Source organism: Actinoplanes sp. G11-F43, from assembly GCF_050589265.1.
GTDB lineage: Bacteria > Actinomycetota > Actinomycetes > Mycobacteriales > Micromonosporaceae > Actinoplanes.
In genome coordinates this window covers 397,664-453,041 of sequence record NZ_JBNZCE010000017.1, presented here as the reverse complement: position 1 = coordinate 453,041, position 55,378 = coordinate 397,664, and the positions used below count along the sequence as shown (strand labels likewise).

Sequence of the window (55,378 nt, the reverse complement as noted above, 5' to 3'; positions counted from 1 at the left end):
CCGGTCTCAAGACCGAGCACTACGCGATCTTCGACTGCGCCATGGGCGACCGGGTGATCTCCCCGTTCGGCCACATCAAGATGATGGCCGCGGTGCAGCCGTTCATCTCCGGCGCCATCTCCAAGACGGTCAACATGCCCGAGTCGGCGACCGTCGAGGAGATCGAGGAGGTGCACTACCAGGGCTGGAAGCTGGGCCTGAAGGCGCTCGCGATCTACCGCGACAACTGCAAGGTCGGCCAGCCGCTCTCGGCCGCCAAGAAGAAGTCCGACGAGGCCCCCAAGGCCGAGGTCGCGCCGGTACAGGTCGAGAAGGTCGTGGAGAAGGTGGTCGAGTACCGCCCGGTCCGCAAGCGCCTGCCGAAGAAGCGCGCCTCCGAGACGGTCTCCTTCTCGGTCGGCGGCGCCAAGGGCTACCTCACCGCCTCGTCGTACCCCGACGACGGCCTCGGCGAGGTCTTCCTGAAGATGTCGAAGCAGGGTTCCACCTTGGCCGGCGTGATGGACGCCTTCTCGGTGGCCATCTCGATAGGCCTTCAGTACGGTGTGCCGCTCGAGACGTACATCGGCAAGTTCACCAACATGCGCTTCGAGCCGGCCGGCATGACCGACGACCCGGACGTGCGCATGGCGTCCTCGGTGATGGACTACATCTTCCGTCGCCTGGCGCTGGACTTCCTGCCCTACGAGACGCGCGCCGAACTGGGTATCTTCACCGCCAAGGAGCGCACCGCGCAGGCCGCCGCCGAGGCGGCCGCGGAGGCGGCGGCCGACGAGATGGCCGCGATGGCCGCCTCCGCCCCGGTCGCCACCCCGGCCAACAGCGTCACCGTGGCCGAGGTGAAGGCCACCACCACGCCGGAGAGGGAGACCACCCCGGTGGCCGCCGGCTCCTCCACCGAACTGCTGGAGATCGTCACCGGTCACGCCGCCGACGCGCCGCTCTGCTTCACCTGCGGCACCAAGATGCGCCGGGCCGGCAGCTGCTACGTCTGCGAGGGCTGCGGCTCCACCTCCGGCTGCAGCTGACGTCATCCCCTGAGGCCTCCCACCCGGGATCGGGTGGGAGGCCTCAGTGCTGCACCCCGGACCCACCTGCCGACCCGGCACATCCGACAATGTCCGGCGTCGGATCGGAACGTGGAGGAGCGCGGGATGGGCAGCCCGGAGGACCTGCGAGCGGAGGCGGGCGAGGTTCTCGCGCTGCTGGAGCCGTTGGGGCCGGTGACCCCCACCGGCAGCTACGTCTCGGGGCTGATGGTGTGGCGCGACCTGGACGTGATGCTGGACGGCGGCGCGGACTACCGGCCGGCCGATGTGGTCGCCCTGCTCGGCCGGGCGGTCGCCATCCCGGGGCTGACCGGGTTCACGTACCGCGACGAGTGCGGTGACCGGTCGCCCAGCGGCAAGCCCCGCGACGAGCGGCACCACATCACCCTCACCATCGGTGAGTGGTGTGTCGGTCTGTCGATCTGGCTGCACGACGACCACGCCGACGTCAGTGCGTGGCACCGGGCCCTCGCCGGCCGGCTGACCGGCGAGGAACGGCAGGCGATCCTGGATGTCAAGAGGGTCTGGCACCAGCGCCCGGAATACTGCGCCTACGACGTCTACACCGCGGTGCTGGAGCAGGGTGTGCGCACCGGTGTCGAGTTCGGCGCCTGGTTACGCGACCGGGCGTAGGAAGTCGGTGATCAGGGCGGCCAGCGCGGTGGGCTGCTCGATCACCATGGCGTGCGAGGCGTCGGCCAGGGACACCCGGCGCAGGCCGGGCACCGCGTCGGCCTGCTCGATCTGGTGACGCCGGTACGCCGCGTACAGCTCGGCGAACGGCTCCTGCTGCGGCAGGTCGCGGGTGGCCAGGACGAGCAGTCGCGGGCAGGTGGTGGCGGCGTGGACCGGCGCCAGGTCCAGCTCGTTCATCGCGGTGCGCAACTGGCCGGTCAGCGCGGCGGACGGCCGGATCGACGTCTCCCCGCCGAGGTGGACCAGGTTGCGGCGGAAGCCCTCGACCCACACCTTCTCGTTGGCACCCATGTCGCGGGCCGCCATCTGCTGCTGTTCCACCAGGTCGGGCAGCTGCTCGGCCGGGATGATCCGGCCGGCGGCGGCCTCGGCGGCGTCGAAGACCGCGTGCAGCCGGGCCAGCTCGGCCGCGGCCTTCTCCGGGTCGAGGCCGGGCAGCTGGCCGGGGCGGGTGGGCGGCGGGTTGCCGTCCAGGCTGACCACGCCGGGGCACTCGGGGTGCTGCTGGCCCCAGAGGACGGCCAGCATGCCGCCGAGGGAGTGGCCGACCACCGCGGGCCGGTCCAGTTCGAGTTGCACGCAGACGGCGGCGAGGTCGCCGAGGGCGGCGTCCCAGGTCCAGTCGCCGTCGGCGGAGCGGCCGTGCCCGCGCAGGTCGAGGGTGATCACCCGGTGGTGCGGGCGCAGCGCCCGGGCCAGGGTGGTCATCTGGGCCAGGTTGCCGCCGGCGCCGTGCAGGAGCAGCAGTGGTGGCTGGTCGCCGCCGAAGTCGCGGGTGGCGATCTGGACGGGGCCGGCGTCGATGAGACGGTCGTTGATCATGAGTTCCCCTCGGTCGGGAGACGGTCCCGGATCGCGGCGACGGGCACGCCGCCGTCCGGGTGGCGGGGCAGACGGCCGCGGCGCACCAGGTCGTGCACCGCCTGGCGGGTGACGCCGAGCATCGCGCCGGCGGTGGCGTAGGAGACCGACGCGGCGTACGGGTGACCCACCCGCCGCAGCACGATCTGCCCGAACGGGCTGCGCCACCAGTCCGCGGGCGGGTTGAAGGCGTGCTCGTCGGGGTGGAGCGCGGCGATGAGCCGGGCGATCAGGTGGACGGCGGCGGTGTGGTCGGCGCCCTCCAGCACCCGGGCCCACTCGGTGGCCCGCACCCGCAGCAGATCGCGCATCGCGCCGACCGGCCGGTCGTCCTGGATCAGGATCTCCAGCGGATCCAGCAGACGGGTGTCGAGCATGCGCAGCAGCTGCCCGGCGAGGTCCATGAGGTGATCCTGGCGCTCCTTGACAGGTGGTGTCAAGTAGCGCCGTCACTGCCCGTACGCAAGCGACCGCTGATCTCCCTCTTGGCGCGCAACGGGCCCGGCCAGTACGGTGTGTGCGCCCGCCCCCGGGGAAGGATCAAGAGTGCCCACGCGTCTGGCCGTACTCGGCGCCGTCGTGCTGTTCGCTGTTTCCGGCTGCACGTCGGATCAGGAGAAGCCGGTCGTCGTCGAGCCCGCTCCCTCGGAACCCGCGGTGGAGGTGCCCGCGGCCTCCGCCGGTGGTGCCTGCATCCTCTGGGACTACGACCTGATCGAGCAGATGCTCGGCATCCGTTTCGAGGTGGCCGCCTCGGACCAGGTCGACGACACGTCGAGCTGTGTGGTGCAGAAACTGGACAAGCCCTGGCCGGACCTGTCGCTCTCGGTGGTGGAGACGACAGCGGCGAACGCCGAGGTCTTCCTCGACGACCGGATGCCGGCGAAGGCGACGAAGCTCAAGGGCCTGGGCCGGGCGGCCTACCGCTATTACGGCAAGCCGGCCGGCGAGCACGGCATCAGCTCCGAGATCGGCTGGCTCAGCGAGGCCAAGCAGCTCCAGACCATCCGTCTCACCTTCCCGAAGGGAACCACCGGGGCTCAGGCGAAGACCATGGACGCCGGAATGCTCGACCTCGCCAAAGCGCTGAGCACGACCAACGGTTAGCGCGCCCGGTCAGCGGGCCGCCACGAACACCCGGGACGCGACCTCGCGCGGCAGCCGGATCTTGTCACCGGCCGAGCCGTCGATGGTCACCCCGTCGCGCTCCTGGGCCACCGTGACGGTGGTGCCCGGGTTGATGCCGGCGGCCCGGAGCTGGCGCAGCACGTCGGAGTTGGCCTGGACGCTCTCGCAGATCCGGCGGATGACGACGTCGCCGCTCAGCCCGGGGAAGGCCAGATTGCGCTCGCCCTGGGTGAGGATCTCGGAGGTGTCGTCCGGGGCGCCGAACTGTTCGAGTCCGGGGATCGGATTCCCGTACGGCGAACGGGTCGGCTTGTTGAGCAGCTCGTAGACGCGTTTCTCGACCGAGTCGCTCATCACGTGCTCCCAGCGGCAGGCCTCCTCGTGGGCCTCCTCGTAGGGCATCCCGATGACGTTGACGAGCAGCAGCTCGGCGAGCCGGTGTTTGCGCATGACGCCGACCGCGGTGGAGCGGCCGAGGTCGGTCAGCACCAGGTGGCGGTCGCCCTCGACGGTCAGCAGCCCGTCACGCTCCATCCGGGCCACGGTCTGGCTCACCGTCGGGCCGCTCTGGTGCAGTCGCTCGGCGATCCGGGCGCGTAGGGCGGGCACGCCCTCTTCCTCTAGTTCCAGAATGGTGCGAAGGTACATCTCGGTGGTATCGACGAGATCGTTCACGATGCGGTCCTCCCAGCAGCGATAATACCGCGTTGCGTTGGGCTGACCTTCGCCCTGGACAAGTGCCTGAAGACCCTACCCGACGCCGGAACAGGTGTGCTAACGGCACGTCGGCCCGTCCGTTTGACGAGACGACGTGGCAGCATGGCCGTCATGGCCGACGACACCACCGCGGTGGTCTGGGACAGCACCCTGCTCGACTACGACATGGGCGATCATCCGCTCAATCCGGTGCGCGTCGAACTGACCATGGCGCTGGCCCGCGAACTCGGTGTGCTGGACCGTCCCGGCGTCCAGTTGATCACTCCGGTGGAGGCGACTGAGACCGATCTCACCCGGGTGCACCGCGCCGACTATCTGGACGCGGTCCGGCTGGCCCCGATCGATCCGTTCTTCACCGGCTGGGGCCTGAACACCGCCGACAACCCGGTCTTCGAGGACATGCACCAGGCCTCCGCCCGGATCTGCGGCGCCACCCTGGCCGCCGTCCAGGCGGTCTGGCACGGCGCGGCCCGGCGCGCGGTCAACGTGGCCGGCGGCCTGCACCACGCCATGCCGGCCCGGGCGGCCGGGTTCTGTGTCTACAACGATCCGGCGGTGGCGATCGCCTGGCTGCTGGAGCACGGGGCGACCCGGATCGCCTACATCGACGTCGACGTGCACCACGGCGACGGGGTGCAGGCCGCCTTCTACGACGACCCGCGGGTGCTCACCGTCAGCCTGCACGAGACACCGCTGGCGCTCTTCCCGGGCACCGGCTTCGCCGACGAGACCGGCGGGCCGAACGCCGAGGGCACCGCGGTCAACGTGCCGCTGCCACCGGGCACCGGGGACGACGGCTGGCTGCGCGCCTTCCACGCGGTCGTCCCGTCGGTGGTCCGCGCCTTCGCCCCGGAGATCATCATCAGCCAGTGCGGCGCCGACGCCCACCGCCTCGACCCGCTCGCCGACCTGCGGCTGTCGGTGGACGGCCAGCGGGCGGCGTACATCGCGATGCGCGCCCTGGCCGACGAGATCTGCGACGGCCGCTGGATCGCCACCGGCGGCGGCGGGTATGCCCTCGTCGAGGTGGTGCCCCGGGCCTGGACCCACCTGCTGGCGGTGGCCACCGGGGAGCCGCTGGACCCGTCGACACGCGTCCCGGCACCGTGGCGCTCGCTGGCGGCGCAGCGGCGGCCGGGGACTACCATTCCGGAGGCGATGACGGACGGGACCGAGCCCTCTGTCACACCCTGGCCGGGCAGCAGCGACAACCCGGTCGACCGGGCCGTCCTCGCCACCCGGACGGCGGTCTTCCCGCTGCACGGCCTCGATCCCCACGACCCCCGGGATTAGACGATGGAGCGCGGCGCGGACGTCCTACTCTCCGACGGCACAGCCGTCCACCTGCGCCCGATCCGCCCGGAGGACGCGCCGGCCATCGTGGACTTCCACTCCCGGATGAGCGACCGCACCCGCTATCTGCGCTACTTCTCGCCCTATCCGCGCATCCCGGAACGCGACCTGCACCGCTTCGTCAACGTCGACCACCACGACCGCGAGGCGTTCGTGACGCTGTCCGGCGACCGGATCACCTCGGTCGGGCGCTACGAGCGGCTCGGCCCGGACTCGCCCGAGGCCGAGGTGGCGTTCGTGGTCGAGGACGCGCTCCAGGGCCGGGGCATCGGCTCGGTGCTGCTGGAGCATCTCGCCGACGCGGCCCGGCGCAACGGCATCACCCGGTTCGTCGCCGAGGTGCTCCCGGAGAACAACGGCATGCTGCGGGTCTTCGGCGACACCGGCTATCAGGTGCAACGCCGGTACGCCGACGGCGTCGTGCACCTGAGCTTCCCGATCGAGCCGACCGAGAAGTCCCGGGAGGTGCAGGAGTCCCGCGAGCACCTGACCGAGGCCCGCTCGATCGCCCGGCTGCTCGCTCCGCGGGGCATCGCGGTCTACGGCGCCAGCGCCACCGGGCACGGGATCGGCGCGCTGATGCTGGGCAACCTGCGCGACGGGGGATACACCGGTGAGCTGGTGCCGGTGCATCCCACCGCGGACCGGGTGGCCGGGCTCCGGGCGTACCGCAGCGCCTCGGACGCCGGTGTCCCGATCGACCTGGCCCTGATCGCGGTGCCGGCCGACCGGGTCCGGGAGGCCGGGCGGGACGCGGCCCGGGCCGGCGCGGGCGGCGGTGTGGTGGTGTCGGCCGGTTTCGCCGAGACCGGTCCGGCGGGCGCCGTCCAGCAGCGGGAGCTGGTGGAGGCGGCCCGCGCGGCCGGCCTGCGGGTGATCGGCCCGAGCAGCTTCGGCGTCGCCAACACCGATCCGGGTGTCCGGCTGAACGCCACCATCTCGCCCCGGCTGCCGATGGCCGGCCGGGTCGGCTTCTTCAGCCAGAGCGGCGCGCTCGGGGTGGCGCTGCTGGCCGAGGCGGACCGCCGGGGCCTGGGCCTGTCGAGTTTCGTGTCGGCCGGCAACCGGGCCGACGTCTCCGGCAACGACCTGTTGCAGTACTGGCAGGACGATCCGGGCACCGACGTGGTGCTGCTCTATCTGGAGACGTTCGGCAATCCGCGCAAGTTCGCCCGGCTGGCCCGCCGGATCAGCCGGGTCAAGCCGGTGGTGGCGGTGGCCTCGGCGACCCGCCCGCCCGGCCTGTCCGGTGACTCGCCGAGCCCTGACGCGAACGCGGTGACCGCCCTGTTCGCCCGTTCCGGGGTGATCCGGGTGGACACCGTGCAGGAACTGTTCGACGTGGGCATGCTGCTGGCCCACCAGCCGCTGCCGGCCGGCCGCCGGGTGGCCGTGGTGGGCAACTCGTCGGCGCTGGCCGAACTGGCGGTGGTCGCCTGCCGGGCGGCCGGGCTGGTGGTGGCCCCCGGGTACCCGCGCGACACCGGCCCGGAGGCGGGCGCCCACGCGCTGGCCGACGCGCTCGCCGACGCCGCCGTGGACCAGGGGGTGGACGCGCTGGTGGTGGTCTTCGCGCCGCCGGTGCCGGGCCGGCACGCCGACGAGGACGCGGACTTCGCGGCCGCGCTGGCGAGCGTGGCGCTGGCCGGGGAGAAGCCGACAGTCGCGACGATGGTCTTCGGGCAGGCGCCGCCCCGGGTGCCGGCCTATCCGTCGGTGGAGGAGGCGGTCCGCGCGCTGTCCCGGGTGGTCGGTTACGCCGACTGGCTGCGCCGGCCGCCGGGGGTGCTGCCGGTGCTGTCCGGGGTGGACCCGGAGGCCGCGGAGGCCGCGGTGACCGCGGAGTCGCCGACCGGCCTGCTCGCGGCCTACGGGATCCCGGTGGTGCCGTCGCTGCCGGCCGGTGACGCCGACGAGGCGGTCGCGGCGGCGGCCGAGCTGGGCTATCCGGTGGCGATCAAGGCGGCCGGCGGTGCGTTGCGGCACCGGATCGACCTCGGCGCGGTGCGCCTCGCGGTCGCCGGCGAGCAGGGCGTGCGCGAGGCGTACGCCGAACTGGCCGCGCGGTTCGGGCCGGAGGTGCTGGTGCAGACCATGGTGGCGCCGGGTGTCGCCTGCACGGTGGAGATCGTGGAGGATCCGGCGTTCGGCCCGGTGGTCGGGTTCGGGCTCGGCGGTGTCGCCAGCGAACTGCTCGGTGACCTGGGCTGGCGGGCCGCGCCGCTGACCGACCGGGCGGCCGAGGCCCTGGTCGGCGAGCCGCGGGCGGCCCCGTTGCTGCACGGCTATCGCGGGTCCACCCCGGTGGACCGGGCCGCGCTGATCGATCTGCTGCTGCGGGTGGGCCGGCTGGCCGACGAGCAGCCACGGGTCCGGTCACTCACGCTGAACCCGGTACTGGCCCGCCCGGACGGCTGGTCGGTGCTGCACGCCACCGTCGAGTTCGGTGACCCGGGGGCCCGGCCGGACACCGGCCCCCGGCGGCTGCGGAGTGTCTGAGCTGCTGGTCAGGAGGCGTAGGCCTCGAGGCGGGAGGCCCGCTCCGGGTCACGCAGCTTCAGCATGGTGACCTTCTCGATCTGGCGGATCCGCTCGCGGCTGAGGCCGAACTCGCGGCCCACCTCGTCCAGGGTGCGCTGACGGCCGTCGTCCAGGCCGAAGCGCAGCCGGATCACCGCGGACTCCCGCTCGGAGAGGGTGCCGAGCACGATCTCCACCTCGCTGCGCAGCTCGCCGGTGCCGGCGCCCTCACCCGGCACGTTCGGCCCGGCGGCGGCGACGAAGTCACCGAGGGCGCTCTCGCCGTCCTCGCCGACCGCCTGGTCCAGGCTGACCGGCTCCCGGTCGTACGAGATCAGCTCGATGACCTGGAACTCCGGAACGTCCATGGCCTTGGCGATCTCGGCGATGCTGGGCTCCCGGCCGATCGTGGCGGCCAGGTCGCGACGGCAGCGGACCATCCGGTTGACCTGCTCGACCATGTGCACCGGGATGCGGATGGTGCGGGCCTGGTCGGCCATGGCGCGGGTGATGGCCTGCCGGATCCACCAGGTGGCGTACGTGGAGAACTTGTAGCCCTTGGTGTAGTCGAACTTCTCGACGGCGCGGATCAGGCCGAGGTTGCCCTCCTGGATCAGGTCCAGGAACGCCATGCCGCGACCGGTGTAGCGCTTCGCGATGCTGACGACGAGGCGGAGGTTGGCCTCGAGAAGGTGGTTCTTGGCGGCCTTGCCCTCGGTGACGATGACCGTCAGCAGGGGGGCCAGCTCGGCGGGGGCGGAGGGAAGCTTCTCCTCGGCGTACAGCCCGGCCTCGATGCGCTTGGAGAGGGTCACCTCCTCGACGGCGGTGAGCAGCCGGGTCCGGCCGATGCCGTTGAGGTAGGCGCGGACCAGGTCTGCGGAGACGCCCCGCTCGTCGGTGGCGTCCAGGTCGGTAAGCGTCTCGACTTCGTCGGTCATGATGGTCTCGACGACCTCGGACTCCGACGCCTTCATCTCCAGGACCACTTCGAGTCCCCTCCCCGCGATAACGTCTCGTGCGTACCAGCCGCTTCGTGCCGGTGTGAGGGCAAGCTTCGTCCGAGGCGCGTTAAGCGGAGGTGAGGCCAGCGTCCAGGTGGCATGAATCAGGGAGAACCCTGACGTCGCCAAGCCGACAAGCCGGACTTGCGTCACCGTGAGTGTTTGCCGGGAATCGATACTGTGTTCAGCCCTACGAAGGGGAACAGCGTGGTCTTCAAGCGAATGATGCAAGCGTTCGGTGTCGGCGGACCCTCGGTCGACACCGTGCTCACCAATCCGAACACCTATCCGGGCGGCTTCCTGGAGGGGCAGGTCCACGTGGTGGGCGGCGATCACGCCGTCGACATCGAGTACGTGGCGATCGCCCTGACCACCCGGGTCGAGGTGGAGAGCGGCGACAGCGAGTACCAGACCAACCAGGAGTTCCACCGGCAGCGGCTGACCGGCTCGTTCAAGCTGGAGCCGGGCGCCCGGCACGACGTCCCGTTCCGTTTCGAGGTGCCCTGGCAGACCCCGATCACCGAGGTGTACGGGCAGCACCTGACCGGCATGACGATGGGGCTGGCGACCGAGCTGGAGGTGGCCCGCGCGGTCGACAAGTCCGACCTGGACACGGTGGCCGTGCACCCGCTGCCGGCGCAGGAGCGGATCCTGGAGGCGTTGCTGCGGCTCGGTTTCCGGTTCAGCCGGGCCGACGTCGAGCAGGGCCGGGTCTACGGGGTCGAGCAGCATCTGCCGTTCTACCAGGAGATCGAGTTCTATCCGCCGGGGCAGTACGCGAGCGGCATCAACCAGCTGGAGCTGACCTTCCTGCCCACCCCGCAGAAGTTGCAGGTGGTGCTGGAGCTGGACAAGCGCGGTGGCGTCTTCACCGAGGGGCAGGACGCGTTCGGCAGTTTCGACATCGACTACGCGACCGCCGAGCAGGTCGACTGGGCGGCCCGGCTGGACCAGTGGCTGCGGCAGTCGGCCCAGCGCCGGGGCCTGTTCTTCTAGCTCACAGTTCCAGCAGCACCGTGCGGGGTCCGGTGTTCACCGATTCGACGAGCATGTGCGCCCGGAAGCGGCCGGTCTCGACCACCGCTCCCCGGGCGCGCAGTGCCGTCACGTACTCCTCGATCAGCGGTTCGGCGACCTCGGCCGGCGCGGCCGCGCTCCAGCTCGGCCGGCGGCCCTTGCGCGCGTCGCCGTAGAGCGTGAACTGGCTGACCACCAGCAGCGGCGCGGCCAGATCGGCGGCCGACCGGTCGTCCAGGACACGCAGCTCCCAGGTCTTGCGGGCCAGTTCGGCGGCTTTCGCCGGGGTGTCGTCGTGGGTGACCCCGACCAGCACCAGCAGCCCGTCCTCGATCGCGCCGGTGATCTCGTCGCCGACGGTCACGCTCGCCCGGCTGACGGTCTGTACCAGTGCGCGCATGCCGATGACTCCTCGCCGTTCCGGTCACCGCGCCTGTCACGGCGACCGGAACGGACGGTAGCCGACCGGTTCAGCGGTACTCCTCCTCGGTCCGCAGCGCACCGGTGCCGGCATCGCCGGTGGTGGTGTTCGCGACACCCGGGCCGGTGCGGGGCCGGTTCGGGACACTGGCCGGCCCCGCGGTGCCGCCGGTGGTGGTGCGGATGCCCTCTCCGGCCGGCCCGCCGTTGCGCAGCTCCTCCGGATCCGTCGACGGCGGCAGGGTGTTGGACAGTTCGCCCTCGGTACGCGGGTCGCTCATGGTCTTCCTTCCGGTTGTGGATGTGCTGGGGCTTTTGCCCCCCACCAAGCCCCGCAAACCGCTGTGAACTCGATGAATATCGCCTCGGTGCGGTTTGCCCCGGTGCCAGGATTTGCCTGGTCGGCGGGGCTGTGGAGTGACGCTCCCGAGATCGGCGGCCCGACCCCCGCGTGTACCGGATCAACCGGACCCAGATGGGAGACCACCCATGCCCCTCACCAGCACCGCCAGCGGGCGGAGCAGCACCGCCACCGGATCACGGTCGCCGGCCGCGGCCCGCCCGGCCCGTGCCGCCGCCGACCAGGACGCCAACCGCCGGCAGGCGCGGTCGGTGGCGAAACAGCAGCAGGCCGCCGAGCGGATCGCCTCGGCGACCGCCGAGATCTCCGCCCAGAACGCCCAGGCGGCCGAGGCGTCCCGGCAGCTGTCCGAGTCGATGCAGCAGATCGCCGCCGGAGCCGAGCAGGCCTCCGGGGCCACCCAGCAGAGCCTGGCCGCGATGAACCAGGTCGAGGAGCGGGTCAGTCGTCAGGAGCAGACCACCCGGCAGGTCGCCGACCTCAGCCAGCAACTGCAGAACCTGCTCAACGAGACCCGCAACGGGATCAGCAACCTGCTCGCCAACGTGGACAGCGCGTCCACCCGGCAGAGCAACTCGGTCGCCACCATCACCGAGCTGGAGAAGCAGGCCGACGAGATCGGCGAGATCGTCAAGACGGTCGCGCACATCGCCGACCAGACCAACCTGCTGGCCCTGAACGCCGCGATCGAGGCGGCCCGGGCCCGGCAGCACGGCAAGGGTTTCGCGGTGGTCGCCGACGAGGTGCGGACACTGGCCGAGACCAGTGAGCGCAGCGCCCGGCAGATCCGCGACCTGATCGACGAGGTGCGCAGCAGCGTCACCGAGATCGCCGGGGCGGTGCAGACCTCCGCCGAGACGGCCCGCGGCGAGGTGGAGAAGGGCAAGACGATCACCTCGCAGCTGGAGACGATCCGCGCCGACATGGGCACGATCATGGCCGGGGCGACCGAGATGGCGGCCTCCGCGGTTCAGGCGATGAAGTCCGCCGGGAACGCCAAGCAGCGGTCCGAGGAGATCGCCGCGGCGGCCGAGCAGCAGTCGGCAGCCTGCGAGGAGTCGCTGCAGACGGTCGCCCAGCAGACCCAGGCGCTGCGGCAGAGCGACCAGGCCGCCGAGTCGCTGGCCGAGGTCTCCGAGACCCTGCGCAGCAGCACCGACATCGCCAAGAGCGCTGAGGAGGTCGCGTCGGCGGCCGAGGAGCTGTCCGCCGCGGTCGAGGAGATCAACCGGGCCGCCAGCCAGATCAACGTGGCGATCAACGAGATCAACTCCGGTGCGCGGACGGCCGCCGAGAAGGGCCAGCAGACCGCCGAGGCGGTGAACCAGATCGAGCAGGGCGCCCAGCTCTCGGCCAACCGTGGTGGTGCGGCGGTGGAGCGCTCCGACGTGATCCTGGAGCTGCTGGGCAGCAACAAGGAGGCGGTCGACTCGATGATCGACGCGATCGGCACGGCCGCCCGTGAGGGCATCGAGAACGTTCGCAAGGTGACCGAGCTGGAGCAGATCTCCCGGCGGATCGACAAGATCGTGGACGCCATCGCGAACGTGTCGATCCAGACCAACATGCTGGCCGTGAACGGGTCGGTGGAGTCGGCCCGGGCCGGTGAGTTCGGCAAGGGCTTCGCCGTGGTCTCCACCGACATCCGCAACCTGGCCCGGGACTCCGCCGACAACGCCGACCGGATCAAGGACCTGGTCAAGGCGGTGCAGGACCGGATCGTGGAGGTGCGCGCCGACCTGGAGGAGACCAGCCGGCTCTCGCTGGCCGAGGTCGAGTCGGCCAAGGCGACCACCGCCCGGCTGGAGGAGATCGAGCGCGACATGCAGCAGGTCCGCGGCGGCAACGAGGAGGTCCGTGAGTCGGCGCTGGAGATCGCGAACGCGCTCGTCGAGGTCAAGTCCGGGCTGGAGCAGATCTCGTCGGCCGCCAACCAGGCCGAACAGCTGGCCGGCCAGGCCTCCACCGCCGCCCGCGAACAGGCCCAGGGCGCTGAGGAGCTGGCGGCCGCGGTCGAGGAGATCGCCGCGCTCGCCGACGAGCTCCAGAACGCCGCCTGACGCCTCGGAAGGGGATGACGTGATGGACACCGCCGAGGACTACCGGGCCGATCCGGCCGACGACGAAGTCGACGAGTTCGACGAGAACAGTGACTTCGTCACCTTCGACATGGCGGGGGAGCGCTACGCCTTCCCGATGCGCCGGGTTCAGGAGATCATCCGGATGCCCGCCGTGGTGAAGGTGCCGCTCGGGCCGCCCTCGCTGGAGGGGCTGGCCAATCTGCGCGGCCGGGTGCTGCCGGTGGTCAGCCTGCGCCGCTGCTGTGAGATGGAACAGACCGGGCATGACGAGACCACCCGGGTGATCGTGGTGGACGGCGGCGTACCGCTGGGGTTCGTGGTGGACCGGGTGTCCAGCGTGATCAGCATCGACCCGCAGCAGGTGGAGCCGGCCGACTCGGTGCAGGCAACGGTCAACTCGGACGTCCTGGTCGGGGTGATCAAGTCCGGTGCGGGCGAGATGACCACGGTGCTGGACGTGGACCGGCTGATCGGCAGCCAGTTCACCCGTCTCGCGGAGAGACGGACCGGCCGGGACTCGTCGGCGGTGGCCCGGCTCGCCGCCGAGTCCGACGCCGAGGCCGAGCTGGACGACACCCTGGAGCTGGTCAGCTTCGCGGTGGAGGGGCAGGAGTACGCGCTGCCGATCGACCAGGTGCAGGAGATCGTGCAGGCGCCCGAGTCGGTCAGCCACGTGCCCAACGCGGGCAGCCGGGTGCTCGGGGTGATCGACCTGCGCGGCCGGCTGCTGCCGGTGGTCAGCATGCGCCGGGTCTTCGGGCTGCCGGTGACGCCGCTGGAGCCGCAGAACCGGATCGTGGTGGTCGCCATCGACGGCGGGGTGGTCGGCGTGGTGATGGACACCGTGCGGGAGGTGCTGCGGGTGCCGCACGAGCTGGTCGCCCCGCTGCCCGGTGTGGTCGCCGGGGAGGGCCGCAAGACCGAGGTGGAGTCGGTGTGCCGGCTGGAGGACGGCAAGCGGCTGGTCTCGGTGCTGAGCGTGAACCGGATGTTCGACTCGCCGGAGGTCCGCAACGAGATCGAAGGGTACCGGCAGGAGGACGAGCTGGACATGATCGAGGAACCCGGTGACGCCGTCGACGACGACGGGCGCGGTGACGAGGAACTGTTCGTGGTGTTCCGCCTCGACGACGAGGAGTACGCGGTCGACGTCGACGCGGTGCAGGAGATCATCCGGGTGCCGGAGGCGCTGATCCGGGTGCCCAAGTCCTTCGACTTCGTGGAGGGTCTGGTCAACCTGCGCGGCACCGTGCTGCCGGTGGTGGACCTGCGGACCAGGCTGGGGCTGGGGCGTACCGACCGCGACGAGCGGCAGCGGATCGTCGTGCTGATCATCGGCGGGGTGCGGACCGGCTTCATCGTCGACTCGGTGGCCGAGGTGGCCCGGGTCGGGCGCAACGTCCTGGAACCGGCGCCGGAGCTGTCGGCGGAGCAGGCCCGGGTGGTGTCGCGGGTGGCGAACCTGCCGGACCAGCAGCGGATGCTCCTGCTCGTCCAGGTGGAGCAGTTACTCGCCGCCGACCAGGCGGACCAGGCCGCCGGGCTGTGCGGCACCGTCCCCGACGAGGTCCTCGTCGGGGTCTGATCCTCACCGGAGGTCCCCATGCCCACGTCCGTGCTGGTGGTGGACGACTCGGCGCTGATGCGGCGAGCACTCAGAGGCATCCTCGCCGAAGCCGGTGGTTTCGAGGTGCAGACCGCCCGCAACGGGGTGGACGCCCTGGAGCAACTGGGCCGGTCGCGCCCGGACGTGGTGACCCTGGACATCAACATGCCGGAGATGGACGGGCTCACCTGCCTGGCGAAGATCATGGAGGAGCAGCCCACCCCGGTGGTGATGGTCTCGTCGCTGACCGAGCACAACGCCCTGGTCACCCTGGAGGCGCTGGAGTTGGGCGCGGTGGACTACGTGCCGAAACCGGGCGGAACGGTGTCGCTGAACATCGACGACGTCGCGACCGAACTGGTCAGCAAGGTGCGTAGCGCCGCGTCGGCGAAGCTCAAGCGGGCCGGCGGGCTGACCGCCCGGATCCGGGCCCAGTCGAGCCGGCCGCCGGCCGCTCCGCCACGGCGCGAGGTCAGTGCCGTCGGGTCGGTGGACCTGGTGCTGATCGGCTCCTCCACCGGAGGCCCGGCGTTGCTGTCCGATCTGCTACCGGCGCTGCCGGGCACGCTCGGCGCCCCGGTGGTGGTGGCCCAGCACATCCCGGCCTCGTTCACCGGAGCGCTGGCCCGCCGGCTCGACGAGATCTGCCCGCTCCGGGTGCACGAGGTCGACCGGATCATGACGGTCCAGCGCGGCAACATCTACATCGGCCGGGGCAACGCCGACGTGGTGGTGGCCCGGCGTACCGACGGCCTGATCGTCAAGACCGTGCCGGCCGCCGCCGAGTATCGCTGGCATCCGAGCGTGGACCGGCTGGTCGCCTCGGCCCGGCGGTACGTCGACCCGGCGCGGCTGGTCTGCGCCCTGCTCACCGGCATGGGCGACGACGGGGCGACCGAGATGGCCGAGGTCAAGAACGGCGGTGGCCGCACCATCGCCGAGGCCGAGGAGACAGCAGTGGTCTGGGGCATGCCCGGGGAACTGGCCCGCCGGGGCGGAGCAACGGCCGTGCTGCCGTCCTACGAGATCGCCGGCCGGCTGGCCGACTGGGTCCGCTGAGCGACGCGAGGGAGAGGTCGATCACGATGGGACTCGTCCGCAAACAGGCGCCGGAACAGCCGGAGGAGGCACCGGAGCGGCCCTCGGCCGAGGCATTGCTGAGCCGGCTGGACGACCCGGACGCCGATCAGCGCCGGGAGGCCGCGCTGGGTCTGGAGGGGGCGGCCGAGGCGGTGCCGGCCCTGCTGACCCGGGTGAGCGCCGAGGAGGACCCGCGAGTCCTGGAGTCCGTCCTCACCACGCTCGCGGCGCACGACACCGACGAGGTCGCGGCCGGTCTGGCGGTTCATCTCGCGAGCGACGAGGCGGCCCTGCGCACGGCTGTCGCCGCCGCTCTGGCCACCATGCCCCGGTCGGTCCCGGCGCTGCTGCCGGCCCTGCTGGCCGCCCCGGACCACGACGTCCGGGTGATGACCGCGATGGTCCTGGCCGACCTGCAACATCCGGAGGCGCATGCCTGGCTGGTCCGGATGATCGAGGACGATCCGCATCCCAACGTGGTGACCGGCGCCATCGACGCGCTGTTGCCGTCGGCCGACGCCGACGACGTGCCGCTGCTGGAACAGGCGGTGGAGCGGTTCCCGGACGATCCGTTTCTGCGATTCACCGTTCAAGCGGCACTGCCCCGCCTGAACGAGACGGCGCGATGACGAGCGCGACCGCCGGAGCCACGCTCTCCGACGCCGACTTCACCCGCTTCTGCGAGTACTTCTACAAGCGCACCGGCATCCACTTCACACCGGGCAAGCGGTACTTCGTGGACAAGCGGATCGAGACGTGCATCCGTAACTCCCGGTACGACACGTTCGCCTCCTGGTTCGCCGCCCTCCGGACCTCCGACCGGGGCGACATGGTGCAGGACCTGATCAACCAGTTGACCGTCAACGAGACGTACTTCCTCCGCGAGGACTACCAGTTCGACGCGATGCTCAGCACGGTGCTGCCGAACGTGCTGGCGGCCCGGGGCGGGGTGAACCGGATCGTCGGGCCGGTGAAGATCCTCTCGCTGCCCTGTTCGACCGGGGAGGAGCCGTACTCGATCGCTCTGCGCCTGCTGGAGGAGTGGAGCGAGATCGACCATGTGGACGTGGAGATCCACGGCGCGGACATCGACAGCGAGGTGCTGGCCAAGGCGGGACACGCCAGTTACGGCGAGCGCTCGTTGCAGCGGGTGCCGAAACCGTGGCTGGCGAAGTACTTCGTCTCCGTCGGCTCCGGCCGTTATCAGGTCGAGGAGGGCATCCGTGGTGCGGTCACCCTGCACCGGGTGAACATCTGCGACACCGCGGCGATGCGGGCCTTCCGCGACTTCGACGTGATCTTCTGCCGCAACGTGCTCATCTACTTCGACGAGCTGTCCAGCCGGCGCGCGGCGGAGAACCTCTACGGGGCGATGCGTCCCGGCGGCTACCTCTTCCTCGGCCACTCCGAGTCGATGAGCCGGATCTCCCCGATCTTCACGCCGACCCGCCTGCCGGAGGGCCTCGTCTACCAGCGACCGACCGGAGCCAAGTGATGACCTCGGACAGCGTGACCCGGGCCCGGGTGCTCGTGGTCGACGACGCCGCCACCGTGCGGCTCTACCACTCCAGCCTGCTCGGCGGCGCCGGGTTCGAGGTGAGCGAGGCGGCCAACGGGCTGGAGGCCGTGGAGGCGGCGCTCGGGACCGAGTTCGACCTGTTCGTGGTCGACGTGAACATGCCGAAGATGAACGGATACGCCTGCGTCGAGTCGCTGCGGTCGGAGACCGTCCGCAGCGCCGCCCCGGTCGTGATGATCAGCACCGAGGACCGGCCCGGGGACGCCGACCGGGCCTACCGGGCCGGCGCGAACCTCTACCTGGTCAAACCAGTCGCCGGGGATCGCCTGGTGCGGGTGGCCACGATGCTGACGGCCGTCAAGGAGGCCGTGGCATGAACCCGCTGCTCGCTCAGTTCCTGGCCGAGGCCAACGACCTGCTCGCCCAGGTGGACGAGGGGCTGCTCCAGCTGGAACGGGATCCCGGTGATCCCGAACTGGTCAACGAGGTGTTCCGGGCCGCGCACACCTTCAAGGGCTCGTCCGGGCTCTTCGACTTCCCCGAGCTGACCCGGCTCACCCACGCCGCCGAGGATCTGCTCGACGCGGTCCGTGGCGGGCGGCTCGCCCTCGACTCCGGGATGACCGACGACCTGCTCGCGTCGTTCGACCTGATCCGGGGCTGGCTGGCGCATGTCACCGCGCACGAGCGGCTGCCGGCCGGCGCCGGCACCGAAGCGGCCGGCCTGATCACCCGGTTGCGGGCCCCGCTGGGAGGCGAGGCGGTGGCGGCCCCCACCACCACGGCCGGCCCGGCGCCGGTGATCAGCACGGCCCCGGAGTGGCTGGCCTGGCTGGACGCCGAGTGGCTCACCGAGATCGCGAGCTGGCTGGCCACCACCTCGTCGACGATGAGGTTCGTGCGCTACCTGCCGGACGACGACTGCTTCTTCCGGGCCGAGGACCCGTTGCACCTGGTCCGGCAGGTGCCCGCACTGGAACGGCTCGGCCTGATCCAGCCGGAACAGTGGCCGGTTCCCGACGACTACGACGAGTACACCTGCCTGATCTCCTTCGTGGTGGCCACCCGGGCGTCGACCGGTGAGCTGGAGTACCTGTTCCGCTACGTGCCCGACCAGATCCAGATCGTCGAACTGGACTCGGACGCGATCACCCGGCACCTCAGCGGCGAACCGCCGCTGCACACCGAGGAGGCGATCGCCGTCGCGGTCACCCCGGTGATCGACTCCGCGCTGGCCGCCGACGCGCGGGCCGTCCTGCACGCCGCGCACCGCATGCTGACCATGGAGGACCTGGTCGTCGAGGGTGCCCGGCTGGCCTCGGTCCGGCACGCGGTCGCTTCGGCGGCCTGGGCCCTGGGCGTGCCGGTCGACCTGGCCGAGGCCGGGCCGCCCGCGCTGATCGCGGCGGTCGACCTGCTGGCCGGCGAGGCGGCCCCGGCCCCGGTCGCGGCGGTGGCGCCGGTGCACGACACGCCGGTCCGGGCCGAGGACCGGGTCGAGGGCCGCGCCGACGATCCGGGTGGCCAGGTCGGCATCCGGGTGCTCAAGGTCGACCAGGAGAAGGTGGACCGGCTGATGGAGCTGGTCGGCGAGCTGAACGTGGCCAAGAACGGGCTCACCTTCCTGGCCGCCGCCGCCGAGGAGGAGTTCGGCAGCCGGGCGCTCAGCCGCCGGATCAAGGATCAGTACGCCGGCATGCACCGGATCGCCGAGGAACTCCAGGCCGCCGTGATGGATGTCCGGATGCTGCCGCTGTCGGTGGCGTTCAGCCGGTTCCCGCGGCTGGTCCGTGACCTCAGCCGGCGGCTCGGCAAGACCATCGAGCTGGTCACCGAGGGCGGCGAGACGATGGCTGACAAGGATGTCATCGAGGCTCTCGGCGACCCGCTGGTGCACCTGGTGCGCAACAGCCTCGACCACGGCATCGAACCGCCCGACGAGCGGAGCGTACGGGGTAAGGCGCCCACCGCCCGGCTCACGCTCACCGCGGTCGCCGACGGGGACGCGGTCATCGTCGAGGTGGCCGACGACGGCCGTGGCGTCGATCCGGAGCGGGTCAAGCACAAGGCGTACGAGAAGGGTCTGATCTCCGAGGAGGAGCTGGAGACCCTGAGCGACACCGACGCGGTGGATCTGGTGTTCCGCCCCGGGTTCTCCACCGCCGACCAGGTGTCCGACCTGTCCGGCCGGGGGGTCGGGATGGATGCCGTCCGGGCCAGCGTGGAGAAGCTCGGCGGCAGCGTGACCATGCGCTCGAAGCTGGGCCAGGGCACCTCCACCCGGCTGCGGCTCCCGCTGTCGATGGCGGTCACCCAGGTGATGGTGGTCAGCGTCGCCGGCCAGCGGTTCGGTATCCCGGTGGACCTGGTGGTGGAGACGGTCAAGGTGCCGGCCGGCGGGATGGGCCGGGTGCTGCACCAGGACGTGGTGATGATGCGCGGCGAGGTGGTCCCGGTGATCGACCTGGCCCGTGCCCTGGACATGCCCTGGTCGCTGGCCGAGGGCGCGGACCGCCCGATCCTGGTGGTGAGTGTCAACGGCCAGCGTGTCGGCCTGCTGGTCGAGCAGTTCCACCGCGAGGTGGACGTGATCCTGAAACCGATGGAGGGCCTGCTGGCGTACGCCGCCGAGTTCTCCGGCACCGCGTTGCTCGGTGACGGCCTGGTGCTGCTGGTGCTCAACATGAAGGAGGTGCTCGGTCTTGCCGCTCGAGTTGCATGAGGAGACCGCGAACCTGGTCGGGGTGGTCACCGTCGACGAGGTCGAGCCGCTGGTCGTCTGGCTGCGCAACGCCAAACGGCCCCGGGTCGCCCTGCGCCGTTGCAACCATCTGCACACCGGCGCACTCCAGGCTCTGCTTCTTTTCCGTCCGAAGATTTCTTCAGCACCGAGTGACGCCTTCCTGGCCTCGCAGGTGTTGCCACTGCTCACCGGGGGCGGTGGTCCAGCCATCAAGCAGGGAAGTGATTCCTCATGACCACTGTGATGCTCGTCGACGACTCCGCCACCATGATCATGAGCCTCAAGTCGATCCTCACCAAAGCCGGGTACACGGTGGAGACCGCCGGCCACGGCAAGGAGGCCCTGGACAAGCTCGGCAAGGGCGTCAAGCCGAACCTGATCATCAGCGACGTCAACATGCCGCAGATGGACGGGATCACCTTCGCCCGCGAGGCCCGCAAGGCCCCCGGCATGCGGTTCACCCCGATCCTGATGCTGACCACCGAGTCGGAGCAGACCAAACGGGCCGAGGCGAAGGCCGCCGGCGCCACCGGCTGGCTGGTCAAGCCGGTCGGCCCGGACCAGCTCCTCGGTGTGATCAAGCAGGTTCTTCCCGGGGCCTGAGCGGACCGGTAGAGGCGAAACGGAGGTATCGCATGGCAGGCCTGCTCCGGAAGCTCTCGATGACTTCCGCCGAGCCGCAGGACGACGGGCTGCGCGGCGATGTGGTGGCGGCGGCCCTCGACGCCGTCCCGTCCTACTGTGACGTGGTCGACGGCCATGTGCGCGACGTCATCGATCAGACCGGGGAGGCCGCGGAGGCGATCGTCCGGCAGCTGTTGAAGGTCGACTCGCTGGCGGAGGTGATGGCCGGGGACGTGGCCCAGCTGGCCGGCACCCTCAGCCGCACCGAGACCGAACTGAGCCGGATCACGTCGAGCAACGACCAGCTCGTCGGCCGGCTGATCGCCTATTTCCTGCATCGCGACCACCAGATCCGCACCCTGGTCGATCAGATGCGCGACCTCGATCAGCACGTCAAGCAGATCGAGGAGGTCAGCCGGGCGACCAACATCCTGGCCCTCAACGCGATGATCGAGGCGGTCCGGGCCGGGGAGGCAGGGGAGGGTTTCTCGGTCGTCGCCGACGAGGTCCGCAAGCTGGCCCACCGCTCCGCCGAGGCCGCCCACGGCATCGGCTCCAGCATCGGCGACCTGACCGCCAAGCTGGACGGGGTGCTCTCCGACGACACCCAGTTCGACCGGGCGGCGGATCTCGCGCCGGCTGACGAGGAGACCGCGATGACCCGGCGGCTCGGTGGCATCGCCAACGCCCAGCGAGAGATGTCGGAGATGGTCACCAGCATCCTCAAGGACACCGTGACCGCGGCCGAGCACGTGCGGACCAGTTCCGGCGCGCTCAGTTCGGAGACCACCGGCGCCGTCGGGCACGTCCAGTTCCAGGACATCAGCCGGCAGATGCTGGAACATGTCGCCGAGGCGGTCGCCGACGTCCGGAGACAGACCGAGGACGTCGGCAGGTACGTCCGTGGCGCCCTCACCGAGGAGGAACTCCTCTCCCGGGTGATCAGCGTGGAGGATCTGCGGAGACGGCACGTGATGTCCCGGCAGCGGTCCACCCACGCCCAGGAGACCGGCGGCCCGGTCCAGAACGACGCCGAACCGCTCATCGAACTGTTCTGACCAGCCCGTCGAGAGGTACCCCATGGCCCGCGCCGAGGATCACGGCCAGGATCGGCCGACCGAGAAGGACGCCGTGAAGGCCCTCGCCGACCTGGTCGGCGCGCAGATGGCCGAGGGACTGTGGAACCTGTCGGTGCAGGCGCTCGGCCTGCACCGACCGGTCGAGACTCCGGCCGAGCTGCGGCGGGTCGCCGAGCACGTGATGGAGATCGGCGAGCTGAGCCGGGTCGCGGGCCGCTCGCTGAAGGTGCGGATCATCACCTACGAGGCCCTGGCCCGGACCGTCCAGGCCTGAGCCCGGACCGGCATAGCAAGATGAGCGCATGACATTCTCGCTGCCCATCCCGGCTGAGGCCAACGACCTGCTGAACCGTGACCCGCTCGCGGTGACCCTGGGCATCGTGCTGGACCAGCAGATCACCCTGGAGAAGGCGTTCACCTCGCCGTGGGTGCTGGCGCAGCGTCTCGGGCACACCCCGTCCGCCGCCGAACTGGCCGGCTTCGACCCGGAGGCGCTGGTCGCGATCTTCTCCGAGCCGCCCGCCCTGCACCGCTTCCCGAAGGCGATGGCGGCCCGGGCGCAGGAGGTGTGCCGGGTGATCACCGACGAGTACGACGGTGACGCCGCCGGGCTCTGGACCGGGGTGGCCGACGGCGCCGAGCTGTACCGGCGGATCCTCGCCCTGCCCGGCTTCGGCAAGCAGAAGGCGCAGATCTTCGTCGCGCTGCTGGGCAAGCTCTACGACGTGCGCCCGGACGGCTGGCGGGCGGCGGCCGGCGGGTACGGCGAGGAGGGCTCCTACAAGTCGGTGGCCGACATCGTCGACGCCGAGTCGCTGGGCCGCGTGCGCGCCTACAAGAAGCAGGTCAAGGCCGCGGCGAAGGCGGCTGAAGAGGCCTGAGTCCCGACCCGCTGGGCGGGACGGCCCGCCCGGTGGGAGGATGACGGGGTCGATCGGAGACCTCGCGTGAAGAAGCAACCGGTGTTGATCACCGACGCCGCTCGCAGCCAGGACGACCAGCTCCGCAGCCGGCAGATCCGCTACGTCACGATGATGAGTGTGCGCGCCGGGTGCCTGATCCTCGGCGGGGTCCTGATCAGCGCGCGCGTCCCGCTCCTGCCGCTCTGGCTGATCCTGTGCGCCCTCGGCATGGTGCTGCTGCCGTGGATGGCGGTGCTGATCGCGAACGACCGCCCGCCCAAGACCCGGGAGGAGCGGGCCGCCGACGCGGCGGCCCGCGAGGACGTGCGCCGCTCCCTGACCAGCCCGGCCCCGGAGCCGTCGCACGTCACCATCGACGCCGAGATCGTCGAGGAGGCCCGCCCGCGGGACTAGGTCCTGGGTGGCAGACCCCACAGGACCTAGGCTCCGGGTGGCGCCGGGCGGGCTCCGATCCGGGAGACCGCCGCCGCGCCGAGCACGCCGCCGGCCCGCAGCGCCGCCTCCGGGCCCGCGCCGGTGGACCAGGCGCTGAGCAGCCCGGCCGCGAAGGCGTCACCGGCCCCGGTCGGGTCCTTGACCGGCACGGTCTCGGCCGGCACCGTCCACAGGCCGCCGTCCCGGGACGCCCACAGCGCCCCGTCGCCGCCCCGTTTCAGCACCACGTTGCGCACGTGCGCGGTCAACCGCACCGCCTGTTCGGCGGCCGAGCCCGGCCCGGCCAGCACGTCCGCCTCGTCGGCGTTGCACAACAGCAGTTCGGTGTCGCGTACCCAATCAAGGAAATCCCCGGCGGACCGCAACGGTGCCGCGGACGCCGCGTCGACGCTCACCCGCAGTCCCCGCCCGGCGGCGGCGGTGAGGGCCGCCAGGCCCGCCGGACGGGAACCGGCATGCAGCAGCGGATAGCCGGACAGGTGCAGGTGACCGCCCCGGGCGGCGCCGGCGACGGCCGCGGTGACGTGCTCCGGGCCGATCCGCAGGGACGCGCCCCGATCGGTGATCATGGTGCGCTCGGTGACGCCGGTGAGCACCACCACGCTGCCGGTGGCCACCCCGGGCAGCACCTCGACCGCACACCGCACCCCGGCCGCGGTGAGTTCGGCCACCCGGTCCCGGCCGGGCTGGTCGTCGCCGACCGCCGCGATCAGGGTGACCTCCCGCCCGGCGTGGGCCAGCCAGGCCGCCGTGTTCGCGGCCTGGCCACCACCGGCGACCCGGATCGCCGCGTCCGTGTCCGAGCCCGGCTGGATCTCTCCGGCGTGCTCGACCAGGACGTCGGTGACCAGGTCGCCGACCACCAGGATCATTACGCGGGTACGGCGAAGCCGAGCGGTGCGGCCGAGCTGTCCCCGGCCGCCGCGGCGATCTTCGCGGCCAGTGCCGCGTTGCGCAGGATGATCCGGATGTTGACCTCCAGGCTCTTCCCCTCGGTGCTGGAGTGGAAGTGGCCCAGCAGGAACGGGGTGACCGCCTTGCCGGTGATGTTCTGCTCGGCCAGCAGGCCGAGGCCGGTGGCCAGGGTCCGGTCGTGCAGCGCCGGGTCGAGCTGCTCGTCGGTGGGCAGCGGGTTGGCCAGCACCAGCGCGCCCTCGGTGACGCCCTGGTCGGCGCGCGCGGAGATGAAGTCGGCCACCTGCTCGGGCGAGTCGAGCGCCCAGTCGATGTCGAAGCCGCCGTCGGTGATGAAGAAGCCGGGGAAGCGGCGGGTCCGGTAGCCGGCCACCGACACGCCGAGCGTCTCCAGCCGCTCCAGGGTGGCGCCCACGTCGAGGATCGACTTGACCCCGGCGCAGACCACCACGATCGGGGTGCGGGCCAGGGCGGTCAGGTCGGCGGACTCGTCGTAGGTGACGTTCGCCTCCCGGTGCACCCCGCCGAGCCCGCCGGTGGCGAACACGCCGATGCCGGCGGCCGCCGCGATCGCGCTGGTGGCGGCGACCGTGGTGGCCCCGTCGGCGCGCCGGGCGGCGGCGATGGCCAGGTCCCGCACCGACAGCTTGGCCACCGACTCGGCCGAGGCCAGCCGCTCGACCTGGTGGTCCTCCAGGCCGACGATCACCTCACCGTCGATCATGCCGATGGTGGCCGGGACGGCGCCGTTGTCCCGGACGGCCTGCTCGATCTCCCGGGCGACCCGGATGTTGTCGGGGTGCGGGAGGCCGTGCGAGATGATCGTGCTCTCCAGAGCCACCACCGGACGGCCGTCCCGGCGGGCACGGGTCACGTGCTCGCCGTATCGAATCGCGAAGTCAGTCACCGGTAAACCGTACGACTCTCGGGTCTCTCGCCGACGTTGGACCGGTCCGGCGTGAGGTGTCAGACTTACGGGCTGGAGCTTGGCTTTCCTCAGACCCGGCTTTTCCCGGTCAGACTCGGCTTTCTCCGTCAGACCCGGCTTTTCTCAGAAGGGCAGATAACCGTGAGCACCCAGATCCTCGAACGTCCGGAGACCCAGGACACCGACACCGGTCCGGAGATGTTCCACTACGTGCGCAAGGAGAAGATCGCGGAGAGTGCCGTGATGGGCAACTACGTGATCGCGCTGTGCGGCGAGACGTTCCCGGTGACGAAGTCGCCGAAGCCCGGGTCCCCGGTGTGCCCGCAGTGCAAGGAGATCTACGAGGCGATGAAGGCCTGATCCGGGCGTGACGGGCGGATACGCACTGCTCGTCGCGGATCTGATCGGTGTCGCGGTGTTCGCCGCGTCCGGCGCTTCGGCCGCCGTCGCGAAACGGCTCGACCTGTTCGGGGTCGCGTTCGTCGGTTTCGCGGCCGCGCTCGGGGGTGGCATCCTGCGCGACCTGGTGATCGGCGCGGTGCCTCCGCTGGCGTTCGCCGACTGGCGGTACGCGATCACCGCGGTGACCGCCTCGGTCGCGGTCTTCTGGCTGCACCCGGCTCTGCACCGGGTGCGCCGGACCGTGCTGGTCCTGGACGCCGCGGGCCTGGGCCTGTTCACCGTCACCGGCACGCTGAAGGCCCTGGAGGCAGGGTTGCCGGCGGTCGGCGCCTGCCTGGTGGGGATGCTCACAGCGATCGGCGGTGGCCTGACCCGCGACCTGCTCACCGGTGAGATCCCGGCGGTTCTGCAACGAGAGATCTACGCGGTGGTCGCCCTGTGCGGCGCCGTGCTGGTGGCCGTCCTGTACCGGTTCGGCCAGGCACATCTGCTTCCGCTGGCGGCGGCGGCCGTGGCGATCACCGGGCTGCGGATCCTCGCGCTGTACCGGCGATGGTCGGCTCCGGTGGCGGCGCCGTAACCGGCGAACCGCAACGTTCCACGGCTATGCTGGACCCCGCCTCCGCGCCCTTCACCGCGGAGGCTTTTCCGTGGAGAAGGGATCTTCGCAGCTTGAGCCCGCCTGTGCCGAACCTGGAGATCTTTCCACCGCTGCGGGACTGGCAGCGCAAGGCGATGGTGACGTATCTCCGTCGCCGTTCCGAGGACTTCATGGCCGTGGCGACCCCCGGCGCCGGCAAGACCACCTTCGCGCTGCGGATCGCGGCCGAGATGCTCGTCGACGGCACCTGCGACGCGGTCACCGTGGTCTGCCCGACCGAGCACCTGAAGACGCAGTGGGCGCAGGCGGCGGCCCGGGTCGGCATCCAGCTCGACCCGCGGTTCCGCAACTCGGACGTGCACTCGTCCCGCGACTTCCACGGTGCGGTGCTGACGTATGCCCAGGTCGGCATGGCCCCGGCCGTGCACAAGCGGCGCACCCTGGCCCGCCGCACGTTCGTGATCCTCGACGAGATCCACCACGCCGGCGACTCCCGGACGTGGGGCGACGGGGTCAAGGACGCCTTCGAGCCGGCCGAGCGGCGCCTGCTGCTGACCGGCACCCCGTTCCGGTCCGACGAGAACCCGATCCCGTTCGTGCTCTACGAGCGCGGTCAGGACGGGGTGCAACGATCAAAGGCCGATTCGGTGTACGGGTACGCCGACGCGCTGAAGGACCGGGTCGTCCGCCCGGTGCTGTTCATGGCCTACTCGGGGGAGACCCGGTGGCGCACCAACGCCGGTGACGAGCTGGCCGCCCGTCTGGGCGAGCCGATGACCAAGGACCTGGTCGCGCAGGCGTGGCGGACCGCACTGGACTACCGGGGCGAGTGGATGCCGCAGGTGATGCGGGCCGCCGACTCCCGGCTCTCCAGGATCCGCGAGCACGGCATGCCGGACGCCGGTGGCCTGGTGATCGCGAGTGATCAGACCGCGGCCCGGGCGTACGCGAAGCTGCTCCACGAGATCTGCGGCGAGCCGGCCACCGTGGTGCTCTCCGACGACGACGGCTCGTCGGGCCGGATCGCCGAGTTCGCCGACTCGGACAAGCGCTGGATGGTCGCGGTCCGGATGGTGTCCGAGGGTGTCGACATCCCGCGCCTGGCCGTCGGGGTGTACGCCACCAGCGCCTCCACCCCGCTCTACTTCGCCCAGGCGATCGGCCGGTTCGTCCGGGCCCGGCGCGAGGGCGAGACCGCCACCGTGTTCCTGCCCAGCGTCCCGCACCTGCTCGGGCTGGCCTCGGAGATGGAGGCGCAGCGCAACCACGTGCTGGGCGCGCCGAAGGAGAAGGACGGCCTGGACGACTCGACCCTGGAGCGGGCGCAGCGGGCCGAGGACGCCCTCACCGACCTGGACAAGAAGTTCGAGGCGCTGTCCGCGGTCGCCGAGCTGGACCACGTCATCTACGACGGCACCGCGTTCGGGATGGCGGCCCGCACCGGCACCCCGGAGGAGGCGGACTATCTGGGGCTGCCCGGCCTGCTCACCCCGGACGAGGTCACCACGCTGCTGAACAAGCGGCAGTCCGAGCAGATGGCCGCGCAGAAGCGGCAGCAGGCCGAGGAGGCGAAGAACGCCGAGCCCGTGGTCCGGGAGGCGGTGGTGCCGATGAGCGCCGGGGAGCGCCGCAACAGCCTGCGCCGTCAGCTGAACACCCTGGTCGCCGCACACCACCACCGGACCAATCTGCCGCACGGGAAGATCCACGCCGAGTTGCGGCGGATCTGCGGTGGCCCGCCCAGCGCCCAGGCCACCATCGAGCAGCTGGAGGAGCGGATCGCGACCATCCAGTCGTTCTGATGTACAGGAGACTTGACGTTAAGAGGACTTGACGTCAAGTCTCCTTAACATCAGAATAGAGGCATGACGACGACGCTGATGGATCGTTTTGTTCGCTGGAACCTGGACGCCGACGGTGACCTCTACGGTCGCGACGAGCGCGAGCGCCAGCGGTGGTACGAAGCGTCCACCGTGATGGCCCAGGTCCAGTCGATAGCCGTGCCGTGGGCCGCCGCCGCGCTGGTCTGGGCGGTCGGCGAGCCGGTCGCCAAGCCGCTGGTCCTGGTGCTGGCCGCGATCCTGCTCCCGGTCATGTTCACCTCGATCTGGGTGCAGACCAAGCGGGTCGACACGGTCCCCCGGGAGTGGACCGGCAAGCGTCTGCTGGTCTCCACCCTGCTCGGCCTGCCCTACCTGGTGTTCATCATCGGCTACCTGTTCCACGTCTACCCGGAGTCGACGATGTGGCGCTCGGCGCTGATCGGCGCGGTCCTCGGTGGCGCGGCCGGCGGGATCGCCCAGGCCGTGCACACCCGCCGGGCCCGCCGCCGGGACGCGGTGCCGGTCGGGGACGAGGACTGATGGCCCCGCCCGGCCCGGTCCGGTCCGCCGAGCCCGACGGCGCGATCGGGACCCGGATCAAGGAGGCCCGCAAGGCCGCCGGATTCACCCAGCAGAGTATGGCCGCCGAGGTTCAGGTCAGCCGGCAGACGGTGATCGCGATGGAGAGCGGCGACTACGCCCCCTCGGTCCACCTGGCCATCAAAGTGGCCCGGGCACTGGGGACCACGGTCGAGGCGCTCTGGGGGCCGTAGCGGCCGTCTCAGGGCGTGCGGCGAGGCACGCAGAAAGGGCGCTCCCGACCTCGGGGGCGCCCTTCCTTCGTCACGTCTTCAGTTGGGGGGACCGCTGCTGCTAGTTGCTGGAGTTCGACATCATGTCCGCACCGCGCCAGGTGAACTCGGGATCGGCCGTGTACTGCACCGCGATCTTCACCAGGTCATTGGCGTACCGGTTGGCGTGGTGGCCACAGAAAACCAGTTCACTGCCACCCGCCAGGGTCAAACGGAGCTTCCCGGCTGCATTGCAGCGGTCGCACCGTTCATCGGCTGCGGGGCCGGCCACACTTCCGGCCGGCGGCGTGAGGGTCGGGGTCATCGCCTTCCTCCTCTGTTCGTCACCGATGAACATGTTCCTCGGCTACTGCTCACACATCGTGCAACACCCTGCACCGTTGCAGCCTTCCCACTGTGCCCCGGGGGGACCGAGGTCACACCGGCCATCCGGGCCCGGTGCGGTGGTTCCAGCTAGTGTGCCGTGATCCAAGGGTGCCACGTCAACGATCACTTCTGCACAACGGTCTGATCACCACCCGTTGATGTACGGGTGGTGACCATTCAGACACGGAATGTTGACTGATCGGTCTAGTCCAGGTAGTCGCGCAGAACCTGCGACCGCGACGGGTGCCGCAACTTGGACATCGTCTTGGACTCGATCTGCCGGATCCGCTCACGGGTCACCCCGTAGACCTGGCCGATCTCGTCCAGCGTGCGCGGCTGACCGTCGGTCAGGCCGAACCGCAGCCGCACCACGCCCGCCTCGCGCTCGGAGAGCGTCTGCAGCACCTGCTGGAGCTGATCCTGCAGCAGCGAGAACGAGACCGCGTCGACCGCGACGACCGCCTCGGAGTCCTCGATGAAGTCACCGAGCTGGCTGTCGCCCTCGTCGCCGATGGTCTGGTCCAGCGAGATCGGCTCCCGAGCGTACTGCTGGATCTCGAGGACCTTCTCCGGAGTGATGTCCATCTCCTTCGCCAGCTCCTCCGGGGTGGGCTCACGGCCCAGGTCCTGGAGCAGCTCACGCTGGATGCGGCCGAGCTTGTTGATGACCTCGACCATGTGCACCGGGATGCGGATGGTGCGGGCCTGGTCGGCCATGGCGCGGGTGATGGCCTGCCGGATCCACCAGGTGGCGTACGTGGAGAACTTGTAGCCCTTGGTGTAGTCGAACTTCTCGACGGCGCGGATCAGGCCGAGGTTGCCCTCCTGGATCAGGTCCAGGAACGCCATGCCGCGACCGGTGTAGCGCTTCGCCAGCGACACCACGAGCCGCAGGTTGGCCTCCAGCAGGTGGTTCTTGGCCCGCTCGCCGTCCCGGTTGATCCACTTGAGGTCGCGCTCGAAGTTGCGCTCGAGCGACTCCTCGCCCTCGTCGGCGGCCCGCAGCCGCTCGGCGGCGTAGAGGCCGGCCTCGATCCGCTTGGCGAGCTCGACCTCCTGCTCCGCGTTGAGCAGCGGAACCTTGCCGATCTGCTTGAGGTAGGCGCGGACCGAGTCGGCCGAGGCGGTCAGCTCCGCGTCCCGGCGGGCCTGCTTGAGGGCCTCGGACTCCTCGTCGTCCCACTCGAAGTCGCCGTCGGTGGCCGAGCTGGCGGCGTCGGTCGCGGCGGCCGCGACCATCGCGGCCGGCTCCTCGACCACCACGTCCTCGACAGCGGCGGCCAGCTCCTCGGGGCTGATCTCCTCGCCCGGAGCGCCCTCGCCGGCCTTGCCGGGCGCCGCCTTCTTCACGGGGCCGGTGGCCTTCGCGGCGGCGGCCTTGCGGACCGGCGCCGCCTTCTTCGCCGGGGCGGCCGCGGGGGCCGCCTGCTTCGGGGCGGGCGCCGTCTTCTTGACCGGTGCGGTCTTGGCGGTGGTGGCTCGGGACGCCGGGGTGGTCGCGCGGGCCGCGGCGACCTTACGGCGGGTGCTGGCGGAACCGTCGACCACGACGGTGACGCCGGCGTCCACCAGCCCGCGCAGGATCTTCTTGGCCTGCGCCGGGTTCACCGAGGCGGACTCGAGCGTGTGCGCTACCTGGGCCGATGTGAGTTGCCCGCCAGCACCCTGAGCATGGGTGATCAAGGCCTCGGTGAGAGAGCGAACGTCGGCACCGTTCTGGTGGGCTTCTGTCACGAATGACCTTCCGGAGGCGATGAGGTTGGGCACGGCCATGGTCCAGCGCAGCACGCGGGGGCGAGTGAGCCGGAATCGGTTTTGGAGACTCCCGGGTCACGGACCGTCCCGGTGGTGTCTGGTCCGTGAAGCGGGTGCAGGGGTGAATTGTAGCGCTGCTTACCGAGATCCTCCGCCCACAGCACGCCGCCGGAGCCCGGCGACCTCGCCGAAGACGCCTGACGCGAGAATGGTATCGGCGGAAAGGACCCATACGTGAGTGAGATTCCGGTGGTATCGACACCTGACGAGTTGTTGGCGATCGCCCTCCCGGTGGCGCGCGAGGCGGCCGCGACGGCCCGCCGGATGCGGGACGAGGCGATCGGCGACGTCCAGACGAAGAGCACCGACACCGACGTGGTGACCGCGGCCGACAAGGCGGTCGAACGGCAGGTGGTGGACGCACTGCTGGCGCTGCGGCCGGGCGACGGGGTGCTGGGGGAGGAGTACGGCGACTCGGCCACCGTGGCGCCGGGCGCGGTGCGCTGGATCCTGGACCCGATCGACGGCACGGTGAACTACCTGTACGGCCTGCCTCAGTACGCGGTCTCGCTGGCCGCCGAGGTGGACGGCGCGGTGGTGGCCGGCGTGGTGATCAACGCGGCCACCGGTGACGAGTGGACGGCCACCCGGGGCGGCGGAGCCTGGCGGGCCGGGCGGCGGCTCACCGGCTCGGCCCGGACCACCCTGGACCAGACCCTGGTCGGCACCGGGTTCGGTTACGACCCTCGGCGGCGAGCCCATCAGGGTGCAGTTCTGGCCCGCCTGATCACCCGTGTGCGTGACATCCGCAGATTCGGTGCGGCGGCCCTGGACCTCTGCCACGCTGCCGAGGGGTCGCTCGATGCCTATTTCGAGAAGGGACTGAATCTGTGGGACCACGCGGCCGGCGGCTTGATCGCGGCGGAGGCCGGACTCACCGTGGCCGGGCTCTCCGGGGCGCCGGCCGGCAAGGAGATGCTCGTCGCGGCGCCACCGGCGATCTTCCCGGCCCTGCACGCGGCGCTCGTCGAGCTGGACGCCGCGGGCGGGGCGTAGGGACCCCCGGACTACTCGCTGTCCTTGGGGGCCTCCTCGACCGGCTTGAGGCACGAGCCGGGCGGCAGGGTCGGCTCGCCCATCGCGCCGAGGGACTGGTTCACCTCGGTCGTGGTGGCGAGCTGCTGGAACTGGTTGCCGATGACGATGTCGATGACGTCGCCCTCGCGCTTGGAGTTGTAGACCATCTTCGACTGGGCCAGGAAGTAGGCCCGCAGCAGCTGGGCGTCGCCGGCGGTCTCCGGGCCGAACCGGATCTCGGCGACACCGTCGAACTTGGTCTTGCTCTTGCCGGGGTTCTTCACGGTGAACCGCCGGTTCTGGAACTCGGTGGTCACCTGCTCGGCCAGGCCGGCCCGGGTGGTGCCGTTGTAGACCTTGACGGTGACGTCCACCGGGTCGGTCGGCAGCCGGATGTCGGCCAGCGGGGCCCCGGCGGGACACTCGCCGCCCGCCGAGAGACCACGCTGCGAGTCCCGGACGAGGGTGACGACGACGAAGACCACAGCGGCCACGGCGAGCACACCGACGACGACGAGCGCTCGGACGCGGGCAAAGCTCATGGGGCTGGCTCCAGGATCGGAAGAGGGAACCGGGTAAGGTGCCCGGACCTGTCGAGAGGTTAGCGTCTGTCCGCCAGGGGCGCGGAAACAGGGAATGCTTCCGGCGCGTTGACGATGATCCAGAGGCTGGTGCCCCTACTTTGATGTCGCCTCAGTCACATCGGGAACAATGTGCCGCCAGAGCGCGTACAACCCTGCCGCGACAGCGGTAGGGTTCCGCGCTCGCCACGGCCGTTTCCGGTGTAGAAACCGGTGTCGGAAATCGGCCGGCGGAACCGGGAACCGAAAGACTGTCAGCGGCGTTACAAACGCCAAATGACACATCGATACAGGAGAGTGAAAACCGATGGCCACCGACTACGACGCCCCGCGTCGCGATGAGGTCGACCTCGGCGAGGACAGCCTCGAGGAGCTCAAGGCCCGTCGCGCCGACTCGCAGTCGGGCGCAGTGGACGTCGACGAGGTCGAGGTGGCGGAGAGCTTCGAGCTGCCCGGCGCCGACCTCGCCGACGAGGAGCTCACCGTCAAGGTTCTGCCGATGCAGACCGACGAGTTCCGCTGCTCCCGCTGTTTCCTCGTGCATCACCGGAGCCAGCTGGCGACGGAGCGCAACGGGGAGCTGATCTGCCGCGAGTGCGCCTGAGCGCACTCGCGCGCAGCGCGGCACCACCACCCGATCGCGGCCACCGCGGTCGGGCGTACGAGGTTTGACACGGGGTTTGACCCTGGGGCGTGACCGGGAAAAGGACCGGTGACGCCCACGGGAAGGACGACGATGAGCCAGCCGGATCGTGCGACCGAGCCCGACACCGTGCCGGGTACCGAGATCGTGCCCGCCGCTGCCCGGATACCGGACGACGAGGTGGGCCGCACCGTCGCGGCTCTCACCGCGGACGATCTGGAGCCCGGCGGGCGACGCCGGCTCCTGGGCCGGCTCGCCGGCCACGTCCGCGGTAGTGGCGTGGGCCGGTTGTTCAAGCCGAGGGCGGCCGTCCGCTGGATCGCGGACCAGGTCGCCGAGGTGGCGCCGCACGTGCCGGTCCGGGACCGGGACACGCTGCGCCGGCACTTCCCGGGCATGGACGACCGGGAGCTGGCCGAGCGCCTGATCCGCAATGCCGCGCGGGCCACCGCCGGGGTCGGCGCGGCCGGTGGCGGGATCGCCGCGGTGGAGTGGGTCGCCGCACCGACCCTGCTGTCCGCGCCCGTGCTGCTGGCCACCGAGACGGTGGCGGTGGTGGCGATCGAGATCAAACTGATCGGCGAGCTGCACGAGCTCTACGGGCACCCGATCGGCGGGACCGGGCCGGAGCGCGCGGTCAAACTCGTCGAGGCGTGGTCCGGGCAGCGCGGGGTCAACCCGATGGTGCCCGGCGTCGGCGTGGCCAAGGTGCTGGGCACGGCGGCCCGCAAGGAGCTGCAGAAACAGCTGATGAAGCGGTTCGGGCGGAACCTGACGACGCTCGGCCCGATGCTGACCGGCGCGGCGGTCGCCAGTTACCTCAACCGGCGGGCCACCCGGACGGTCGGCGACAACGTGCACGCCGACCTGCGCAAGAAACCCCTCAGGACGACGTCCGTTCGGCCCGCGCTCGGCGACTGACCTCCAGCAGCGCGGTCGCCAGCTCGACCGGCCGGCGGGTGCTGACCACCCAGTACGGCGTGGGGTCGGCCGGATCGTCGAGCAGCACCTGCACGGCGGTGCCGATGGACGACTTCTGCACCACGAAGGCGAGCGGGTGGGCGCCCACCCCGAGCACCTCGCGCTTGCCGGCCGCGTCCAGCGCCACCACGTCGGAGATGTGCTCGACCGGCAGACGGGCGTCGTCGACCCGGAACTCGTCCGCGGTCACCTCGACCCGAAGTCGGCCCATCGGGGCCAGGATCAGCAGGCTGAGCGGGAGGAACACCGCGTACGGCAGCCAGATCGGCAGCTCCGGAGTGGCCAGCATCAACTCGGTCGCCAGCACCGCGCCCGCGCCGAGACTGGCCGGCCAGGCCCACCACGGGAGCCGGAGCCGTTCCTGATGGGCGGCCACCGTGCGGGCCGGGGACTCTGCTGTCACCCTCGAAGGGTACGGCGCGCCTCCGTGGCGTGACGCGGCAGGATGGCAGGGTAGTTGCCGCCCGCAGTGCCCGCGCCAGTGAGGAACACCCCGTGCCCGACGTGAACGTTCAGGTTCTCCGGCTCGACCCGGATCTGCCCCTGCCGGCCTACGCGCATCCCGGCGACGCCGGTGCCGACCTGGTCGCCGCCGAGGAGACCGAGCTCGCCCCGGGCGCCCGGGCGAAGGTCCGGACCGGAGTGGCGATCGCGCTCCCCGAAGGGTTCGTCGGGCTGGTGCACCCGCGCTCCGGTCTCGCCGCTCGGCTGGGGGTGACGGTCCTCAACGCGCCCGGTACGGTCGACGCCGGTTACCGCGGCGAGATCCTGGTGAACCTGATCAATCACGATCGGGAGACCACCGTCAAGATCTCCCGGGGCGACCGGATCGCCCAGCTCGTGATCCAGCGGGTGGAGCGTGCGGTGTTCCACGTGGTGGACACCCTCGACGACACCGCGCGGGGCGCCGGCGGGCACGGTTCGACCGGCGGCCACCAGGCCCTCTGAGCTCCGAAGAAGAAGGAAAGGCTGGCAGTGATGTTCTCCCGTAAGCGCGATGCCGCCAAGCACGTCCGTGCGGCTGACGCGCCGCCCTCGAAGGCGCTCGCCGACAGCCTCGCCTCCGACGGTGAGGCGCCGGCTCCCGAGTTCGGCCCGTGGGACGCCCGGCACGCCCCGGCCGGGGTGCAGCGCCTCGACCTGGGCAGCCTGCTGATCCCGGCGATCGAGGGCGTCGAGGTGCGGGTGCAGGCCAACCCGGAGGGTGGCGTGGAGCAGGTCGTCCTGGTGGACGGCGAGAGTGCCCTGCAGATCGGCGTGTTCGCCGCCCCGAAGACCGAGGGCATCTGGTCCGAGGTGCGCGAGGAGATCGCCGGCGCGATGGCCGCCGACGGGGTCGCCCCGCGCGAGGTGGACGGGAAGTACGGCGTGGAGCTGCACGCCCGGGTGAACACCCCGGACGGGCCGGCCGACGTCCGGTTCGTCGGTGTGGACGGCCCCCGCTGGATGGTCCGCGCGCTCTACCAGGGCGCCGCCGCCTCCGACCCGGGCCGTGAGGGTGTGCTCGGCGTGGTCCTGGAGGGCCTGGTCGTGGTCCGTGACAACGAGCCCCGCCCGGTGCGCGAGCCGCTGCCGATGCGGCTGCCGAAGGAGATGGCCGAGCAGCAGCAGGCCGCCGCCCAGGCCGAATAGGCGAGAGGTGGCCTAGATCACCGGGTTCCTCGGGCGTACCGTGGTCGTCGACGAAGGGTGACCGTGAAGTCATGACGACCGAAGAGCGCACCGGATTACGCCGGTTCCTGAGCCGGTTGACGGCGACCGACTCGGAGCTCGACGCCGAGGAGTTGCAGCGGGACAGCGCCAAGTGCGGCGCCGTCCCGGCCGGCGACTGCCGCCGAGGTCAGGTCGTCTCGGTTTCGGGGCGTTTGCGCACGGTGGCGTACACTCCACGGACCAACCTGCCTACGCTGGAGGCCGACCTCTACGACGGCAGCGATGTGGTCACGCTGGTCTTCCTCGGGCGCCGGTCCATCGCCGGCATCGAACCGGGGCGTCAGCTCACCGCGCGCGGACGGATCGCGATCCGGGACGATCGCAAGGTGATCTACAACCCCTACTACGAGCTGGAGGCGCCCCGGTGAGTGGCACCGAGCCACGCCACGTCGCGCACGAGTCGGTCGAGGAGCGCCTGTCCGGGGTGCTCGGCGAGGCCGAGGAGAAGCTCGCCGCGGAGATCATCGCGGAGCAGGATCTCCACGAGGTGAAGAAACGGCCCGAGGACGACGAGGACGAACTCCCGTCGATGAGCGAGCAGATCGCCGAACAGCTCGGCGGTGTCCGCGGCCTGATCGAGTCGAGCGTGCCGGTGCTCGCCTTCGTGCTGCTCAACGTGATCCTCAGCCTGGAGGCGCTCGGCCTGGAGAAGCGTGAGGCGCTGCTCTGGGCGATCGTCGGCTCGGTCGGCTCGGCACTGGCCATCGGCGGCGTCCGGCTGGCCCGCAAACAGCCGGTGCGGCACGCGGTCAACGGGCTGTTCGGCATCGCCCTCGGCGCCTGGCTGGCCTGGCGGACCGGCGACGCCAAGAACTTCTACCTGCCCGGCATCCTGCTCACCTTCGGCCAGACCGCGGTGCTGCTGCTGTCGGTGGCGATCCGCAAACCGCTGATCGGGTACGCCTGGGGCATCATGGCCAACAAGGGCAAACAGGACTGGTTCGGCAACACCCGGCTGTTCCGCACCTTCCAGTGGCTGACCGTGCTCTGGGCGGTGTCACTGAGCGTCCGGGCCGGCATCCAGGCCTACCTGTACTGGCTCGGCGAGGCGAACGCCATCGGTGTCGTCCGGATCCTGGTGAGCTGGCCGATCTACGCCGCCACGTTCGCCTTCACCATCTGGGCCATCCACCGCGTCACCTCGGCCCAGAAACACGCCGCCTAGTCCGAGCCGAGGACCACCGCCCGGACCTGGTCCTCCACCTCGCTGGTGCACACGAAGATCAGCTCATCGCCGGCCTCCAGCGGATCGTCCGGGGTCGGCGCCAGCACCCGCTTGCCGCGCAGGATGGCCACCAGTGCGGCGTCCCGGGGCATCGGCACCGCGCGGACCGGCTGACCCTCGTACGGCGCGTCCTTCGGCAGGGTGATCTCCACCAGGTTCGCCTCACCCTGCCGGAACGTCATCAACCGGACCAGGTCACCGACCGTCACCGCCTCCTCGACCAGCGCGGCCATCAACCGGGGCTTGCTGACCGCGACGTCCACCCCCCACTGCTCGGTGAACAGCCACTCGTTCTCCGCCCGGTTCACCCGGGACACCACCCGGGGCACCGCGAACTCGGTCTTGGCCAGCAACGACACCACCAGGTTCGCCTTGTCGTCACCGGTAGCCGCCACCACCACGTCACAACCGGCCAGATCGGCCTCCTCCAGGCTGCTCAGCTCACAGGCGTCGGCCAGCACCCACCGGGCGTCCGGCACCCGCTCCGGGCAGAACTGGCGGGGATGCCGCTCGATCAGCATCACCTCGTGCCCGTTGCCGATCAGCTCCTGGGCGATGGACCGGCCCACGTTCCCGGCTCCCGCGATCGCGATGCGCACGCCTTCAGTTCCCTTCCTTGTCGGCGCCCTGGGCGATGTCCAGCACCTGGTCGGCCATCTCGTCGGTGACCAGCATGTAGACCTGGTCGCCGTCCTGCAGCACGGTGGACGGCTGGGCCAGCGAACCCATCCCGAACCGGGACAGGTACGCCACCCGGGCGCCGGTCCGGTCCTCCAGCGACTTCACCGTCCGCCCGATCCAGTCCCGGTGCAACGGCGTCTCCACGATGCTGACCACACTGGTCGGGTCACGGAACACCTCCACCCGCTCATCCGGCACCAGGAACCGGTACATCCGCTCGGAAGCCCAGCGGATCGTCGCGATCGTCGGGATGCCCAGCCGCTCGTAGACCGCCGCGCGCCGGGAGTCGTAGATCCGGGCCACCACCCGGGACACACCGAACGTCTCCCGGGCCAGCCGAGCCGAGATGATGTTGGAGTTGTCGCCGCTGGAGACCGCCGCGAACGCGTCAGCCCGCTCGACCCCGGCGGCCCGCAGCACGTCCCGGTCGAACCCGATGCCGTTCACCGTCAGCCCGCCGAAACCCTCACCGAGCCGGCGGAAGGCCTCGGCGTCCCGGTCGATCACGGCGACCTGATGACCCTGGGCGTCCAGCTTCTGCGCGAGCGTCGAACCGAGCCGCCCGCAACCCATGATGACCACGTGCACGGTTCGTGCCCTCCCGAATCTCTGCCGACGGATGTGAGCCTGCCATGCCCCACCGAGCGCCGGGGTACGGGGCCGTACGCTAGGCACTCGTGGCAAGTACCACTTCTCTGGCCAAACGGCTGCTGCTCGGCAGGCCGTTCCGCTCCGACAAGCTCCAGCACACGCTGCTGCCGAAGCGGATCGCGCTGCCGGTCTTCGCGAGCGACGCGCTCTCCAGCGTGGCGTACGCGCCGGACGAGATCCTGCTGACGCTCTCGATCGCCGGCGCGGCCGCCTACGTCTACTCGCCGTGGGTGACCCTCGCCGTCGCCGTGGTCATGGTGACAGTGGTCGCCAGCTACCGGCAGAACGTGCACGCCTACCCGTCCGGCGGCGGCGACTACGAGGTGGCCACGGTCAATCTCGGGCCGAAAGCCGGCCTCGGAGTGGCCAGCGCCCTGCTCGTCGACTACATCCTCACCGTCGCCGTGTCCATCTCGTCCGGGGTCAGCAACCTCGGCTCCGTGGTCCCCTGGGTGGCCGAACACAAGGTGATCATCGCGATCATCGCCATCCTGGTACTCAGCGCGCTCAACCTCCGGGGCCTGCGGGAATCCGGAGTGGCGTTCGCGATCCCCACGTACCTCTTCATCGTGGTGATCGTCGGAATGATCCTGACCGGGCTGTTCCGGGTCTACATCCTCGGCGAGGACCTGCGCGCCCCGAGCGCCGGCCTGACCATCGTGGCCGAAGAGGACCACCTCAGCCAGTTCGCCTTCGCGTTCCTGCTGCTGCGCACCTTCTCCTCCGGCTGCGCCGCACTGACCGGGGTGGAGGCGATCTCCAACGGGGTGCCCGCCTTCAAGAAGCCGAAGAGCCACAACGCGGCGATCACCCTGATGCTGCTCGGCGGACTCTCCCTGGTCATGCTCTACGGCATCATCCTGCTCGCCCAGGCCACCCAGCTGAAGTTCGTCGAGAACCCGCTGCTGCAGATCATCCCGAACGCCGCCTCCGAGGGATACGTCCAGAAGACGGTCACCACCCAGCTCGCCGAAACCGTCTTCGGCAGCGGGTCGATCCTGCTCTACCTGGTCGGCGCGGTCACCGCACTGATCCTCTTCCTGGCCGCCAACACCGCCTTCAACGGCTTCCCGGTGCTCGGCTCGATCCTGGCCCAGGACCGCTACCTGCCCCGCCAGCTGCACACCCGCGGCGACCGGCTGGCGTTCAGCAACGGCATCCTGTTCCTCGCCGTCGCCGCGATGGTGCTGATCGTGGCCTTCGAAGCCGAAGTCACCAAACTGATCCAGCTCTACATCGTCGGCGTCTTCGTGTCGTTCACCCTCTCCCAAGCCGGCATGATCCGGCACTGGAACCGGCTGCTGCGCACCCAGCGCGACCCGGTCCAGCGCCGCCGAATGCTCCGCTCCCGGGCCATCAACACCTTCGGCATGGTGCTCACCGGCGCCGTCCTGATCGTCGTCCTGATCACCAAATTCCTGCTCGGCGCCTGGATCGCGATCGCCGCCATGGTGGTCATCTACATGCTGATGGTCGGCATCCACCGGCACTACACCCGGATCGCCGAAGAACTCCGGCCCACCGACGAACGGCCCGTCCTGCCCTCCCGCAACCACGCCATCGTGCTCGTCAGCAAGGTGCACCAGCCGACCCTGCGGGCCCTCGCCTACGCCCAGGCCACCCGGCCGGACACCCTCACCGCGGTCACCGTCAACGTCGACGACAACGACACCCGGGCCATCCAGGCCGAATGGGAACGCCGCCAGCTCCCGGTCCCGCTGACCGTCGTCGACTCGCCCTACCGGGAGATCACCCGGCCGATTCTCGACTTCGTGAAGAACACCCGCCGCGCCTCACCGCGCGACGTGGTCACCGTCTTCGTCCCGGAGTACGTGGTCGGCCGCTGGTGGGAGAACCTGCTGCACAACCAGAGCGCCCTGCGGATCAAGGGCCGCCTGCTCTTCGAGAACGGTGTGATGGTCACCAGCGTGCCCTGGCAGCTGCGATCCAGCCAGGACCGCGACCTCGACCGCCTGGACCGGGTGCTCAGCCGCGCCCCCGCCCGTGGCCCGCGCGGCCACGGCACCGACCCCGGAGACAGTGATCAGCCATGACCGACAGCTACGACGAACTGGTGGAAGGCGACCGGGTCGAGGTCACCGTCGGCGCACCCGCACACGGCGGCCACTGCGTCGCCCGGATCGGCGGGCCCGGCGGCCGGGTGGTCTTCGTCCGGCACGCGCTGCCCGGCGAACGGGTCACCGCGGAAATCACCGAACTGCATCGCGGCTGGCTGCGGGCCGACGCGGTGGAGATCCACGAGGCCTCGCCGGACCGGGTCACCCCGCCGTGCGCCTACGCCCACCCCGGCGGCTGCGGCGGCTGTGACCTCCAGCACGCCTCCGGCGACGCCCAGCTGCGCTGGAAGACCGCGGTGGTCCGGGAACAACTGACCCGCCTGGCCGGCCTGCCCGAAGAAGAACAGAACCGGATCTTCGTACGCGTGGAGCCCCTCCCCGGCGCACCCGGCCCGGAATCACTACTCGGGTGGCGCAGCCGGGTCCGCTACGCGATCGACGCCGCCGACCGGCCCGGACTGCTCCAGCACCGCTCCAACCAGGTGGTGCCGATCGACCGCTGCCTCATCGCCCACCCCGCCGTCCAGGACCTCGACGTGCTCGCCAACGACTGGCCCACCGTCGACGCGGTCCAGGCGGTCGCCACCACCGGCGGAGACGTGACGGTGCTGGCCCGGCCGTCCGGCTCCACCGCGCCACAGCCCGGCGACGAGTTGAGCGAGGCCGCCGAAACCGGGCTGATCCGGCTCTCCGGCCCGCCCGAGGTCACCGAGAAAGCCGGCGGCCGGGCCTGGCGGGTGCCGCCGCAAGGCTTCTGGCAGGTCCATCCGGCCGCTGCGGACACCCTGATCGAGACCGTGCTGGAGATGCTGGAACCGGCCCCCGGAGAGACCTCCTGGGACCTGTACGGCGGGGCCGGCCTGTTCGCCGCCGCCCTGGCCGGCCGCACCGGCGCCCGCACCGTGGTGGTCGAGTCGTCGCCGACCGGGGCGGCCGCCGCCCGAGCCAACCTGGCCGACCTGCCCGGCACCGAGATCGTCGAGGCCCGGGTCGACCTGGCCCTGGCCCGCCGCCGGATCACCGCACCGGTCGACCTGGTGGTCCTGGACCCGCCCCGGGCCGGGGCCGGCGCCCGGGTGGTCCGTGCGATCGCGGCCGCCCGGCCCCGGGCCGTCGCCTACGTGGCGTGCGATCCGGCCGCGCTGGCCCGCGACCTGAAGACGTTCCGCACCCAGGGCTGGCGAGTCGAGACCCTACGTGCCTTCGACTGCTTCCCGATGACCCAGCACGTCGAGTGCGTGGCGCTGCTGCTCCCCACCCCCTGACCACACCACCCCGCCCAGCCTTCGGCTACTGCAAAGGCGCCGAATCACCCGCCTGACGTTTGGCTAGCCGTACGCCAGCGAGGCTATTGGGGGCTCATTACGTGTCTGATGTACGGCTCGGCTGTTTTGTGCTGTCCCGGCTGTACATCAGAGAGGTTATGGCGGTCTCATTACCTCTCTGATGTACAGCTAGCCGGAGTTACCTGCCTGAGGTACGGCTAGCCGGACAGTTACCTGCCTGATGTTCAGCTAGCCGGGCAGTTACCTGCCTGATGTTCAGCTAGCCGGACAGTTACCTGCCTGAGGTACGGCTAGCCGAAGATCGAGGGGGTGGGTTGGGGGTTACGGGGTGGCTCTTTCGGCGGCGGCTACCGCGTTGCGGAAGAGCATTGCCACCGTGGTCGGGCCTACGCCGCCGACCCGTGGGGTGATCGCGCCGGCGACCTCGGCGCACGACTCCTCGACGTCGGGGAGCAGGCGGCGGCCCTCGTAGCGGACGCCGGCGCCGATCACCACCGAGCCGGGCTTGACGTGTTCGGGTTTGACGATGCCGGGGACGCCGACGGCGGCGATCAGGATGTCGGCGCGCTGGGCGTAGCGGGGCCAGTCCTTGACGCCGGTGTGCACCACGGTGACGGCGGCGTTGGCGGTGGGGCGTTTCTGGGCCAGCAGCATCGCCAGGGGGCGGCCGAGGGTGGCGCCCCGGCCGAGGATGACCACCTCGCGGCCGGAGACCTCGACGCCGTGGAAGGCGAGCAGCGCCTCGATGCCGGCCGGGGTGCAGGGCAGCGGGCCGGGCAGGCCGACGGCGAGGCGGCCCATGTTGAGCGGATGCATGCCGTCGACGTCCTTGTCGGGGTCGAGGGTCTGCAGGGCGGCGTCGTAGTCCAGGTGGCCGGGGATCGGGTACTGGATGAGGACGCCGTGCACGTTCTTGTCGTCGTTGTACCCGGAGATGACCTTGAGCAGGTCGGCCTGGGTGACGTCGCCGCTCAGGTGCTCGTGCGGGGATTCGAAGCCCAGCTCGGCGGCCTGCTTCTGTTTGATCCGGATGTAGCCGGCGCTGGCGTCGTCGTCGCCGACCAGGATGGTGGCCAGGCTGGGCTGGACGCCGCGGGCCTTCAGCGCGGTGACCCGGGCGCGGACGTCGTCGAGAACCGACTCGGCGACGGGGGCGCCGGGCAGCAGTCGTGCGGTGGACATAGGTCTCCCTCAGCCGGGGAGCCCAGGCGGTCGACTCCCTCGTGACGAGCAGCTCCCCGATGGTTCGACCATCCCCGTGCCGCCAGTCGCTGCGTGCGTTCCAGGATGCCGGACGGCCTGATCCCACGGCCAGCCGGGGGTGTGAATTGCCCGGGTAGGGGATGTTCCAATTGTGTGGAGGATTGGTGACGGTCCGTTCGCTCAACTCGCGTGCACGCGTCGCACGGATAGACTCCACCCTCATGAGCGACTCCCCCTCGACCCCGGCCGGCCTGCTGTCCAGCATCACCGCTCCCGGTGATCTGAAGCGACTGTCCGCGGAGCAGTTGACTCTGCTCGCGGCCGAGATCCGTGACTTCCTGGTCGCCAAGGTGTCGCGGACCGGTGGTCACCTCGGGCCGAACCTGGGTGTGGTCGAGATGACGCTGGCGATGCACCGGGTCTTCGACTCGCCCCGCGACAAGATCCTCTTCGACACCGGTCACCAGTCGTACGTGCACAAGGTTCTGACCGGCCGGCAGGACGGTTTCGACCTGCTCCGTCAGCGGGGTGGCCTGACCGGCTACCCGAGCCAGGCGGAGAGCGAGCACGATCTGATCGAGAATTCGCACGCCTCGACCGCCCTGTCCTACGCCGACGGCCTGGCCAAGGCGTTCGCGCTGCGCGGTGAGGACCGGCACGTGGTGGCGGTGGTCGGGGACGGCGCGCTGACCGGTGGCATGTGCTGGGAGGCGCTCAACAACATCGCGGCCACGAAGAACCGTCTGGTGATCGTGGTCAACGACAACGGCCGGTCGTATGCGCCGACCATCGGCGGCCTGGCCGACCACCTGTCCACGCTGCGCCTGAACCCGGGTTACGAGAAGGTGCTGGACCTGGTGAAGGACGCGCTGGGCCAGACCCCGGTGGTGGGCAAGCCGGTGTTCGAGGTGCTGCACGCGGTCAAGCGGGGCATCAAGGACGCGGTCAGCCCGCAGCCGATGTTCGAGGATCTCGGCCTGAAGTACATCGGGCCGGTGGACGGGCACGACCAGCAGGCGATGGAGTCGGCGCTGCGCCGGGCGAAGGGTTTCGACGCGCCGGTGATCGTGCACGCGGTGACCCGCAAGGGCTACGGCTACCGGCCGGCCGAGCAGGACGAGGCGGACTGCCTGCACGGGCCCGGCGCCTTCGACCCGCAGACCGGTGTGCTCACCGCGAAGCCGTCGCTGAAGTGGACGAAGGTGTTTTCCGAGGAGCTGGTGGCGATCGCCGACGAGCGGCCGGACGTGGTCGGTATCACCGCCGCGATGGCCGAGCCGACCGGGATCGCCGCGCTGGCGAAGAAGTATCCGGAGCGGACGTACGACGTGGGTATCGCCGAGCAGCACGCGGCGACCAGTGCGGCCGGCCTGGCGATGGGTGGGCTGCACCCGGTGGTGGCGGTCTACGCGACGTTCCTGAACCGGGCCTTCGACCAGGTTCTGCTGGATGTGGCGATGCACCGGCTGCCGGTGACGTTCGTGCTGGACCGGGCCGGGATCACCGGGCCGGACGGGCCGAGCCACTACGGCATGTGGGACATGAGTGTCTTCGGTGTGGTGCCGGGTCTGCGGATCGCCGCCCCGCGGGATGCCGCCACTCTGCGTGAGGAGCTGCGCGAGGCGGTCGCGGTGGAGGACGGGCCGACGATCGTGCGGTTCCCGACCGGCGCGGTCGCTGCGGACACTCCGGCGCTGCGCCGGGTGGGCCAGATCGATGTGCTGCGTGAGGATCAGCGTAAGGATGTGTTGCTGGTCGGGGTGGGTTCGTTCGCCGGGCTGGCGCTGGACGCGGCCGAGCGGATCGCCGAGCAGGGTTACGGCGTGACCGTGGTGGACCCGCGCTGGGTTCGCCCGGTGCCGATCGAGTTGACCGGTCTGGCCGCGCAGCACCGTCTGGTGGTGACTGTGGAGGACGGTGTGCGGGCCGGTGGTGTCGGTGACGCGGTGGCCGCGGCGCTGCGGGACGCGGGTGTGCCGACGCCGCTGCGGGACTTCGGGGTGCCGGCCGAGTTCGTTGCGCACGGGACCCGGGCGCAGATCCTGGCTCAGCTGGGTTTGACCGCGCAGGATGTGGCCCGTGAGGTGACCGCGACGGTGTCCGGTCTGGCGGCCGGTGAGGTGCACGTCTGAGCCGATGGGCAGTTTCGTTACGCAACCGTTACCTTTGAGGTATGGGAGCGGACGGGTCTGCATTCGTCATCGACCTCGGCCTGGAGCGGGGCGAACCGGAGACGTATGCCGAGCCGGGGCGGCGCACCACGCCGCTCTGGCTCGGCCCGGCTCTGCTCGCGGTGCTGCTGCTGTTCTCCGTCACGGCTTCGGCGCCACCACCCGGCCCGCCGCTCACCGCGCTGTTGCGTGTCCCGATCGGCCCGGGTGACCCGTTCACCACCAGCGGCGACCGGCTGCTGGTGCAGTCGGCCGGCGAGCTGACCTCGTACGACCTGGAGACCGGCGACCGGCAGTGGCGGATCGGCCAGGACATCCCGGTCTACCGGCTGCGCACCGGCGGCGGGGTGCTCCTGCTGCGCCCGTGGGCGCGGGGCCGTTCCGAGCCGGGCACCACCGCGCTCGCCCTCACCTCCGGCGAGCGGCGCTGGCACCACGGCCGCAACGTGGTCAGCTTCCCGGCCAGCGGGCTGATGGTGGCGGTCGAGGGGGTGCGCAGCGTCTCCGGCACCGGCCGCCGGGTGGAGCGGTCGGTGGAGGTGATCGACCCGCCGACCGGGTTCGCCCGCTGGCGGCTGTGGGTGCCGTCCACCGCGGTCCTGCTCGGCGTGCCCGGCCGGTCCGACGGCCCGCCCCGGATGCTGCTGGTCCGCGACGATCTCACCGCCCAGGTCTACGACGTGGACAGCGGCGCCGTGCTGGCCCAGCGACGGCTGCCGGCCGCCAACTACGACCCGGAGAATCCGGTGATCGCCGGTGGTCTGGTGCTGCTGCGGCATCCGGGCCCGTCCGGGGTGGAGATGTCCGCCTACCACCCGGAGACGTTGCGGCCGCTGTGGACGAAACCGGCCGGCAGCACCCGGGAGACCCGGGCCTGCGGGCGGCTGGCCTGCCTGATCGGGCTGGACGGGGTCCGGATGGTCGATCCGGCCACCGGCGACCTGCTCTGGCACCGGCCGGGCTGGCGCACCGTCGAGGAGACCGGTGGGCATCTGGTGGCGTACGCGGACGGGCCGGACTCGCCGGCCGGGGTGGTGCGCCCGGAGACCGGCGAGGTGCTCGTCGACCTGACCGGCTGGCGGCCGGTGCCAGGCACCACCGCGGACGGGGACCTGCTGGTGGTCCGGGAGATCGGCCCCGGCCCGCGTACCATGATCGCGGTCGCGGCCCCGGGTGTGGCCGGCCCGCGCCTGCTCGCCGAGCTGCCCACCGGGACGGGGGAGTGCCAGAGCGTCCCGGGGCGGCTGATCTGCCGGTCGATGTACGGCGAGCTGGTGGTCTGGGCGTACCGTTCCGGGACTGCCTGACGCCGGGAAACGGGAGGTCCGTGACGTGACGCTGATCGAGCTGGATCGCGACACCCCGCTCGATCCCGGCGCCGGCACGGCCCCGCCACCCCACCGCTACCGGGTTCTCGGGCTGCTGCTCGGGACCGTGCTGACCGTGCTGCTGGGCGGTGCCGCCCCGCACACCGGCACGGTCTGGGAGTACCTGGGGCTGGTCCCGTCGTCGGCCGGCGTCGACGCCCCGATCCAGCTGGCCGGCGGGCGGCTGTTCACCATCGCCCCGGCCGGGGACCGGCGGGTGCTGACCGCCTGGGAGCCCCGCCCGGAGCCGGCCCGGGTCTGGTCCACCGACCTGCCGCCGGACGGGACGACCTCGCCCGGCGGTGTCTTCAGCCCGCTGCGGGTGCGCCAGCACGGCGACGTCGTGCTGGTCACCACCGGCCCGGCGACCACCGCGCTGGACAGCCGGACCGGCCGGATCCGGTGGACCACGCCGTCCCGGGTCACCGTGGGTGAAGGCGGCATCGTCGGTGATGGCGGCACCGGCCTGGTCACCGAGCGGATCTTCCGGGACGGCACCCTCTACGACCAGGACTCCGGCGACCCCGGGATGCTCTACTTCTCGGCCGACGGGCAGCCGCACACCGAACCGCCGATCCGCACCGAGGTCCGCGGGATCGACCTGGACACCGGGCGGGTCCGCTGGACCGCGGCCCCGTCCGGCTCGGTGACCGTGGACCTGGTCCCGGGCGAGCAGCCGGCCGTGCTGATCACCGCCTCGGACCGGCTGACCCTGCACGACGCGCGGACCGGCGGGCTGCTGCGGGAGACCGCGCTGCCCCGGCACGGTGGCGCCGGGCCGTCCACCAGCGACGTGATCGGCGATGTGGCCCTGGTCGGCTACGACGAGGCGGAGCTGCGGGCCGGGTACGACACCCGCACCCTGGAACCGCTCTGGACCCGGCCGGCACGGGCCGAGATGGACCCGCCGTCCTGCACCGGGCTGCTCTGCGCCGGCAGCCGGGACGCCACGGCGGTGCTGGACTCCCGGACCGGCCGTACCGCGTGGGCGCTGACCTCGGCGGCCGACCTGGACCTGGCCGGCGGCCGGGTGCTGCGGACCGACCCGGCGACCGGCGGACCGGTGGGACTGCTGGACCCGGCCACCGGGGAGTCCCTCGCCGACCTGTCCGGCTGGGCCGACACGGTGGAGAGCTTCGCCGACCGGACGTTGCTGCTGCGGCGCGACAACGAGGGCGGCGGGCAGGCCTTCGGGGTGATCCGGCCGGGCCGTCCGGAGGTGCGGATCCTCGGGGTGGCCGATCTCGACGGTGAGGAGTGCGGCGGCGACGACCGGTACCTGGTCTGCCGGGACTTGCGCGGACTGCGGATCTGGGCATACCGCGTCTGAGACGGGCCGGCCCGACAATGAGGGTGTGCGAGACACCGTGATCGACCTCGGTGAGGTTCCGGCGGCCGGCGTGGGTGAGCCGGACCCGGCCCGTCCACGGCGCTCGCTGCCGTACCGCCGGCTCCTCGGTCCGCCGGCCCTGGCGCTGGCCGTCGCGCTCGGCGGCGCGGTCCCGCCGCCGCCACCCCCGCCCGAACCGCTCACCCTGCCGGTCACGGTGCGCGACTCGGTCCGGGTGGAGGACGGCCGGATCCACGTGATCGGGCCCGGCGAGGAGCTGGCCGGGCAGCCGCGGAGCCGCCGGATGATGCGGTATCCGGTCGGCTCGTACACCCTGCCCGGCCTGACCCCGGGACCACGGTGGACGCTGGTGCTCGACGGCGACGTCGGCTTCATCGGCAGCGGGCCCGGCGACCTGCTGCTCTACAGCTACCAGGGGGACTTCGAGGGCGGCACGGCGGTGGCCGCGGTCCGGCCGGGCTCGTCCGAGCCGGTGTGGAACCGGGAGGTCTTCCTCTACGGCCTGGCCCCGGACCGGGCGACGGCCCTGGCGTTCGAGGCCCTCACCGAGAGTTTCCAGGATTTCGTCGGGCTGGACACCCGGACCGGCGCGACCCGCTGGCGGGTGTCCCGGCCGGCCGGCGGGCAGATGATCGTGCGGGACGCGCAGGACCGGGCCGACTTCCCGGAGCGGATCTACACACTGCGCCCGGACGGGCTGATCGAGACCTGGGACACCGGCACCGGACGGTCCGCCGGCACCACCCGCACCACGGTCCCGGTGGACGGGCGCACCCAGTTCTGGTCGGCCGGCGGGCTGCTGCTGGTCGGCCACCCGGACATCGGCACGGTCGGCTACGACGGGCGGGACCTGACCGAACGCTGGCGGGCCGTGCCGGGCCTGGAGGAGAACACCTACCCGTACGCCTGCGGGATCGTGATCTGCCTGACCGGCCGTCCCGGCGGGCTGGCCGCCATCGACCCGGCCACCGGGCGTGACCTGTGGCGCAACGACTTCTGGGCGTTCACCCAGCCGATCGGTGACCGGCTGCTGGTCGGGGTGGACGACCTGATCGATCCGGAGCTGGCCGTCCTCGACCCGATGACCGGCCGGATCGTCGCCGACGTCGGTCCCTGGCGCAGCGGCGGGTCCGGGCCGGAGCCGGGCACCGCGTGGGTCTACCGGATCCGGTCGCCGGACTATCAGATGCGATACGGCGTCCTCGAACTGGCCACCGGGAAGGTGCGGGTGCTCGGGATCGCCGAACGTATCGCCGGTGACTGCCGGTTCGTGACCGGGGTGCTGGTCTGCCGCCGCCTCGATTCGTCGGTGGGGGTGTGGCGGCTCTGACGTAACCTGCACGGGGATCAGGTTTGTGGAGGCCGTGGTGCGTGTACTGGTGGTCGAGGACGAGCGGGACATGGCCGACGCGATCGTGCGTGGGCTGCGCCGCAAGGGCATGGCGGTCGATGTCGCCTACGACGGGCTGAAGGGCCACGAGATGGCCTACGTGACCCGGTACGACGTGGTCGTCCTGGACCGAGACCTGCCCGGCATGCACGGCGACGAGATCTGCGCCGCGCTGGTCGAGTCGGGCGCGCTCACCCGGGTGCTGATGCTCACCGCCAGCTCCACGGTCGAGGACAAGGTCGAGGGCCTGGAGCTGGGCGCCGACGACTACCTGCCGAAACCGTTCGACTTCAAGGAGCTGGTCGCCCGGGTGCAGGCGCTGGGCCGGCGGGCCACCCCGGCCGCCCCGCCGGTGCTCACCGCCGGTGACCTGGCCCTGGACCAGTCCCGCCGGGTGGTCAGCCGCGGCGGGGTCCCGCTGGAGCTGACCAACAAGGAGTTCGGCGTCCTGGAGGAGCTGCTCAAGGCCAAGGGTGGGGTGGTCTCCACCGAGGAGCTGCTGGACCGGGTGTGGGACGCGAACACCGACCCGTTCACCACCACGGTCCGGGTCACCATCAACACCCTGCGCAAGAAACTGGGTGATCCACCGCTGGTGGAGACGGTGGTGGGGGCCGGCTACCGGATTCCCGACCCGGTCGTGACCCCGTGACGGTCTATCCCGGAGCGAAACGCCGGATGCGGCCCACCCTGCGGCTGCGGCTCACCCTGCTGAACGGGATCCTGCTGGTCGGGGCGGGCGCGGTGCTGGTGCTGCTGGCCTGGCTGCTGGTCAGCGAGTCGCTGCACCCGGTCGACGAGCTGGCCCCCGGGTCGGTGGTGACGCTGACCGACGGCACCACCAAGGGGGCCCTGACCTGGCAGGCCGAGATGGTCGCCCAGGCCTCCCGGGAGCTGCTGATCAAGGGGTTCAGCGCGCTGATCGCGGTCGGGGTGATCGGGGTGGCGCTGGCCTACCTGATGGCCGGGCGGGCGCTGCGGCCGCTGCACTACGTCACCCAGACCGCGCAGCGGCTCGGTGAGGAGACCCTGGACCAGCGGATCCGGTACTCCGGCGGCGACGACGAGGTGGCCGAGCTGGCCCGCACCTTCGACGCCATGCTGGACCGGCTGACCGCCGCCTTCGAGTCGCAGAAACGGTTCGTCGCGAACGCCTCGCACGAGCTGCGCACCCCGCTCGCGGTGATGCGGACCGAGATCGACGTGACGCTCAGCGACGACGAGGCGGACGTGGCCGAGTACCGCCGGATGGCCAAGGTGGTCCGCAACGCCTCCGAGCGGGCCAACGGGCTGGTCGACGCGCTGCTGGTGCTGGCCCGGTCCGAGGCGCAGTCCGGCCGGCGGCTGGTCCGTAAGGTGCCCGCCGACCTGTCGATGAGCGTGCACAACGCGCTGTCGGCGGTGCGGGCCGAGGCGGAGCGGCTGAAACTCGACGTCAGCAAGGACCTGTCGGCGGCCCCGGTGGTCGGTGACCCGAGCCTGCTGGACCGGCTGGCCGGCAACCTGATCGAGAACGCGATCCGCTACAACCATCTGCTCGGCCGGCTGTGGCTGCGCACCGCGTCGGTGGACGGGCGGTCGCTGCTGATCGTCGGCAACACCGGCTACGAGGTGGAGCCGGCCGACGTGCCGGGCCTGTTCGAGCCGTTCCAGCGGGGCGGCTGGGAGCGGACCGGGTCGCGCGGTTCGGGGCTGGGCCTGTCCATCGTGCGGGCGGTCTGCGACGCGCACGGCGGCACCGTCTCGGCGGTGGCGATCGAGGGCGGCGGCCTGGAGGTCACCGTCTCCCTGCCGGCCGCGGACACCACCCCGGTGGTGGCGGCCACGGCCAGCGTCCCCCGGGTCCGGGCCTAGGTTCCGTGTGCTAGTCGCGGGTCTTGGTCTCGATCTGGGCGCGCAGCTGCGGGAACGACTCCTCGACGTCGCCGGCCTGCTGGAAGAAATACATGATCATGCCGACGCTGCCCTCGTCGGCCCACCCGCAGATCGCCACGTCCACGCCGGTGATCGCGCTGGAGCCGCACTGGGCCACGCCGCCGAGGGTGCCGGTGCCGACCGGGCCGATGCCGGTGACCTTGGCGCTCCGGCCGAACGTGGTGAACGACGCGTCCAGCTCGCGCTGCGGGTCGGCGATGGTCGCCTTGGTGGCCAGTGCCGCGATCATGTTGCGGTCCTCCGGCGAGCCGTAGATGGCGCCGAACGAGCTCTCCGCGCCCGGGTAGCCGGCCAGCTCCTTCTCCATGTCCTCGGTGATCGCGGCGAACTCGGCGCTGTCCAGTTTCGGTAGCCCGCCCAGCGTCGACGGCTCGGTGATGGTGATCCGGGCGGCGGTGTCCTCGGCGTTCTTGCCGATCAGGTAGAGGGCCGTGGTGCCGCCGACGCAGAGCACCAGAACGATCGCCAGCGAGACCAGCACGATCGGTACGGTCCGGGACCTGGGTGCCGGCGGGGGCGGGAAGCCGGGCGGCGGATAGCCGGGCTGGTGTGGGTAGCCCGGCGGCGGGGGCGGGGGATATCCGTGCTGCTGGGGGTATCCGGGCGGCGGCGGGTACCCGGGCGGGGCGCCGTACTGCTGGGTCGGCGGCAGGTGTCCCGGATCGCCGGGCGGCGGCGGATAGCCGGACGGCCCGGGCGGTGGGGGATATGTCATCGACGCTCCATAACTCGCGTGTCGCTGCCTGCACGAATTCGTGCACGATAACGCCGGAGGCCCCCGCACCACGAGTGCGGGGGCCTCGAAGGAGTGCCTGATCAGTCGCGGACGTTCGCCACGCCGTCGGCCAGGAACCGCTTCCCGGTGACCCGCTCGGCGGTGCCGCTGCGGTCCAGGTACGGCGTCACCCCACCCAGGTGGAACGGGTAGCCGGCGCCGAGGATCATGCACAGGTCGATGTCCTGCGCCTCCGCGACCACACCCTCGTCGAGCATGATGCGGATCTCCTCGGCCAGGCCGTCCAGGGCCTTCTGCCGGACCTGGTCGGCGGTGAGCGGGGCGTCACCGGTCTGCAGGATCCCGACCACCGCGGGGTTGATCTGCTTGTCCACCATCACCGGCAGCTTGGAGTCGACGATCCGCTTGAGGTTCGGCGAGTCCGTGTACCGGTCCGGGAAGGCGGCGTGCAGGGTCTCACCCACGTGGTACGCCACCGCCGGGCCGACCAGCTGCAGCAGCGCCATCGGCCGCATCGGCAGGCCCAGCGGGTCCATCGCCACGTCCACCACGTCCAGCGGGGTGCCGGCGTCGATGGCCTCGAAGATCTCACTGGTGACCCGGGTCAGCAGCCGGTTGACCACGAACGCCGGGGCGTCCTTGACCAGCACCGACGACTTGCGCAGGGTCTTGCCGACCTCGAACGCGGTGGCCAGCGTGGCGTCGTCGGTCCGCTCCCCGCGGATGATCTCCAGCAGCGGCAGGACCGCGACCGGGTTGAAGAAGTGGAAGCCGACCAGCCGCTCCGGGTGCTCCAGATCGGCGGCCATCTCGGTGATCGACAGCGAGCTGGTGTTGGTCGCCAGGATCGCCTCGGGCTTGACGATCTTCTCGAACTCGGCCCAGATCTGCTTCTTCAGCTCCAGGTTCTCGAACACCGCCTCGATCACGAAGTCGGCGTCGGCGAACACCGACTTGTCCACCGAGCCGCTGATCAGCAGGCGCAGCTTGGCGGCGGTGCCCTCGTCCATCCGCTTCTTGCCGACCAGCTTGTCGATCTCGGCGTGCACGTAGGCCACACCCTTGTCGACCCGCTCCTGGTCCAGGTCGGTGAGGACCACCGGCACCTGGAGGCGGCGCAGGAACAGCAGGGCCAGCTGGGACGCCATCAGGCCAGCGCCGACGATGCCGACCTTGGTGACCTTGCGGGCCAGCGAGCGGTCCGGCACCCCGACCGGGCGCTTGGCCCGGCGCTGGACCAGGTCGAACGCGTACAGGCTGGCGCGCGACTCGTCGCCCATGATCAGGTCGGCGAGAGCCTCGGTCTCGGCCGCGGTGCCCTCGGAGAAGGACGCGGTCTTGGCCAGGGCCAGCAGCTCCAGGGCCTTGTTCGCGGACGGGACGGCGCCGTGCAGCTTCTCGTCCAGCACCGCCTTCGCGAACTCCAGGACGCCGTCCCAGTCCTTGCGCTCGATCTCCGGGCGCTCGACCGTGACCTCGCCGTTGACCACGCGGGCCGCCCAGGCCAGCGAGTCCTCCAGGAAGTCGGCCGCCTCGAACAGCTCGTCCGCGACACCCCACTCCCTGGCCTGCTTCGGCCGCAGCTGCTTCTGGGTCAGCGGGTTCTGCAGGATCATCGTGGCCGCGTTGATGATGCCGATCAGGTTCGGCAGGATCTGCGAGCCGCCCCAGCCGGGGATCAGGCCGATCGCGACCTCGGGCAGGGCCAGCGCCGCCGCCCCGGTGGAGACGGTGCGGTAGTGGCAGTGCAGCGCCACCTCCAGGCCGCCGCCCATCGCCGCGCCGTTGACGAACGCGAACGTCGGGATCTCGCTGTTCCTGAGGCGGGCGAAGACCCGGTGGCCGAGTTCGCCCAGGGCGAGGGCCTGCTCGCGGGAGTTGATCAGCGGCATGCCGGTGATGTCGGCGCCGACACAGAAGATGTACGGCTTGCCGGTCAGCGCGATGAACGCGGGCCCGGCCGCGGTGGCCGCGGTGATCGCCTCGTCCAGCGAGGTCAGCCCGCCCGGCCCGAAGCTGTTCGGCTTCTTGTGGTCGAAGCCGTTGTCCAGGGTGATCAGGGCGGCCGGCTTGGCCAGCCCAGGAACCGGCACCAGGCGCAGGATGGCCTTGGTGACTACCTCGTTCGGGTTCTCGATCACTTGGCCGCGCCTTCCCAATACGGGTTCTCCCAGATCACGGTGCCGCCCATGCCGATACCGATGCACATGGCGTTGACGCCGTAGCGGACGTCGGGGCGCTCGGCGAACTGCCGGGCGAGCTGGGTCATCAGGCGGATCGCCGAGGACGCCAGCGGGTGGCCGATGGCGATCGCGCCGCCCCACGGGTTGACCCGCGGATCGTCGTCGGCGATGCCGTAGTGGTCCAGGAAGGCGAGCACCTGCACGGCGAAGGCCTCGTTCAGCTCGAACAGGCCGATGTCGTCGATGGTGAGACCGGCCTTCTTCAGCGCCTTCTCGGTCGACGGGATCGGGCCGTAGCCCATGATCTCCGGCTCGACGCCGACGAACGCGTAGGAGACCATCCGCATCGCGACCGGCAGGCCCAGCTCACGGGCGGTCGCCTCGTCGGCGATGATGGCCGCGGTCGCGCCGTCGTTGAGCCCGGCCGCGTTGCCGGCGGTGACCCGGCCGTGCGGGCGGAACGGGGTCTTCAGGGTGGCCAGTTTCTCCAGCGAGGTCTGGCGGGGCGCCTCGTCCACGGTGGCCAGGCCCCAGCCCAGCTCCTTACTGCGGATCGCGACCGGCACCAGGTCCGGCTGGATCTTGCCGTCGGCGTACGCCTTGGCGGTCTTGATCTGCGAATTCAGGCCGTAGGCGTCGGCGCGCTCCTTGGTGATGTGCGGCAGACGGTCGTGCAGGTTCTCCGCCGTCGAGCCCATCACCAGGGCGGACGGGTCGACCAGCTTCTCGGCCAGGATCCGCGGGTTCGGGTCGACGCCCTCGCCCATCGGGTGCCGGCCCATGTGCTCGACGCCGCCGGCGATGGCGATGTCGTACGCGCCCATCGCGATCCCGCCGGCGACGTTGGTCACCGCGGTCATGGCGCCCGCGCACATCCGGTCGACGGAGTAGCCGGGGGTGGTCTTGGGCAGGCCGGAGAGCAGCGCGGCGGTCCGGCCGACGGTCAGGCCCTGGTCGCCGATCTGGGTGGTGGCCGCGATCGCGACCTCCTCCACCTTCTCCGGGGGGAGGTCGGGGTTCCGCTTGAGCAGCTCTCGGATGCAGCGGATCACCAGGTCGTCGGCGCGGGTCTCGGCATACATGCCGCCCGCCTTGCCGAACGGGGTGCGGACGCCGTCGACGAAGACGACCTCGCGTACTTCACGGGGCACAGCAAGCCTCCTTGCGGGCGTGAACCCAGAATGTGTCGGCAATGCTACTCGCCAGTAACTAGTGGCTGCCACACCCTCCGGAAACAGTGTGGTGACTTGCGGCGCGCTCCGCGCCCGAACTCACCACGCCGGGTGTGCCCGGGGTGAGCGTGCCGCG

The 55,378-nt window shown here is 71.1% G+C and carries 57 protein-coding genes and 1 riboswitch (1 of these 58 only partly in view); of the genes, 39 read left to right on the top strand and 18 right to left on the bottom strand.

The window, feature by feature from the left end:
* Positions 1–1,028 carry the 3' end of a vitamin B12-dependent ribonucleotide reductase gene (locus tag ACQ0O7_RS20900; protein WP_430783813.1) on the top strand. Its footprint begins 1,870 nt before the window's first position, so only the last 1,028 of its 2,898 coding nucleotides appear in the window; the start codon falls outside the window, past its left edge; its stop codon occupies positions 1,026–1,028.
* Positions 1,029–1,154: 126 nt separating this feature from the next.
* A complete protein-coding gene (locus ACQ0O7_RS20895; protein WP_430783812.1) occupies positions 1,155–1,682 on the top strand; it encodes a hypothetical protein in 528 nt (175 codons plus the stop codon).
* On the opposite strand, the gene ACQ0O7_RS20890 is transcribed toward ACQ0O7_RS20895, so the two are convergent.
* Positions 1,665–2,567, bottom strand: coding sequence for an alpha/beta fold hydrolase (locus tag ACQ0O7_RS20890; protein ID WP_430783811.1), 903 nt, complete (start codon positions 2,565–2,567; stop codon positions 1,665–1,667). The genes ACQ0O7_RS20895 and ACQ0O7_RS20890 overlap by 18 nt on opposite strands.
* Positions 2,564–3,010, bottom strand: coding sequence for a hypothetical protein (locus ACQ0O7_RS20885; RefSeq protein ID WP_430783810.1), 447 nt, complete (start codon positions 3,008–3,010; stop codon positions 2,564–2,566). The genes ACQ0O7_RS20890 and ACQ0O7_RS20885 overlap by 4 nt, the downstream gene beginning before the upstream one ends.
* A gap of 142 nt (positions 3,011–3,152) precedes the next feature.
* Between ACQ0O7_RS20885 and ACQ0O7_RS20880 the strand changes: the two genes are divergently transcribed.
* Positions 3,153–3,713: a hypothetical protein gene (locus tag ACQ0O7_RS20880; RefSeq protein WP_430783809.1), complete on the top strand. Its 561-nt coding sequence runs from the start codon at positions 3,153–3,155 to the stop codon at positions 3,711–3,713.
* Between the two features lie 9 nt (positions 3,714–3,722).
* On the opposite strand, the gene ACQ0O7_RS20875 is transcribed toward ACQ0O7_RS20880, so the two are convergent.
* Positions 3,723–4,412, bottom strand: a complete 690-nt coding sequence (locus tag ACQ0O7_RS20875; protein WP_430784015.1) for a metal-dependent transcriptional regulator — start codon at positions 4,410–4,412, stop codon at positions 3,723–3,725.
* A gap of 150 nt (positions 4,413–4,562) precedes the next feature.
* Between ACQ0O7_RS20875 and ACQ0O7_RS20870 the strand changes: the two genes are divergently transcribed.
* A complete protein-coding gene (locus ACQ0O7_RS20870; RefSeq protein WP_430783808.1) occupies positions 4,563–5,744 on the top strand; it encodes an acetoin utilization protein AcuC in 1,182 nt (393 codons plus the stop codon).
* 3 nt (positions 5,745–5,747) lie between these two features.
* The gene (locus ACQ0O7_RS20865) at positions 5,748–8,303 is read left to right on the top strand and encodes a GNAT family N-acetyltransferase (RefSeq protein WP_430783807.1); all 2,556 of its coding nucleotides are present in this window, start codon (positions 5,748–5,750) and stop codon (positions 8,301–8,303) included.
* 8 nt (positions 8,304–8,311) lie between these two features.
* Here ACQ0O7_RS20865 and sigB read toward each other — a convergent pair whose 3' ends face one another.
* Entirely contained in the window at positions 8,312–9,265 is a 954-nt protein-coding gene (gene sigB, locus ACQ0O7_RS20860) for an RNA polymerase sigma factor SigB (protein ID WP_430784014.1), read from the bottom strand.
* A 270-nt stretch (positions 9,266–9,535) separates the two neighbouring features.
* Between sigB and ACQ0O7_RS20855 the strand changes: the two genes are divergently transcribed.
* On the top strand, positions 9,536–10,324 hold the full coding sequence (locus ACQ0O7_RS20855; protein WP_430783806.1) for a sporulation protein: 789 nt from the start codon (positions 9,536–9,538) through the stop codon (positions 10,322–10,324).
* 1 nt (position 10,325) lies between these two features.
* Here ACQ0O7_RS20855 and dtd read toward each other — a convergent pair whose 3' ends face one another.
* Positions 10,326–10,745 (bottom strand): D-aminoacyl-tRNA deacylase, encoded by a 420-nt coding sequence (dtd, locus tag ACQ0O7_RS20850; protein WP_430783805.1) that lies wholly within the window; start codon positions 10,743–10,745, stop codon positions 10,326–10,328.
* Positions 10,746–10,815: 70 nt separating this feature from the next.
* On the bottom strand, positions 10,816–11,046 hold the full coding sequence (locus ACQ0O7_RS20845; protein WP_430783804.1) for a hypothetical protein: 231 nt from the start codon (positions 11,044–11,046) through the stop codon (positions 10,816–10,818).
* A 208-nt stretch (positions 11,047–11,254) separates the two neighbouring features.
* On the opposite strand from ACQ0O7_RS20845, the gene ACQ0O7_RS20840 reads away from it, so the two are divergent.
* From ACQ0O7_RS20840 to ACQ0O7_RS20780, 13 genes are all read left to right on the top strand, one after another.
* Positions 11,255–13,186 carry a methyl-accepting chemotaxis protein gene (locus tag ACQ0O7_RS20840; protein WP_430783803.1) on the top strand — a complete coding sequence of 644 codons (1,932 nt, stop codon included), beginning with the start codon at positions 11,255–11,257 and terminating at the stop codon, positions 13,184–13,186.
* A 22-nt stretch (positions 13,187–13,208) separates the two neighbouring features.
* Complete coding sequence (locus ACQ0O7_RS20835) at positions 13,209–14,792, top strand: chemotaxis protein CheW (protein WP_430783802.1); 1,584 nt, start codon at positions 13,209–13,211, stop codon at positions 14,790–14,792.
* An 18-nt stretch (positions 14,793–14,810) separates the two neighbouring features.
* Positions 14,811–15,872: a chemotaxis-specific protein-glutamate methyltransferase CheB gene (cheB, locus tag ACQ0O7_RS20830; RefSeq protein ID WP_430783801.1), complete on the top strand. Its 1,062-nt coding sequence runs from the start codon at positions 14,811–14,813 to the stop codon at positions 15,870–15,872.
* A 26-nt stretch (positions 15,873–15,898) separates the two neighbouring features.
* Entirely contained in the window at positions 15,899–16,522 is a 624-nt protein-coding gene (locus ACQ0O7_RS20825; RefSeq protein WP_430783800.1) for a HEAT repeat domain-containing protein, read from the top strand.
* Positions 16,519–17,388, top strand: coding sequence for a CheR family methyltransferase (locus ACQ0O7_RS20820; protein WP_430783799.1), 870 nt, complete (start codon positions 16,519–16,521; stop codon positions 17,386–17,388). The genes ACQ0O7_RS20825 and ACQ0O7_RS20820 overlap by 4 nt, the downstream gene beginning before the upstream one ends.
* Positions 17,388–17,789, top strand: a complete 402-nt coding sequence (locus tag ACQ0O7_RS20815) for a response regulator (protein WP_430783798.1) — start codon at positions 17,388–17,390, stop codon at positions 17,787–17,789. The genes ACQ0O7_RS20820 and ACQ0O7_RS20815 overlap by 1 nt, the downstream gene beginning before the upstream one ends.
* The gene (locus ACQ0O7_RS20810) at positions 17,786–20,134 is read left to right on the top strand and encodes a chemotaxis protein CheA (protein WP_430783797.1); all 2,349 of its coding nucleotides are present in this window, start codon (positions 17,786–17,788) and stop codon (positions 20,132–20,134) included. Before ACQ0O7_RS20815 ends, ACQ0O7_RS20810 begins: the two co-directional genes overlap by 4 nt.
* Positions 20,115–20,390: a hypothetical protein gene (locus ACQ0O7_RS20805; RefSeq protein ID WP_430783796.1), complete on the top strand. Its 276-nt coding sequence runs from the start codon at positions 20,115–20,117 to the stop codon at positions 20,388–20,390. The genes ACQ0O7_RS20810 and ACQ0O7_RS20805 overlap by 20 nt, the downstream gene beginning before the upstream one ends.
* Entirely contained in the window at positions 20,387–20,758 is a 372-nt protein-coding gene (locus ACQ0O7_RS20800; RefSeq protein ID WP_430783795.1) for a response regulator, read from the top strand. Before ACQ0O7_RS20805 ends, ACQ0O7_RS20800 begins: the two co-directional genes overlap by 4 nt.
* 32 nt (positions 20,759–20,790) lie before the next feature.
* Positions 20,791–21,837, top strand: a complete 1,047-nt coding sequence (locus tag ACQ0O7_RS20795; RefSeq protein WP_430783794.1) for a methyl-accepting chemotaxis protein — start codon at positions 20,791–20,793, stop codon at positions 21,835–21,837.
* 22 nt (positions 21,838–21,859) lie between these two features.
* Positions 21,860–22,132, top strand: a complete 273-nt coding sequence (locus tag ACQ0O7_RS20790) for a hypothetical protein (protein ID WP_430783793.1) — start codon at positions 21,860–21,862, stop codon at positions 22,130–22,132.
* A gap of 28 nt (positions 22,133–22,160) precedes the next feature.
* Positions 22,161–22,739, top strand: a complete 579-nt coding sequence (locus ACQ0O7_RS20785) for an HhH-GPD-type base excision DNA repair protein (RefSeq protein WP_430783792.1) — start codon at positions 22,161–22,163, stop codon at positions 22,737–22,739.
* Between the two features lie 66 nt (positions 22,740–22,805).
* Positions 22,806–23,174, top strand: a complete 369-nt coding sequence (locus ACQ0O7_RS20780; RefSeq protein ID WP_430783791.1) for a DUF3099 domain-containing protein — start codon at positions 22,806–22,808, stop codon at positions 23,172–23,174.
* A gap of 26 nt (positions 23,175–23,200) precedes the next feature.
* On the opposite strand, the gene ACQ0O7_RS20775 is transcribed toward ACQ0O7_RS20780, so the two are convergent.
* On the bottom strand, positions 23,201–24,088 hold the full coding sequence (locus ACQ0O7_RS20775) for a carbohydrate kinase family protein (RefSeq protein ID WP_430783790.1): 888 nt from the start codon (positions 24,086–24,088) through the stop codon (positions 23,201–23,203).
* Complete coding sequence (locus ACQ0O7_RS20770) at positions 24,088–25,038, bottom strand: pseudouridine-5'-phosphate glycosidase (RefSeq protein ID WP_430783789.1); 951 nt, start codon at positions 25,036–25,038, stop codon at positions 24,088–24,090. The genes ACQ0O7_RS20775 and ACQ0O7_RS20770 overlap by 1 nt, the downstream gene beginning before the upstream one ends.
* 156 nt (positions 25,039–25,194) lie before the next feature.
* Between ACQ0O7_RS20770 and ACQ0O7_RS20765 the strand changes: the two genes are divergently transcribed.
* From ACQ0O7_RS20765 to ACQ0O7_RS20745, 5 genes are all read left to right on the top strand, one after another.
* Complete coding sequence (locus tag ACQ0O7_RS20765) at positions 25,195–25,419, top strand: DUF3039 domain-containing protein (protein ID WP_430784013.1); 225 nt, start codon at positions 25,195–25,197, stop codon at positions 25,417–25,419.
* Between the two features lie 7 nt (positions 25,420–25,426).
* Positions 25,427–26,041 carry a trimeric intracellular cation channel family protein gene (locus tag ACQ0O7_RS20760; RefSeq protein ID WP_430783788.1) on the top strand — a complete coding sequence of 205 codons (615 nt, stop codon included), beginning with the start codon at positions 25,427–25,429 and terminating at the stop codon, positions 26,039–26,041.
* Positions 26,042–26,133: 92 nt separating this feature from the next.
* Entirely contained in the window at positions 26,134–27,864 is a 1,731-nt protein-coding gene (locus ACQ0O7_RS20755) for a DEAD/DEAH box helicase (RefSeq protein ID WP_430783787.1), read from the top strand.
* A 63-nt stretch (positions 27,865–27,927) separates the two neighbouring features.
* Positions 27,928–28,425 (top strand): hypothetical protein, encoded by a 498-nt coding sequence (locus ACQ0O7_RS20750; protein WP_430783786.1) that lies wholly within the window; start codon positions 27,928–27,930, stop codon positions 28,423–28,425.
* Positions 28,425–28,658, top strand: a complete 234-nt coding sequence (locus ACQ0O7_RS20745; protein ID WP_430783785.1) for a helix-turn-helix transcriptional regulator — start codon at positions 28,425–28,427, stop codon at positions 28,656–28,658. The genes ACQ0O7_RS20750 and ACQ0O7_RS20745 overlap by 1 nt, the downstream gene beginning before the upstream one ends.
* Positions 28,659–28,758: 100 nt before the next feature.
* On the opposite strand, the gene ACQ0O7_RS20740 is transcribed toward ACQ0O7_RS20745, so the two are convergent.
* Together ACQ0O7_RS20740 and ACQ0O7_RS20735 are read right to left on the bottom strand one after the other, a co-directional pair.
* Positions 28,759–29,001: a DUF7455 domain-containing protein gene (locus ACQ0O7_RS20740; RefSeq protein ID WP_430784012.1), complete on the bottom strand. Its 243-nt coding sequence runs from the start codon at positions 28,999–29,001 to the stop codon at positions 28,759–28,761.
* Positions 29,002–29,267: 266 nt separating this feature from the next.
* Positions 29,268–30,797 (bottom strand): RNA polymerase sigma factor, encoded by a 1,530-nt coding sequence (locus ACQ0O7_RS20735; protein ID WP_430783784.1) that lies wholly within the window; start codon positions 30,795–30,797, stop codon positions 29,268–29,270.
* 255 nt (positions 30,798–31,052) lie between these two features.
* Between ACQ0O7_RS20735 and ACQ0O7_RS20730 the strand changes: the two genes are divergently transcribed.
* A complete protein-coding gene (locus ACQ0O7_RS20730; protein ID WP_430783783.1) occupies positions 31,053–31,874 on the top strand; it encodes an inositol monophosphatase family protein in 822 nt (273 codons plus the stop codon).
* A gap of 11 nt (positions 31,875–31,885) precedes the next feature.
* Here ACQ0O7_RS20730 and ACQ0O7_RS20725 read toward each other — a convergent pair whose 3' ends face one another.
* Entirely contained in the window at positions 31,886–32,437 is a 552-nt protein-coding gene (locus tag ACQ0O7_RS20725) for a LytR C-terminal domain-containing protein (protein WP_430783782.1), read from the bottom strand.
* A 346-nt stretch (positions 32,438–32,783) separates the two neighbouring features.
* Here ACQ0O7_RS20725 and ACQ0O7_RS20720 point away from each other — a divergent pair, with 346 nt between their 5' ends.
* A complete protein-coding gene (locus tag ACQ0O7_RS20720) occupies positions 32,784–33,080 on the top strand; it encodes a DUF4193 domain-containing protein (protein WP_014446959.1) in 297 nt (98 codons plus the stop codon).
* A 132-nt stretch (positions 33,081–33,212) separates the two neighbouring features.
* Positions 33,213–34,040: a hypothetical protein gene (locus ACQ0O7_RS20715; RefSeq protein WP_430783781.1), complete on the top strand. Its 828-nt coding sequence runs from the start codon at positions 33,213–33,215 to the stop codon at positions 34,038–34,040.
* Here the strand turns inward: ACQ0O7_RS20715 and ACQ0O7_RS20710 are convergent.
* Positions 34,003–34,503 carry a DUF3093 domain-containing protein gene (locus tag ACQ0O7_RS20710; RefSeq protein ID WP_430783780.1) on the bottom strand — a complete coding sequence of 167 codons (501 nt, stop codon included), beginning with the start codon at positions 34,501–34,503 and terminating at the stop codon, positions 34,003–34,005. The two genes, ACQ0O7_RS20715 and ACQ0O7_RS20710, sit on opposite strands and share 38 nt — an antisense overlap.
* A 92-nt stretch (positions 34,504–34,595) precedes the next feature.
* On the opposite strand from ACQ0O7_RS20710, the gene dut reads away from it, so the two are divergent.
* The 4 genes from dut to ACQ0O7_RS20690 all read left to right on the top strand — a co-directional run bounded on the left by dut (position 34,596) and on the right by ACQ0O7_RS20690 (position 36,978).
* Positions 34,596–35,048, top strand: a complete 453-nt coding sequence (gene dut, locus ACQ0O7_RS20705; protein WP_430783779.1) for a dUTP diphosphatase — start codon at positions 34,596–34,598, stop codon at positions 35,046–35,048.
* 30 nt (positions 35,049–35,078) lie between these two features.
* Positions 35,079–35,732 (top strand): DUF3710 domain-containing protein, encoded by a 654-nt coding sequence (locus ACQ0O7_RS20700; protein WP_430783778.1) that lies wholly within the window; start codon positions 35,079–35,081, stop codon positions 35,730–35,732.
* A gap of 71 nt (positions 35,733–35,803) precedes the next feature.
* The gene (locus tag ACQ0O7_RS20695; RefSeq protein WP_430783777.1) at positions 35,804–36,181 is read left to right on the top strand and encodes an OB-fold nucleic acid binding domain-containing protein; all 378 of its coding nucleotides are present in this window, start codon (positions 35,804–35,806) and stop codon (positions 36,179–36,181) included.
* Complete coding sequence (locus tag ACQ0O7_RS20690) at positions 36,178–36,978, top strand: DUF3159 domain-containing protein (protein WP_430783776.1); 801 nt, start codon at positions 36,178–36,180, stop codon at positions 36,976–36,978. Before ACQ0O7_RS20695 ends, ACQ0O7_RS20690 begins: the two co-directional genes overlap by 4 nt.
* Here the strand turns inward: ACQ0O7_RS20690 and ACQ0O7_RS20685 are convergent.
* Both ACQ0O7_RS20685 and ACQ0O7_RS20680 read right to left on the bottom strand, forming a co-directional pair.
* Positions 36,975–37,637, bottom strand: coding sequence for a potassium channel family protein (locus ACQ0O7_RS20685; RefSeq protein ID WP_430783775.1), 663 nt, complete (start codon positions 37,635–37,637; stop codon positions 36,975–36,977). The genes ACQ0O7_RS20690 and ACQ0O7_RS20685 overlap by 4 nt on opposite strands.
* 4 nt (positions 37,638–37,641) lie before the next feature.
* Positions 37,642–38,307 (bottom strand): potassium channel family protein, encoded by a 666-nt coding sequence (locus ACQ0O7_RS20680; protein WP_430783774.1) that lies wholly within the window; start codon positions 38,305–38,307, stop codon positions 37,642–37,644.
* A gap of 89 nt (positions 38,308–38,396) precedes the next feature.
* Here ACQ0O7_RS20680 and ACQ0O7_RS20675 point away from each other — a divergent pair, with 89 nt between their 5' ends.
* Together ACQ0O7_RS20675 and ACQ0O7_RS20670 are read left to right on the top strand one after the other, a co-directional pair.
* Positions 38,397–40,424, top strand: a complete 2,028-nt coding sequence (locus ACQ0O7_RS20675) for an APC family permease (protein WP_430783773.1) — start codon at positions 38,397–38,399, stop codon at positions 40,422–40,424.
* Entirely contained in the window at positions 40,421–41,713 is a 1,293-nt protein-coding gene (locus ACQ0O7_RS20670; RefSeq protein ID WP_430783772.1) for a class I SAM-dependent RNA methyltransferase, read from the top strand. The genes ACQ0O7_RS20675 and ACQ0O7_RS20670 overlap by 4 nt, the downstream gene beginning before the upstream one ends.
* Before the next feature lie 342 nt (positions 41,714–42,055).
* Here ACQ0O7_RS20670 and ACQ0O7_RS20665 read toward each other — a convergent pair whose 3' ends face one another.
* Complete coding sequence (locus ACQ0O7_RS20665) at positions 42,056–42,916, bottom strand: bifunctional 5,10-methylenetetrahydrofolate dehydrogenase/5,10-methenyltetrahydrofolate cyclohydrolase (protein WP_430783771.1); 861 nt, start codon at positions 42,914–42,916, stop codon at positions 42,056–42,058.
* Positions 42,917–42,929: 13 nt separating this feature from the next.
* A riboswitch (ZMP/ZTP riboswitch) is annotated at positions 42,930–43,016 on the bottom strand.
* 142 nt (positions 43,017–43,158) lie between these two features.
* Between ACQ0O7_RS20665 and dxs the strand changes: the two genes are divergently transcribed.
* The 6 genes from dxs to ACQ0O7_RS20635 are packed head-to-tail and all read left to right on the top strand — an operon-like array spanning position 43,159 to position 51,070.
* On the top strand, positions 43,159–45,069 hold the full coding sequence (dxs, locus tag ACQ0O7_RS20660; RefSeq protein ID WP_430783770.1) for a 1-deoxy-D-xylulose-5-phosphate synthase: 1,911 nt from the start codon (positions 43,159–43,161) through the stop codon (positions 45,067–45,069).
* Positions 45,070–45,110: 41 nt separating this feature from the next.
* Positions 45,111–46,415 (top strand): PQQ-binding-like beta-propeller repeat protein, encoded by a 1,305-nt coding sequence (locus ACQ0O7_RS20655; RefSeq protein WP_430783769.1) that lies wholly within the window; start codon positions 45,111–45,113, stop codon positions 46,413–46,415.
* Positions 46,416–46,440: 25 nt separating this feature from the next.
* Positions 46,441–47,805 carry a PQQ-binding-like beta-propeller repeat protein gene (locus ACQ0O7_RS20650; protein ID WP_430783768.1) on the top strand — a complete coding sequence of 455 codons (1,365 nt, stop codon included), beginning with the start codon at positions 46,441–46,443 and terminating at the stop codon, positions 47,803–47,805.
* 25 nt (positions 47,806–47,830) lie between these two features.
* Positions 47,831–49,156, top strand: coding sequence for a PQQ-binding-like beta-propeller repeat protein (locus tag ACQ0O7_RS20645; protein WP_430783767.1), 1,326 nt, complete (start codon positions 47,831–47,833; stop codon positions 49,154–49,156).
* Positions 49,157–49,193: 37 nt separating this feature from the next.
* Entirely contained in the window at positions 49,194–49,868 is a 675-nt protein-coding gene (locus ACQ0O7_RS20640; RefSeq protein ID WP_430783766.1) for a response regulator transcription factor, read from the top strand.
* 26 nt (positions 49,869–49,894) lie between these two features.
* Positions 49,895–51,070 carry a sensor histidine kinase gene (locus ACQ0O7_RS20635; protein WP_430784011.1) on the top strand — a complete coding sequence of 392 codons (1,176 nt, stop codon included), beginning with the start codon at positions 49,895–49,897 and terminating at the stop codon, positions 51,068–51,070.
* A gap of 10 nt (positions 51,071–51,080) precedes the next feature.
* Here the strand turns inward: ACQ0O7_RS20635 and ACQ0O7_RS20630 are convergent, their stop codons facing one another.
* From ACQ0O7_RS20630 to ACQ0O7_RS20620, 3 genes are all read right to left on the bottom strand, one after another.
* Positions 51,081–51,866 carry a hypothetical protein gene (locus tag ACQ0O7_RS20630; RefSeq protein ID WP_430783765.1) on the bottom strand — a complete coding sequence of 262 codons (786 nt, stop codon included), beginning with the start codon at positions 51,864–51,866 and terminating at the stop codon, positions 51,081–51,083.
* A 101-nt stretch (positions 51,867–51,967) separates the two neighbouring features.
* Positions 51,968–54,028, bottom strand: a complete 2,061-nt coding sequence (locus ACQ0O7_RS20625; RefSeq protein ID WP_430783764.1) for a 3-hydroxyacyl-CoA dehydrogenase NAD-binding domain-containing protein — start codon at positions 54,026–54,028, stop codon at positions 51,968–51,970.
* Entirely contained in the window at positions 54,025–55,221 is a 1,197-nt protein-coding gene (locus ACQ0O7_RS20620; protein WP_430783763.1) for a thiolase family protein, read from the bottom strand. Before ACQ0O7_RS20620 ends, ACQ0O7_RS20625 begins: the two co-directional genes overlap by 4 nt.
* Positions 55,222–55,378 lie beyond the last annotated feature (157 nt).

What these genes read in the sequence shown, in the direction of transcription:
- dxs (WP_430783770.1), top strand. Translation starts at nt 43,159, where the DNA reads ATGAGCGACTCCCCCTCGACCCCGGCCGGCCTGCTGTCCAGCATCACC.
- ACQ0O7_RS20740 (WP_430784012.1), bottom strand. Translation starts at nt 29,001, where the DNA reads ATGACCCCGACCCTCACGCCGCCGGCCGGAAGTGTGGCCGGCCCCGCA.
- ACQ0O7_RS20670 (WP_430783772.1), top strand. Translation starts at nt 40,421, where the DNA reads ATGACCGACAGCTACGACGAACTGGTGGAAGGCGACCGGGTCGAGGTC.
- ACQ0O7_RS20700 (WP_430783778.1), top strand. Translation starts at nt 35,079, where the DNA reads ATGTTCTCCCGTAAGCGCGATGCCGCCAAGCACGTCCGTGCGGCTGAC.
- ACQ0O7_RS20870 (WP_430783808.1), top strand. Translation starts at nt 4,563, where the DNA reads ATGGCCGACGACACCACCGCGGTGGTCTGGGACAGCACCCTGCTCGAC.
- ACQ0O7_RS20800 (WP_430783795.1), top strand. Translation starts at nt 20,387, where the DNA reads ATGACCACTGTGATGCTCGTCGACGACTCCGCCACCATGATCATGAGC.
- ACQ0O7_RS20655 (WP_430783769.1), top strand. Translation starts at nt 45,111, where the DNA reads ATGGGAGCGGACGGGTCTGCATTCGTCATCGACCTCGGCCTGGAGCGG.
- ACQ0O7_RS20810 (WP_430783797.1), top strand. Translation starts at nt 17,786, where the DNA reads ATGAACCCGCTGCTCGCTCAGTTCCTGGCCGAGGCCAACGACCTGCTC.
- cheB (WP_430783801.1), top strand. Translation starts at nt 14,811, where the DNA reads ATGCCCACGTCCGTGCTGGTGGTGGACGACTCGGCGCTGATGCGGCGA.
- ACQ0O7_RS20665 (WP_430783771.1), bottom strand. Translation starts at nt 42,916, where the DNA reads ATGTCCACCGCACGACTGCTGCCCGGCGCCCCCGTCGCCGAGTCGGTT.
- ACQ0O7_RS20695 (WP_430783777.1), top strand. Translation starts at nt 35,804, where the DNA reads ATGACGACCGAAGAGCGCACCGGATTACGCCGGTTCCTGAGCCGGTTG.
- ACQ0O7_RS20835 (WP_430783802.1), top strand. Translation starts at nt 13,209, where the DNA reads ATGGACACCGCCGAGGACTACCGGGCCGATCCGGCCGACGACGAAGTC.
- ACQ0O7_RS20785 (WP_430783792.1), top strand. Translation starts at nt 22,161, where the DNA reads ATGACATTCTCGCTGCCCATCCCGGCTGAGGCCAACGACCTGCTGAAC.
- ACQ0O7_RS20790 (WP_430783793.1), top strand. Translation starts at nt 21,860, where the DNA reads ATGGCCCGCGCCGAGGATCACGGCCAGGATCGGCCGACCGAGAAGGAC.
- ACQ0O7_RS20865 (WP_430783807.1), top strand. Translation starts at nt 5,748, where the DNA reads ATGGAGCGCGGCGCGGACGTCCTACTCTCCGACGGCACAGCCGTCCAC.
- ACQ0O7_RS20815 (WP_430783798.1), top strand. Translation starts at nt 17,388, where the DNA reads ATGACCTCGGACAGCGTGACCCGGGCCCGGGTGCTCGTGGTCGACGAC.
- ACQ0O7_RS20795 (WP_430783794.1), top strand. Translation starts at nt 20,791, where the DNA reads ATGGCAGGCCTGCTCCGGAAGCTCTCGATGACTTCCGCCGAGCCGCAG.
- ACQ0O7_RS20845 (WP_430783804.1), bottom strand. Translation starts at nt 11,046, where the DNA reads ATGAGCGACCCGCGTACCGAGGGCGAACTGTCCAACACCCTGCCGCCG.
- dtd (WP_430783805.1), bottom strand. Translation starts at nt 10,745, where the DNA reads ATGCGCGCACTGGTACAGACCGTCAGCCGGGCGAGCGTGACCGTCGGC.
- ACQ0O7_RS20725 (WP_430783782.1), bottom strand. Translation starts at nt 32,437, where the DNA reads ATGAGCTTTGCCCGCGTCCGAGCGCTCGTCGTCGTCGGTGTGCTCGCC.
- ACQ0O7_RS20885 (WP_430783810.1), bottom strand. Translation starts at nt 3,010, where the DNA reads ATGGACCTCGCCGGGCAGCTGCTGCGCATGCTCGACACCCGTCTGCTG.
- ACQ0O7_RS20635 (WP_430784011.1), top strand. Translation starts at nt 49,895, where the DNA reads ATGCGGCCCACCCTGCGGCTGCGGCTCACCCTGCTGAACGGGATCCTG.
- sigB (WP_430784014.1), bottom strand. Translation starts at nt 9,265, where the DNA reads ATGACCGACGAAGTCGAGACGCTTACCGACCTGGACGCCACCGACGAG.
- ACQ0O7_RS20820 (WP_430783799.1), top strand. Translation starts at nt 16,519, where the DNA reads ATGACGAGCGCGACCGCCGGAGCCACGCTCTCCGACGCCGACTTCACC.
- ACQ0O7_RS20895 (WP_430783812.1), top strand. Translation starts at nt 1,155, where the DNA reads ATGGGCAGCCCGGAGGACCTGCGAGCGGAGGCGGGCGAGGTTCTCGCG.
- ACQ0O7_RS20750 (WP_430783786.1), top strand. Translation starts at nt 27,928, where the DNA reads ATGACGACGACGCTGATGGATCGTTTTGTTCGCTGGAACCTGGACGCC.
- ACQ0O7_RS20720 (WP_014446959.1), top strand. Translation starts at nt 32,784, where the DNA reads ATGGCCACCGACTACGACGCCCCGCGTCGCGATGAGGTCGACCTCGGC.
- ACQ0O7_RS20825 (WP_430783800.1), top strand. Translation starts at nt 15,899, where the DNA reads ATGGGACTCGTCCGCAAACAGGCGCCGGAACAGCCGGAGGAGGCACCG.
- ACQ0O7_RS20775 (WP_430783790.1), bottom strand. Translation starts at nt 24,088, where the DNA reads ATGATCCTGGTGGTCGGCGACCTGGTCACCGACGTCCTGGTCGAGCAC.
- ACQ0O7_RS20715 (WP_430783781.1), top strand. Translation starts at nt 33,213, where the DNA reads ATGAGCCAGCCGGATCGTGCGACCGAGCCCGACACCGTGCCGGGTACC.
- ACQ0O7_RS20630 (WP_430783765.1), bottom strand. Translation starts at nt 51,866, where the DNA reads ATGACATATCCCCCACCGCCCGGGCCGTCCGGCTATCCGCCGCCGCCC.
- ACQ0O7_RS20890 (WP_430783811.1), bottom strand. Translation starts at nt 2,567, where the DNA reads ATGATCAACGACCGTCTCATCGACGCCGGCCCCGTCCAGATCGCCACC.
- ACQ0O7_RS20745 (WP_430783785.1), top strand. Translation starts at nt 28,425, where the DNA reads ATGGCCCCGCCCGGCCCGGTCCGGTCCGCCGAGCCCGACGGCGCGATC.
- ACQ0O7_RS20840 (WP_430783803.1), top strand. Translation starts at nt 11,255, where the DNA reads ATGCCCCTCACCAGCACCGCCAGCGGGCGGAGCAGCACCGCCACCGGA.